Below are 48,138 nucleotides of genomic sequence, written 5' to 3' on the forward strand. Positions count from 1 at the left end.
ACCGTGACGGATGAGGAATTGACTATGATTGAAAACCGATTGAATCACCGCCCCAGAAAGCGACTAGGATTCAAGACACCTCACGAGGTATTCCATGCCTCGTTAAAGCGTGTTGCACTTCGTCCTTGAATCCGCCAAATGAACATCTCACAATCAACTGTCGCAATCATTGGGCTCGGCTACGTGGGCTTGCCCCTTGCCGTTGAATTCGGCAAACAGCGGGCAACCATTGGTTTTGACATTAACCAAGCGCGTGTTGCCGAGCTGCAATCTGGCCAAGACCACACGCTGGAATGCAGCCCTGAGGACCTGCGTAGCGCTGCGCACTTGCGCTACAGCGCCACTGTGCAGGACTTGTGTGAGGCGAGGGTTTTTATTGTGACTGTGCCCACACCCGTCGATCAAGCCAATCGTCCGGATATGACTCCTTTGGTGAAAGCCAGCGAAACCGTCGCTAAAGCACTAAAAGTAGGTGGTGTGGTGATTTATGAGTCCACCGTCTATCCTGGAGCCACTGAGGAGGTGTGCGTACCCGTACTTGAAAAGTTCAGCGGGCTTAAATTTAACCAAGACTTTTTCTGCGGCTACAGCCCTGAGCGCATCAACCCTGGTGACAAGGTCAACACCTTAACCACCATCAAGAAAATCACCAGTGGCAGCACACCCGAGGTGGCGGATGCGGTGGATGCTTTGTACCAACAGATCATCAAGGCGGGTACTTGGAAAGCCAGTAGTCTCAAAGTGGCTGAGGCTGCTAAGGTGATTGAAAACAGTCAGCGTGACCTCAACATCGCTTTTGTGAACGAACTCTCGGTTATCTTTGACCGCATTGGCATTGACACACTTGAAGTGTTAGAAGCCGCAGGTAGCAAATGGAACTTTTTGCCATTTCGTCCAGGCATGGTGGGCGGGCACTGCATCGGAGTGGATCCGTACTACCTGACGCATAAAGCTGAGGAGCTAGGGTATCACCCGCAAGTCATCTTGGCAGGTCGCCGTATCAATGACGACATGGCGCGTTATGCTGCACAAGGCATCATCAAGCGCATGCTTCAAAACGGCATTGATGTGTCACGCAGCACGGTTGGCGTGATGGGCATTACGTTTAAAGAAAATTGCCCCGATATTCGCAATAGCAAGGTGGCTGACTTGGTCAAAGAGCTGCAAGGCTGGGGCGTCAATGTGATCGTTACCGACCCGTGGGCTAGCGCGGCTGAGGTGCAACATGAATATGGAATCGCCTTGGGGCAGATCGACTCAAACCACAAGGTAGATAGTCTCATCGTGGCTGTGGGACACCAAGAGTTTCGATCCCTCACGCCACAGCAGCTGCGCAGCCATTGCCATGGTGCGCATCAGCCTGTGGTCGGGGACCTTAAAAGTTTGTACAGCCGTCATGCGCTGGCAGATGCCGGCTTTACTGTTTTTCGTCTTTGATAATTTCAACCATGCAAATTTACACACCCATCACAGGTCGCAAACTGCGCCTTGCACTAGTTGGCTGCGGTCGCATAGCGGCCAACCACTTTGGTGCAATACAAAGCCACGCAGACCATGTTGAGCTAGTCGATGTTTGTGACATAGACCCAGTCGCACTCAAGTTGGCCGTAGAGCGCACTGGCGCTAAAGGACACGCCCAATTGGCAGATTTGTTGCGGGTCACAACGGCTGATCTGGTGGTTCTCACCACTCCCAGTGGCCTGCACCCACAGCAGGCCGTAGACGTTGCTAAAACAGGCAAACATGTGATGACCGAAAAACCTATGGCTACCCGCTGGCAAGATGGTTTGCGCATGGTCAAGGCCTGTGACGACGCAGCTGTTCGATTGTTTGTGGTCAAACAAAATCGGCGCAATGCAACTTTGCAACTGCTCAAACACGCGGTAGAGCAGGGCCGCTTTGGGCGCATCTACAACGTGGCGCTGAACGTGTTTTGGACGCGTCCACAAGACTATTACGATCAAGGCAACGGTTGGCGTGGCACCTGGGAGTTTGATGGCGGTGCTTTTATGAATCAAGCCAGTCACTACATTGACTTGCTCGACTGGATCATTGGCCCTGTCGAAAGCGTGATGAGCTACACCGCAACCCAGGCCCGTCATATTGAGGCGGAGGACAGTGGTGTGGCTGTTATCAAATGGCGTAGCGGCGCCATGGGGACGCTCAACGTCAGCATGCTCACCTACCCCAAGAACCTTGAGGGCTCAATCACCATCTTGGGTGAAAAAGGGACTGTCCGAGTAGGGGGCGTGGCCGTGAATGAAATACAAGCGTGGGAATTCGCTGATACACGGCCTGAAGACGAAGAGATCAAAAACGCCAGCTACGCAACAACGAGCGTTTATGGGTTTGGTCACCCGCTGTACTACGGCAACGTCATCCAAACATTGCGTGGGGAGGCCGAGGCTGAAACGGATGGGCGTTCAGGGTTGAAGAGCTTGGAGCTTCTAGTCGCCCTATATCGTTCGGCCAAAGATGGTACGAAGGTGTCGCTGCCACTGGAGTGCGGACCTTGAATTATTCAGGTGTGACTATTCACCCCAGTGCTATTGTTGACGACGGTGCGCAAATTGGCGAAGGCTCTCGCGTCTGGCACTTTGTGCATGTCTGTGGCAGGGCTCGTATCGGCAAGTGCGTTTCGCTCGGTCAAAACGTCTTTGTGGGTAACAAAGTCACCATCGGTGATAACTGCAAGATCCAGAACAATGTCAGCGTGTACGACAACGTCACCCTAGAAGAAGGCGTTTTCTGCGGCCCCAGCATGGTGTTCACCAACGTCTACAACCCACGTTCATTAATTGAGCGCAAAAATGAATATAGAGAAACCCTCATTAAAAAAGGCGCAACCTTGGGCGCCAACTGCACCATCGTCTGTGGTGTCACGGTAGGGGAATATGCTTTTGTGGGTGCGGGCGCCGTCATCAACAAAGACGTCAAGCCTTACGCGCTCATGGTGGGCGTTCCCGCCCGTCAAATCGGCTGGATGAGCGAGTTTGGCGAACAGATTCCACTGCCGGTGTGCGGGCAGGGCAAGTACACCTGCCCGCACACCGGCCAGAGCTATGCCCTGAATAGCAACCACTTATCACTCAAGTGATTTCAATGTAATCATTCAAATCGATTCGCCCCATCAAGTGGATATACAATAAAAAATGTATATCAAAAGGAGGTTGTGATGCAAGTCGCTAAATGGGGTAATTCGCTGGCGGTGCGTTTTCCAGCGCAGCTTGTGGCTGCCTTGCAGCTCAAAGAGGGCGAAGAGGTGGAATTGCACCTCTTGGGTGAGCGCCAGTTTGAGGTGAGCAAAAAACCAAGCCCTCCTGAATTGCTTGTCCGTCTGCGCCAGTTACGTGGGCGCTTGCCTGCAGACTTTCACTTCAACCGGTTAGAGGCGAACGAAGAAGCCTCATGAGTCAGGTCTTTCTCGACAGCAACGTGGTTTTGTATTTGCTCTCAGCCGACGCGTGCAAAGCAGACAAAGCAGAAGCCCTGCTGTCCCAGCAGCCGTACATCAGTGTGCAAGTGCTCAACGAGGTCACATCAGTCTGCCGCCGTAAGTTCAGCATGCCTTGGCCTGAAGTTCAAGACTTGTTGTTGGCCTTAAAGGCCAATTGCAAGGTGCTGCCTTTGACGGTCGATACCCATGCCCTAGCGGTGAGCATTGCCCAGCAGCACCAGCTATCCTTTTACGATGCCCACATTGTGGCTACAGCCATCCAAAGCAGCGCCAGCACTCTCCTGAGTGAGGACATGCACGAAGGGCTGGGTGTGGGCCCTATCAAAATTCAAAACCCGTTTGCGGTGCACTAAGCCATGGATATCACTTTCATCGACCTCAAAACCCAATACCTGCGCCTGAAGGTCGAGATTGACGCGGGCATTCAGCGCGTACTGGACCATGGCCAATACATCCTCGGCCCCGAAGTGGCCGAGCTGGAAGAAAAGCTGGCCGCCTACACCGGTGCCAAATATTGCATCACAGTTGCCAACGGTACCGATGCATTGCAAATCGCCCAAATGGCGCTAGGCATTGGCCCTGGCGATGAGGTCATCACTCCCAGCTTCACCTATATTGCCACCGCCGAAACTGTGGCGTTGCTCGGTGCCAAGCCGGTGTATGTGGACATTGACCCCCGCACTTACAACTTGAACCCTGCCTTAGTAGAGGCAGCCATCACGCCGCGTACCAAAGCCATCATTCCGGTCAGCTTGTACGGCCAGTGTGCGGACTTTGATGCCATCAACGCCATTGCAGCTAAACATGGCATACCTGTTATTGAAGATGCCGCCCAAAGCTTTGGTGCGACCTACAAAGGCCGCAAAAGCTGCAACCTATCGACCATTGCCTGTGCCAGCTTCTTCCCTAGCAAACCCTTGGGTTGCTACGGCGATGGCGGCGCCATCTTCACCAACGACGATGAACTGGCCAAAGTCATGCGTCAGATCGCCCGCCACGGACAGGATCGTCGCTACCACCATGTGCGTGTTGGGGTGAACAGCCGTTTAGACACTATCCAAGCCGCCATTCTGCTGCCCAAGCTTGCGGTGTTTGACAAAGAGCTGATCGCCCGCCAACAAGTCGCCGATACTTATAACACCCGCTTGTGTGGGAGCGGTCTCCGACAGCGAACAGCCGACGGCGACATAGCCAGTATCGTCACCCCCCATCTAGAACCTCACAACACCAGCGCCTGGGCTCAATACACCATCCAAGTGCCAGAACGGGAGGCCTTGCAAGAGCAACTCAAACAACTAGGCATTCCTACCGCAGTGCACTATCCCATCCCCCTGAACAAGCAACCTGCCGTGGCTGATGCCGCAGCTTGCTTGCCCGTGGGTGATGCGGTTGCGCAGCGGGCGATGAGTTTGCCGATGAGTGCGGTTCTCTCAGAGTCTGATCAACGCGAGATCCTGCGCCAGCTTGTTGCTTCAATTCCCTTGACGGCATGACAGCATTTCGGAACAAGCTCGTTGGCGCAGCCTGCATCCAAGCCAGCAGTCCAGTACTTCTACTGTTTCTAGCGCTTGTTGTATCACGTACTCAAGGGGCGGCTGCACAAGGCATATTCGCTACTGGAAAGTCTCTGATCGATTTGCTCGTCGCCTTCGGAAGCTTTGGTTTTGCCCAGAGCATCATCCATGCGATTCACCATTCTGGAGCAGATCGACGGCGTCTGCTCGTCTACTCATCTCTGTATTCTCTCGCGGTACTCATTTTTATTGCGGCAATGCTGCTGACGGTTTTCCCTCAGGACTTGGCGAGTACTTTCGAAAGTGCTCTCCTGCTTTCATTCTGCGCTGTTGCTATCATTTTCAATAACCTCTCCCGTGCGGTACTTTTGACGGTTTATGACGGCAATGCATTTTCTTGGCACACGGTACTACCCAGCGTAGCCTTTTTCGCGGTCTTTTTAGTAGCATCCACCGCCGGAGTTTCGATTGCAATATCCTTTCCTGAACTCAGCGCGATTGTTGCTCTCATTGTTGTGATCGGTTCATTAATATTTATGTTTCTTTTTGCTGATCTAGGGCCAGTTGCCTCAGTCAAATTACCTTGGGCATCTCTCCTTAAAAACGGCTTAGATGCTTTCATTCAGCAAGTTCTGATCGTTTCTCAAACCTACTTAAGTCTGTATTTATTACAGAAATACGCTGTAGATACAAGAGAACTTGGTTGGCTCAGTGTTGGCATTATGGTTTATCAAGCTATTGGACTTCCGCTGCAGATGGTTGGTCCGATGTTGGTCAATCGTTGGGTGAGTCGCGACGATTTTAGTATCAACTCCACCGAGATTACTCGTGTAATGCTGATTTGTGTACGAGTTGGAGTCCTCGCGATTATTGCTTCGCCGATTGTTTTTTATATCATTCCGGTCATCTTTGGGACTGATTTTTCAAGCGCATCCAGTGTGGCAGCAATAATGTTTTTGGGGGCTTATCCAATTTTAATCGGTCGAGCTTGTTCCACTATTGCTGTTTCTGCTGGGAGATTTCGCGCGAACGCGCAACAGGCGGCACTGAGAATATTTTCAACTATGTTTTTGTGCTTTTTGTTTAGCCAATTTTATGGTCTTCATGCCTGGGTAGTGGCGGTATGCTGGATAGGCGCGGAGATGATTTCAGCACTTTATATTAGCCGACAAATGAGTAATATTACTTTGATTCCATTGATCAATCTTTGGATCGGACGAGCAAAAGCACAAGAAAGTTTAACACAGGAAATTTAATTATGAAATCTACACGGGTACATCGAGCTGATATCACTTCGGAACAATATAAGTCCATTCCCATTCATGCGGCGAAAGGGTTGCATGAAGTTGTGATGGGTGTTATTTCACACAGATTTGAGCAAAAACGCACCGTTCTTGAGTTGGCTGCTGGATCGGGTGCCTTAACCCAAAGGATGATCGATGGGGGATTTTTTGTGGACCCCGTCGATCTATCGAGTAAAGGTTGGCGCGTTACCTCGATACAGCCCACAGTAGCGGATTTCAACGTTTCGGGGTGGCAATCAAAGTTGAGCGAGCTGAAATACAGCCAAATCGTGGCTATAGAGGTTATTGAGCATTTAGATAATCCGCGTCAGTTTTTACGCGACTTATACGCGCTGCTTGAGCCGGGCGGGAAACTTCTGGTGACAACGCCGAATCCAGTGTCGGCGATGTCCGTCGCTCTATCAATGTTTCAGGAGAGATACTATGTCTTCGATCGGAACTGTTATTTTTCTACCGGGCATGTGACGTTGATTCCCTCTTGGATGCTGGGTTGTCACGCAGAGGAGGCGGGGTTTAAAGTGATAGAACTAACTAGCATCTGCGAACCTCACTTCAATGCCCGGTGGAAATCGATGGTGTTTTTCCTATGGCGCCTGATGATTGCCGCATGTAGGGGATCCTCAAAGATGAATAAACAGATTACGCTTGCCATTTTTGAGAAATAATTTTGAAGCTTAGATTCACACGTAAAAAAGATGCCCGTGGCTGATGGTATGAGTAATCTGGTGAAGCGTTCATTTGACGTCGATCGAGCAGGATTGGGGCCGCTACCTCCTGCCACATATGCAATATTATTTGCATTAATCGGTCCAGCTTTGGGTTATGGAGGTATATACGTTAGCCACTTCTGCATAATTATCTACTTTGGCTGGTTATTACTGTTGCCACGTTCAATAGAAAGTACTGTCTTGTCTTCGTCCGCTATGGGTGAAATCTTGCTAGGAGCAACGATTCTCTTGTATTGCTTATTGAGTCTAGGTTGGAGTCAAGATCCTGCGCCAGTATTAATGAATTTTATGATGTTGTTGCTTTCTTTTGCGACTTTTTCCATGGCAGCAATAACAACAAGCCGCACACTGCTGCTGAGTGAATCTATTCGGGCTCTAAAGATTTATTTCTTAATATTGACTGCTGCTTGCGCTGTTGAGATGTTATCGGGTTGGCGATTTCCAATATCAAGATATTCAAGTTTTCAGGGGAATCTGGATAATATTGATATCGCGCCAATGTTGTTGAATGTACCAACAGCTTTTTATGGTAACCAAAACAATTTGGCGCTGATGTGCGTATGCGCCATCCCGCTCGCTGCTTTATTCGCAAACTCTGCATTTAGATATTTTGTCGTTGGTTCGGTTAGTTTTATCATCGTTATGAGCGGATCTCGTATTGCGTTCGCCGTCCTGATTTTGCAGTGGTTGATTTTATTGGTAGCTAGGGCGAAGAAATATTTGGTGCTGCTTGGAGTTGCTGCTTTTGCTATTTATCTTTCGATGAGCGCTGTGCTGGCGGACATGCCGGTCTGTGGCGAATACTTGCCAGACAGGGTTTGCATCGTCACCAATGTCATTGCTGAGAACCTTGAATTGAACGAACTTGCAGCTGGATCGGACTCCATTGGTGTCCGCGTCAGCTTGTCCCTGCAAATTTGGAATCTTTGGATCGCAAGACCTTGGTTTGGCGTAGGCCCTGGCCGCCTAGAAAGTTTGATTTCTGCCGAACATTTTCAAGCGGGAGCGATTACTAATCCTCACAACCCTCCTCTCGAGATCCTTGCAGAGTACGGGATCGTGGGTGCGCTCCCATGGATTTCTGCTTGGCTTCTCATGTTGCGTGCACTATCGAATATTCCAGACCAAAGGTTGAGGCGGAACTTTGTTTTGATTGGCTTGATGGCTCCGATTGCATCGATCACAGTTAGTTCGGTCTATTTCTTTACCGCTTTCTGGGCGCTCATGGGTGTGGTGCTCGGCTTGGCTCGACGGTTGATAATTCCGAAAGCATCGGAAAGGCCATTGTGACCCATGCTTGCAGCCGGGAATTGGTGGCTAATTTAAATGATTTTCCATCTACGAACCACCGCTAGTGGCAGAGACTGCTATCAGCACATGCGAGCAATCGACACGAAAAAGGAGATATTGATTGAAAGTCTTTCTACTTGGCCCAGCGAATTCAATTCATATGCAGCGTTGGGTGCATGGTCTTAGTGCGCGTGACTTGCAAATTACTCTTGTTACTCAACACGTTGACGATGCTTATGTCCCTCCATCTAATGTCCGACTGTTGCAGTTGCCATTCTCTGGTTCCAGGGGTTATTTCTTGAATGCGTGGCATTTAGCTCGAATGTTGAAGCGTGAGCGGCCCGATTTAGTTAATGCACATTACGCGAGTGGTTATGGAGCTCTATCTGCCTTGGTTAACTTTCAGCCAATAATTCTATCCGTCTGGGGTAGTGACGTTTACGATTTTCCGTACAAATCCCCTCTGCACCGTTGGGGTGTGGTGTCCAACCTTCAAGCAGCTGATGCCATCGCCTCTACCAGCCATTGCATGGCGGAGCAAACGCGTAGCCTCGTGCCTAGCCTTGGCGAGATAGCGATCACCCCGTTTGGCGTGGATTGCAGGCATTTCACACCACAGGCGCGAGAAACACGGACTGCAGACTCCCCTTTGGTGATTGGCACCGTCAAAACACTGTCACCCAAATACGGCATAGATGTATTGATTCGTGCATTTGCTTTGGCGCGTCGTGCCTTGGCGCAAATAGACGCTGACTTGTCCAATCGTTTGCACTTACGCATTGTGGGCGGTGGCCCAGATGCAGCCGTCTTGCAACAGTTGGCGAATCAGCTTCAGGTCGCCGAAGTTGTGGAATTTGTGGGTCCAGTGACACATGACCAAGTGCCCGCAGAATTGCACAAGTTCGATATTTTTGTGGCGTTGAGCCGGAGCGAGAGCGAGAGCTTTGGAGTGGCCGCTATAGAGGCCAGTGCCGTTGGGTTACCCGTGGTGGTGTCAGATGCTGGGGGCTTACCCGAGGTGGTATTACACGGACAAACTGGTTTGGTGGTTCCCAAAGAAAATGCGCAAGCGGCTGCCGATGCGTTGTTGCAACTGATTCAAAGTCCAGCGCTGCGCCAACAGTTGGGCAGTGCAGGTCGCGCCCATGTGTTGGCCAATTATTCCTGGGATGCGTGCGTGCAGCACATGATCGCCGTGTATGAGCGGGTTATCGCTAAACACCAGAAAACCTGAATGAAACAATCGCTTGCCACGAGCTGGCGATTGCTTTGATGCGAAAATTTAACTTTTTAAAAGTGCTCGGTTCAATGACGAGCCGCATGCTCGAGCAGGTTGAAAAAGTCTTGCTGGCAGAAAAGCCTGATGCAGTTCTGGTGTACGGCGACACCAATCCGACTTTGGCTGGGGCGCTGGCTGCCGCCAAGCTGCACATTCTGGTGGCGCATGTAGAGGCCGGTTTGCGCAGCTTCAACATGGCCATGCCTGAAGAAATTAACCGCATCCTGACTTACCGTGTGCCCTGCGTGACCTTGCGCGACGAAACAGAATGGGTGGAGCTGGTGGATGCAGGTTGGAACTGTCTTGTGCCACCGCTGAGCGCCAATGCAGTGCAAGCAGCCGTTTTGAACGCAGTGGGTCAGCGCGGGGCGGATGTGCAGCCTTATGGGACGGGGGGTGCGGCGCAGCGTATTGTTCAGCGGTTGTTAGATGGCTTGACTTCGTGAATATTCTGTTGATCAATCACTACGCGGGTTCGCCCCAGCATGGCATGGAGTTCAGGCCTTATTACCTAGCGCGTGAGTGGGTGAGGGCTGGACACAAGGTGCGAATACTCGGGGCTGATTTCTCGCATGTGCGTTCTCATCAGCCTAAGCGCAACTTTGGTGCGCAAGCTACTTGGTGCGAATCTATTGAAGGTATTGATTACCAATGGTTCGCGACACCAAAGTACAAGGGTAATGGAGTTTCTCGGGTTCGTAACATTGCTACTTTTTTGGGGCGTGTTTTTTTTGCGTCACGTCAGATTTCGGATGAATTTAAACTAGATGTAGTCATAGCTTCTAGCACTTACCCGATGGACATATGGTTGGCGCGTCGTTTTGCTAAATTGGCAAATGCCAAGCTGATCTTCGAAGTCCATGACTTGTGGCCGCTTTCGCCAATTGAAATTGGTGGCATGTCTCCTTCGCACCCATTTATTAGACTGTGCCAAGCAGCTGAAGATGCGGCTTATAGAGATGCCGACTTGGTCGTCTCAATGCTGCCGAATGTTGCAGCACATGCAGCACAAAAAGGCCTTCCACTGGAGCGTCTGGTGGTCGTCTCCAATGGGGTTTCTTTGGATGACTGGGAGGACAAAGTTCCTGCCCCTGTGCGCGAAGACATACGTGCCGCCATTGATGCCGCGCACGCAGTCGGGCATTTGGTTGTGGCCTATACCGGTTCGCACGGATTGCCAAATGCTTTGGATACCTTGTTGGACGCGGCGGCTCTTTTACGCAACGAGGAATTGACCTTTATCTTAGTCGGTGATGGTCACGAACGCCTCCGTTTGCAAGCGCGTTGTCGTGTTGAGGGTTTGATCAATGTTCAGATGTTTGACCCCGTACCAAAGGCGCAGATGGTTGCATTGTTGGCATCTGTCGACATGGCCTATCTCGGGGCGCCCAAGCACCCGATATACAGGTTTGGGGTGTCCCCAAACAAAATGATCGATTACATGATGGCTCGTGTGCCGATTCTTTACGCTATTGAGGCGGGGAATGATCCGGTGGCTGAGGCTGGTTGTGGCTTGGCGGTGCTAGCAGAAGCATCTATAGACTTGGCAAAGTCAATTCGTGAGTTGGCTTCGCTATCGCCCAGTGCGCGTATGGCTATGGGTGAAAAGGGGAGATCTTATGCACTGGCCCATCACACGTACGATGTGTTGGCTGCGAAGTTTATAAAAGCTGTGGAGAAGATAGGTTTAAGAAAATGAAACTAATAAAAACGATTTTGATACTTGCTCCCCATACCGACGATGGTGAGTTTGGGTGTGGTGGCACGATTGCAAAATATGTAGCAAAGGGGGTGCGTGCGGTTTATGTGGCATTTTCTGCCGCCGAGCAATCAGTTTTGCCGCATTTGCCGCGTGATATTCTTCGCACTGAGGTACGCAAGGCCACAGCTGCGTTGGGCATTGCTGACGAAGACTGCTTGGTGTTTGATTTTGAAGTCCGGCGATTTCCGGAATTGCGGCAGTCAATTCTCGACAAGATGATTGAGTTAAGTCGCAAGTATCAGCCGGATATGGTGTTTCTGCCCAGTGCTAACGATACACATCAAGACCATCAGATCATTGCTCAGGAAGGTTTTCGTGCATTCAAACGAACTACGATGCTGGGTTATGAGGTGCCGTGGAATAACCTCGATTTTCGGACCAGCTGTTTTGTTGATTTATCTGAAGAAAATCTTAAAGTGAAAATTCGCGCCGTCGGCATGTACGAATCACAAAAACACCGTGACTATGCAAGCGCCGAATTTATAGGTAGTTTGGCTTTGACACGTGGGGTTCAGATTGGTAAACGTTATGCGGAAGCATTTGAGGTGGTGAGATGGGTCATAAGTTAAAGCAAAAAGTATCGGCATCTGAAATAGCCCAATGGGGTGGTTTAAAGTTACGGGGCGAAGATTTCACGGTAGAAAGTGTGGCTCCGCTATCACACCGCGGGGATGGTGTTTTGTGTTTTGCAAAGGCTATTCCAGATCAGTCAGTGCTTGATAATTCGATCCTGATTGCACACGAAGCTGCAGCCGAAAAATCACTTTGCGTTTTGGTCGCTGCTAACCCTCGTTTGGCATTTGCTAGGGCGCTAGATCAAATTGAAAAAAATGTCGGCTTTGTACGGCCTAATGCCGAACCGGTTATTCACCCAAGCGCTCAAGTCAGTCCTCAGGCTTTTATAGCACCTGGTGTCGAAGTCGGCCCACGAAGCGTTGTGTTGCCGTTTGCCTTCATTGGCGAGGGGACACGTATTGGGGCAGATTGTGTTATTAAATCAGGCGCGGTTATTGGGCAAGATGGCTTTGGATTTGAGCGGGATGAAGACGGTTTGCCATTAAGACTTGTTCATTTGGGCTATGTCGTGATAGGTAACGATGTGGAGGTGGGCAGTTTGACCACTGTGTGCCGGGGTACTCTGGGTAACACCGTGATTGAAGATCATGCCAAGGTGGATGACCATGTGCATGTTGCTCATAACGTTCACATTGGTGTGGGAGCCATGGTGGTTGCTTGCGCAGAATTAAGTGGTGGTGTTGTTTTAGGTCGTGGATCGTGGATCGGGCCAAACTCTTCAATCATCCAGCAGAAGCGAATTGGTACTGGTGCACTAGTCGGTATTGGTTCAAACGTTCTTAAGGACGTTCCTGATAGGGTAACGGTTGCGGGTAACCCCGCGCGAATTTTGATTTCAAAAAGTTGAAATTACAAAACTAAGAGCCAATGATGAACGATACATTTTTACCTTTTGCCCTCCCCGAAATCGGTGAAGAAGAAATTGCCGAAGTGGTGCAGGCCCTGCGTTCCGGTTGGGTTACTACGGGCCCCAAGACCAAGCAGTTTGAGTCTGACTTTGCTGCTTACTTGGGCGGTGGCGTAGAGGCGATTGCCGTCAATTCGGCCACGGCGGGTCTGCACCTAGGCCTGGAGGCCATGGGCATTGGCCCTGGCGATGAGGTCATCACTACCACGCACACCTTCACGGCCACGGCCGAGATCATTCGTTACTTGGGCGCTGATCCAGTGTTTGTGGATGTGGATGCCGACACGCTTTGCATCAATGTAGATGCTGTGGCGCGGGCGATGACGCCACGGACCAAGGCGATCATTCCCGTACACTTTGCCGGTCGTTCTGCCGATATGACGCGCTTGTTGGCTTTGGCCAAGCAGCATGGCCTCAAGGTGATGGAGGATGCGGCGCATGCCTTGCCCACCACTTGCGATGGTGCGTTGATTGGCACGCTGGCCAGCGATGTGACGGTGTTCAGTTTTTACGCCAACAAGACGATCACCACCGGTGAGGGGGGCATGCTGGTGACCCGTGACCCAGAGATTGCCAAACGCGCCCGCGTGATGCGGCTGCACGGCATCAATCGCGATGCGTTTGACCGATTTACATCCAAAGCGCCTAGTTGGTATTACGAGATCGTGGCACCTGGCTTCAAATACAACATGACGGACATTGCGGCGTCGATGGGCATTCACCAGCTCAAAAAGGCCAATGCGTTTCAGCAAAAGCGGGCCCACATTGCCGCGTTGTACGACGAGGCTTTGGCGGGTTTGCCCATCATTCGTCCGCCGCATGCGGCAGCGGGCGATATGCATTCGTGGCATTTGTATGTGACGCAGCTGGCCGATGGCGCAGGCGTGGCGCGTGATGTGTTCATTGAGCGCATGTTTGAGCAGGGCATTGGTTGCAGTGTGCACTACATCCCGCTGCATTTGCAGCCTTATTGGCGCGACACTTACAAGCTGACCCCTGAGATGTTCCCTGTGAGTCAGCGTGTTTTCGAACGCACGGTGTCGTTGCCTTTGTACACCCGCATGACTGATGCAGATGTCGTGCGTGTGGTGAATGCAGTCAAAGTTGCATTGAAGTGATGGTCAAGCGGTTATTTGATTTGATCGCCAGTACATTGGGCTTGTTGCTACTCTGGCCCGTCTTTGTGGTCGTCGCTGTATTGATTAAATTAGAGTCTTCGGGGCCTGTGTTTTTTAGGCAAGAGCGAATAGGGCAGTTTGGCAAACCATTTCGCATTCACAAGTTCAGAACCATGGCTTCTGATGCTGAAAGCCGAGGGCCTAAGATCACCGTTGGGCAGGACCGCCGTGTTACACGTGTCGGCAGTTTTTTACGTCGATACAAAATAGACGAATTGGCGCAGTTGATTGACGTTGTGGTGGGGCGTATGAGTTTGGTTGGACCAAGGCCAGAGGTCCCCCAGTATGTAGACTGCTATCCGCCAGAGATAAAGGACATCGTTTTATCAGTGAAGCCAGGTATTACCGATTGGGCGTCCATTGAGTACAAAGATGAAAGCACAATCTTAGGTGCCGCGTCAGATCCGCAGAACGCTTATGTCAATGAAGTGTTGCCAGTCAAATTACGTTACTACGTGGAGTACGTACAAAATAGTTCGTTCATCGGCGATCTGCTTATTATTTTTTCAACACTCCGAGTGATTATTGCGCGATGAAAACTCATCCCCATCCTCGATTGCAAGAAACTAACAATCAAGTTTTGACAAATTTCCTCCTAAGACTACCTCGATCTGCAAAACGATCTTTGGCATTAGGTGCCGATATATTGCTTTGCGCAATCACGGTATGGATGGCGTTTGATTTGAGGCTCGAGTCATGGACGCCTTGGACGCATGCACATTTCACAGCTTTTCTTGGCTCTGTGGCATTTGCGTTGCCGTTGTTCATTGTTTTCGGTTTGTACCGCGCTATTTTTCGATATGCTGGACTGCCCGCGTTATTGACGGTCTTAAAAGCAATTAGTATCTACGCCGTAATTTATGGCTTCGCCTTTACCCTTGTCAGCGTACCGGGGGTGCCGCGTTCAGTGGGTGTGCTTCAGCCCTTGTTATTGCTCCTAGGCGTCACCCTATCTCGGGCATTTATACGTTATTGGCTGGGTGGTACATATCAAGGCCTTTGGGGGCGCGATAGTTTGCCTCGTGTCTTAATTTACGGCGCGGGTTCGGCGGGGCGTCAGCTTGCTGCGGCACTGAAAACCAGTTCGCAGTTAGTGGTGGTGGGCTTGCTTGATGACGATAGTCGTTTGCACAAGCAAGTATTGAATGGTCTAAAAATATACGACCCTCAAACTATTTTGAGCTTGGCAGCCAAACTACGAGTGACGCAGGTGTTCTTGGCTATGCCGTCGGCATCACGAGCAAGACGCAATGAAATTCTGGATTTGGTGCGTGCCTCTCATGTGCAAGTGCGGACCTTGCCAGGCGTGATGGGCTTGGCCCAAGGCAAGGTGCAAGTGTCCGACTTGAAAGAGCTGGACATTGAGGATTTGCTGGGGCGCGACCCCATACCGCCGAACCCCTTGATATTCGCCAAAAATATCAAAGGCAAGGTGGTGCTGGTGACGGGGGCGGGCGGCTCTATTGGCTCGGAGTTGTGCCGACAGATTGTGAACTTGGCCCCCACTACTTTGCTGCTGCTCGAGTTGACAGAGTTTGCGCTTTACACCATAGAGCAAGAGCTGAAAGTGTTGATAAGCCAAATGACCACTGCTGCTGGAGCACCTGTGTCATTGGTTCCTTTGCTCGCCAATGTGCGTGATGATGCACGCATGGCCGAAATTTTCCGCGCATGGAAGCCACATACGGTGTATCACGCTGCTGCCTATAAGCACGTGCCCTTGGTGGAGCACAACCCAGCAGAGGGAATCAAAAACAATGTGCTGGGGACCTTGACCACGGCGATGCAAGCGGTGGATCACGGCGTATCCGATTTTGTTCTCGTCAGTACCGACAAGGCGGTTCGTCCAACCAACGTCATGGGTGCCAGCAAGCGCTTGGCTGAAATGGTGTTGCAAGCGCAGGCCGATGTGATGGCACAAGCAGGTCATAAGACATGCTTCAGCATGGTGCGCTTTGGCAATGTGCTGGGGTCTTCGGGCTCTGTTGTGCCCCTATTTCGGCGGCAGATCAAAGACGGTGGCCCGATCACGCTGACGGATGAACGGATCACCCGCTATTTCATGACGATTCCTGAAGCCGCGCAGTTGGTGATTCAAGCCGGTGCGATGGCCAGTGGTGGCGATGTCTTTGTGCTCGACATGGGTGAGCCCGTGAAGATTGCTGACTTGGCTAAGCGCATGGTGGAGTTATCTGGTCTTGGCCTCAAGGACGAGGCCAATCCGAATGGCGATATTGAGATGCAGGTCACAGGTTTACGCCCGGGCGAAAAGCTCTATGAAGAGTTGCTGATTGGTGACAATCCTTTGCCAACCATTCATCCTCGTATCATGAAAGCCCATGAAGATTTTTTACCTTGGGCTGAGTTGCAACGCAAGCTAGCCGCGTTGAGCCTAGCGTTGGATGTCAACGACGTACCGCAAATCCGCACATTGCTGCAAGACCTCGTGAGTGGCTACCAGCCAGAGGGTGATGTGGTGGACTGGGTGTATTTAACTAAAACCAATGAATCAAATTAATACACAACGATGTTGAAAGCGACCATGACAGCTTATCAATCACGTTGGCATGAGAAGGCTGCAATTGCTGTTGTGTGGCTGTTCGGATGTTCCTTATTCACTTCTGTGGCCTTGAGCAATATTGCAGTTTTAGGCCTTGTATTGCTCGCCCCATTTGCATGGCGCAAGTTTGGTAAAAAAACCCAATCCCTTTCATCAGATACAAAGGTGTTTTTAGGTTTGATACTTGTGCTCTGCGTGTGGGATGTGCTGACTAATCTGATGGCAGGCTTCAGCATGGGGGCCTCACTCAAAGCCTTGTTGCATGACATGCGAACGCTCGGTTTTGTCGTTGTACTGTGGGCTATTTTCGCTAATCCTTATCTGGCACGGGCTGCTTTTTGGGCTGTGTGTGTCGCGGTCTTGGTGCTGGCGTCGATCAACTTTTTGTTGACTTTGATGGGGCGTTTACCGCAAGGTGCGTATTTCACAAAAGGGTTCATGCATATGTCGCACATGTCGCACATGTATGGCCAAGCACTTGTGGGGTTGGTTTTGGTGTTGGCGCAAATGTGGCTGGTGCGACCTAACCTGTCATGGCGAGTCTGGGTTCCCATGGCGTTGTTGATTTTGTCCTTGTTTTTGGCAAGCGAGCGGCGTACGGGCTATGTGCTTTTGTTGGCAGGCTTCGGTCTCTGGGCGGTTCTGAATGCGAAGCGGTTCAGTGTGAGTCAGTACAAATGGTGGTTTTTGTTGGCTGCTTTAGTTGTGGTGATCGGTGCTGCAAGTTCTGGTGTTGTCCACAGACGCATGGCACTGGCTTTGATGGAAGTGAACGAGTATCTTGCAATGTCGCCCCAAGAGCGGGTAAGCGCAGTGGGTGCTGTACGAATTCGCATGCAATATGTCAGTACCGTACTTGAGGTTATCAAGCAAAGCAATTGGTGGATCGGTATTGGCAGCATAGACCTGCCAAACGCATACCAAGCAGCGGCCTCAAAGCTGGGCCTTGAACCTGATTCATACGCTTGGAGTAAATACAACTGGAGCAACCCCCACAACGAATACCTCTTCATGTTGGCCACCAAAGGCGTGGTTGGATTGATTTTTTACTTAGCCATATTTGCGCAAGCCTGTCGTGTGGCATGGCGTAAGACAGACGAGGTGCAGCGCGTCGGCTTGGTGGTGTTTGTCTTCTTGTTCATGCTCAGTATCACCACCAACTCCATGATGGTTGACATGGAAGAGGGACACTTCACGATGTTGATCTTGCTGATTTTCTTGGCGCCTAAATCGTTGGATTTATTAGGTGCGACCAAAGAACCACAACCTACAACTGCATCTGCGTAAAGTAAAGCGAATCAAATGACCATTCTCGTCACTGGCTGCGCCGGCTTCATCGGCAGTAATTTTGTCCATACATGGTTGTCATCGTCAGATGAGCTCGTGGTGAATTTGGACAAGCTCACGTACGCAGGCAATTTAGAAAACCTCAAACCATTGGACGGCGACCGTCGCCATGTGTTCGTGCAGGGCGATATAGGCGACCGTGTTTTGGTGGGGCAATTGTTGGCCGAGTACAAACCACGCGCCGTGCTCAACTTCGCAGCAGAAAGCCATGTGGACCGATCCATCCACGGCCCCGGTGACTTTATCCAAACCAACGTGGTGGGCACCTTCAATTTGCTAGAAAGCGTGCGTGCCTATTGGCAAGACCTGCCGCAAGCGGACAGGCAAGTTTTTCGCTTTTTGCATGTCTCGACCGACGAGGTCTATGGCACCCTGTCCCCGACCGACCCGCCTTTTGCTGAAACCAAGGCCTACGAGCCCAACAGCCCCTATTCCGCCAGCAAAGCGGCGAGTGACCACTTGGTGCGTGCATGGCACCACACCTATGGCTTGCCCGTGCTGACCACCAATTGCAGCAACAACTACGGGCCGTATCACTTCCCTGAAAAGCTCATCCCCTTGGTGCTGCTCAACGCCCTCGCTGGCAAGCCCCTGCCTATTTATGGCGATGGTCAGCAAGTGCGTGATTGGCTGTATGTGCAAGACCATTGCCGCGCCATTGCACGCGTGTTGGAGGCCGGCCAAGTCGGCGAGACCTACAACATTGGCGGCTGGAACGAGAGGCCCAACTTAGAGGTGGTCCACACCCTGTGCGCGGTGCTGGATGAGTTAAAGCCTCGTGCAGATGGCAAACACTACGCAGACCAAATCACCCACGTCAAAGACCGCCCTGGCCATGACCGTCGCTATGCCATCGATGCCCGCAAGATTGAACGTGAGTTGGGTTGGACGCCGCAAGAAACGTTCGAGACAGGTATTCGAAAAACCGTGGAATGGTATTTAGCCAACCAAGCTTGGGTAGAGGGCGTGACCAGTGGCGCTTACCGCCAGTGGGTGGGCCAACAATATGGTGCCTGAGGTGGCTCATCGCATCTTGTTGCTCGGTGCGCAGGGTCAGTTAGGTCATAAATTGAACACCGCACTGCAACCGTTGGGTGAGGTCAAAGCTTTCACGCGCGCTGAACTTGACCTGAGCAACCCCACTGCCTTGCGTGCTGACTTGGCAGCGCTTGCACGCCATTGGCAACCCACCGTGGTGGTGAATGCTGCGGCTTACACCGCAGTTGACAAAGCAGAGTCCGAGCCGCAAGTTGCACACGCAGTCAATGCCCAATCTCCCGCTGTTTTGGCGCAGTTAGCCCATGCATGGGGGGCGATGTTGGTGCATTACTCGACCGACTATGTGTTTGACGGCGGTGGTCAGCGCTCGTGGCACGAAGACGATGCGACCAACCCTTTGTCTGTTTACGGTGCAAGCAAGCTGGCGGGCGAGCAAGCCATTGCGCAAGCCTGTCCTCGGCATTTGACGCTGCGCACCAGTTGGGTGGTCGGGGCGCACGGCAATAATTTTTTAAAAACCATGTTGCGCTTAGCGGCCGAGCGCGAGAGCTTGCGCGTGGTGGCCGACCAAATCGGCGCGCCCACTTCGACCGCTTTGTTGGCTCATGTCACGGTGCAACTGATACACGCCATGCAAGATGCGCAGGCTGCTGATCCGCGTTGGGGTGTGTATCACGTCGCGCCAAGTGGTGAAACCTCATGGCATGGTTATGCGCAACACATCATTGCCCAAGCGGTTGCCCGTGGTGCCGTTTTAAAAGCGTCACCATCTGCGGTCATGCCGATCACCACCGCAGAGTACCCCTTGCCTGCCCAGCGCCCCATGAACTCACGCTTAGATACAAGCAAACTCCAAAACACATTTGGCCTCACACTACCCGTTTGGTCGCAGGGTGTGGATGCCATACTTGATGAACTGTTGAAAAAGAAACCCCTATGACCCAACCACGCAAAGGCATCATCCTCGCAGGCGGCTCTGGCACACGCTTGTACCCTGTCACACAAGCGGTGAGCAAACAACTCGTGCCCGTGTACGACAAGCCGATGATCTACTACCCACTCACCACGCTCATGCTCAGTGGCATTCGCGAGGTGCTGATCATTTCAACGCCGCAAGACACCCCGCGCTTCACAGAGCTGTTGGGTGACGGCAGCCAGTGGGGCATGCACATTGAATATGCGGTGCAACCCAGCCCAGACGGCTTGGCGCAAGCCTTCATCATTGGCAAAAACTTTGTGGCTGACCATCCCAGCGCCTTGGTGCTGGGTGACAACATTTTTTACGGTCACAACTTGGTCAAGCAGCTTCACAACGCAGATGTACGCACCAGTGGTGCCAGTGTGTTTGCCTACCATGTGCATGACCCTGAACGCTATGGCGTGGTGGAGTTTGATGCCCAGTTCCATGCGCTCAGCATTGAAGAAAAGCCCGCCCAACCCAAAAGCAACTATGCCGTCACAGGCTTGTATTTTTACGACCAGCAGGTGTGTGACATTGCCGCCGCCGTCAAGCCCTCGCAGCGTGGCGAGTTGGAAATTACGGATGTCAACAAACGCTACCTGGAGTTGGGCCAATTGAATGTAGAAATCATGGGGCGTGGGTATGCGTGGCTAGACACAGGCACGCACGACAGCTTGCTTGAGGCCGCCAGCTTCATCGGCACTTTGCAAAAGCGACAAGGCTTGATGGTGGCTTGCCCCGAAGAAATTGCGTTTGGTTTGAAGTGGATTGACGCAGCAGCTTTGCAAAAACTCGCAGCCCCATTGGCTAAAAATGGCTACGGTCAATACCTGTTGAACTTGTTGAAATAAAACCATGCCTTACCAAGTGACGGCTACGCCCATCGATGGCGTCTTGGTGCTAGAACCCAAAATGTTTGGCGATGCGCGAGGGTTCTTTTTTGAAAGCTTCAACGCCCGTGATTTTGAGCAAACCACCGGCTTGCAACGCACGTTTGTGCAGGACAACCACAGCAAATCCAGCCAAGGCGTGCTGCGCGGCTTGCACTACCAAGTGCAGCATGCACAAGGTAAGTTGGTGCGTGTGGCACAAGGTAGCGTGTTTGATGTGGCGGTAGACATTCGTCCGACGAGCCCAAGTTTTGGCAAATGGTTTGGTTTAGAGCTGTCGGCAGAAAATAAAAAACAACTGTGGGTGCCCGAAGGTTTGGCTCATGGTTTTTTGGTCACCAGTGAGAGCGCAGAGTTCTTGTACAAAACCACCGATTACTACCACCCCGAGTTTGAGCGCAGCTTGTTGTGGAACGATCCTACGTTGGGCATTGAATGGCCGCTGCATGCGCTCCGCGCTGAGCCTTTGCTTGCCGCCAAAGATTTGGCGGCTTTGACTTTTGCGCAATCTGGTTTTGGCGGTTAACGCAATCGTGCCATCCACCCCGTCAACCCCAGCAGACCTAAGCTGCTGACCAACGCAAACGCAGCCATGTGCTGTACCGCTTCGATGGGCTGCGCCAAACCCATCGGCGCCAATAACACCCCAGCTTGCAACACACCCAGTGCCATGCACGCCCACGAATACGTGCGTGCTGAAGATGCTTGAAAAGGTCTGTGGCTAAACGCCGCCGACAAGCATGCACAGCCTTGCCACAGCACCAGTGGCGCGATGTAAGGCCACACGCCGCGCCAACGTGGGTCTAGCCACTCTTGGTTCAGCGCCAAGGCGCATAAAAGCCCCAGTACAAGGACACAGGCAAACGCAGTTAGCCCCAGCCACCAAGGCTGGGTCAAGGCCGAGCGATGTGCGGTGGCGTGGTGGTTGTGTGCCAAAGCTACTTGTGCCCACGCCATGTGTACCAGCGCAGGCAAGAAGCCCAGCACGCGCAGCAGGGCGCTCATCCACCCCGTCTCCTCCGCGCCATACCAACGTTGCCACACCACGATGATGGCGGTGGCCAGCAGGGCATCGACCAAGGTGTGCGCCATGCGAAGTGTGGCACTGCGCGGGTCCGACTGTGCATTCACAGTGTTTGCAGGTGTGTGAGATCTAGTGCCAGCTCGAAGCACAGGCACCAACCACGCCGCGCCCACGGCATAGCCCAGCAGCGCCGACAACACCAAGGTCGGCCCCGTCCAGCCTACTGACGCTCCGAAGAGGGCGGTGGTGAGTGCCATCGTTGCGGCGGTGACCGGGGGCAGCACACGCACCGCGGCTTGTTGCCAGTGACTGCCCACGCGCAGCGTGAGGCTTTGCGCCAACATCCAAGCCATTTGACAAAACGCCAACAGCAAAGTCCACAACAAGACGGGCCACATGGCCAGTTGGCTTAGCCATACAGCGATGGCGGCAAGGGGCAGCAACGCTAGGCCACGCCATGTGCTGGCACGCCAGGCTTGGTGTGCGGCGAGGTGGGCGGGCAAGTGCTGATTCGCCAGCAATCCCAAAGGCGCTTGTGCCAGCGCCAAGGTCATCCAGAAAAACCCGATCTGGCTGATAACCGAGAACTCGCCCACTTCATGCGGCGTGAACAAGCGCAGCATCAGCAGCGCAAACACCACCTGCGTGGCAAATGCACCTAGGCTTGCCAGCGCCACCGTGCGACTGGTGCTGTTGATACGCAGGCGTTTGAGCCAGCTCACCGCACACCACCTAGCGTTGGGGCTTGGGCATACACCTCAGGCACGATGTGCAAATGCTTCCAAAGTGGCAGGGCACGTAAGAGTTGTGGCCACACCAACGCGCGTACATCGGGCACCAGGTAGGGGTAGGCGTCCAAGGCTTGCCCCAAGCTATGCGGCCATGTGCTGGGGGCATCGCGCAACAGATGCAAGTTGCCTTGGTAATGCGCAGCAAAGTAGCGCACCCATGCATAGTCGTTGCTCACCACGGGCAGGCCCACCGCGCAGTACTCCAGCAGCTTGGTGGAGGTTTGCTGGTTGTAGGGCGCGATGTTGCTGACCAAGTTCAGCCCGAAGCGCGCGCGGCGCAATTGCATCGGCACATCGGCATGGGGCACGCGACCTGTGCAGGTGACCGATGCCGGCAGTTGCTCGCGCAGCGCATCCGGCACCTCGCCGATCAGCAGCAAGCTGCGGCCTGCCGCACGGATGGCTTGCAGCAGCGGCAAGAAAGGCAGCAAGCGCGTCATCTCGCCCAAGTAAACCAAGTCAAACGTGTTGGGTGGGATGCGTGCTGGCGCATCGTCTTCGTAAGAGGCAACGGGTAGTGCGGGTGCTGCGGCATCGAAGAAGGCTTGCGCCACACCCATGTCGCGCAGGGTATGCGGCACACCGTCGTTGAACCCCATGCGATCGCGCACCCAGCCATTTTGAAAAATTCGGTAATCGGGCTTAGGTTGGGTCCAGTGTTTCACCCAGTCTTTGAGCCGCGCATGGGGCGGCACGGAGGCCGAGGCGTATTCGTGGATGTGAAACGCGTTTTTCAAACGACGCGCTTGTGTGCTGGACACACGTCCGCACATCCACCACACCACTTGGGCGTTGCTGGGCACCGAGGTGCTGTCCTCGTGGACCAAGGCTTGATGCCCGTGCGACGTGATGAACGCCACGTACGCATCCAGCTCTGGCAAATAGGCGGGGCCATTGCGCACAAAGTGGACGCACACGGTGGCTTTTTGCGGCGTGGGGGTCAGCATGTGTGCAACACCTCTTGCCATTCGCGCACAAAGCCCTCGACCGAGTGGCGCGCCACGATGCGGGCCATGTCGTCACGTACTTGTTGTTCGGGCAGGTTCAGCACCGTCATCACGGCCTCGGCCAACGCCACGGGGGCATCGCCTCGGGCTAGTAAATAGGGGGCATCCAAGTCATACAACTCACGCATGGCAGGGATGGGCAGTGACACACAGGGCACACCGCAGGCAAGGGACTCGAGAGCGGTCAGTGGGCAGCCTTCATAGCGTGAGGTGAGCAATGTCATCTGCCAAGGCTTGTAGAGGCTGGCACCGCTGGGGTGTTTGCCTAAGAAGTGAACACGGCCTTGGTGCATCAAATCTAGGCCGTCATGCACCATTTTTCTGTGTATGGGGCCGTCGCCCACGATGCCCAGTTGTGCTTCAGCGGGCAAAAAGCGCAAGGTGTCTAGCAACAGGTGGGGGCGTTTTTCAGCAGACAAGCGGCCCACATAGCCCAGCAGCAAAGGCGGTGTGCCCTCACCGCCGTGGCCCGCATGCACATGGATGGTTTGGCCCTCAGGCATGGGCGCAATGCCGTTGGGCACCACCGTGCAGCATTGTTGTTTCCCCAGCGTGATAAAGCCCAACAGCGAGTCTTGTGTCGTGCGCGAAACGCACACGAACTGGCTGACTTGTTGGTAGAGCAGCTTGAGCCACATTTTTTTCAGCAGCGATGTGCCCACTTCGTGCAGCACATCCAGCAGCGGGCCATGCACCCAGCTCACCAGTGGCTTGCCAGTGATGGCTTTGAGTGCGGCCCCGCAATAGGTGGGGCCAAAGTTGTGGCTTGCCACAATCACATCGTGACGCTTGGCTGCATCAACCAATTGGGCCCATGGTGTTTGTTGCCAAGACAGGGGGGTCACTTGCCAGCCTTGTGCGCTCAAGGCCTGCACCAGGGTGCGCGTCATGGTGTACACGCCGCCCCACTGGTGGGGGTCTTCCAGCAACAGGATGCGGCGTGTGCTCATGGTTGCGGGGCGCGGTTCAACGTGCGCCGAAACCGGTGCATACGGTCTTGACGGTTTTGGCGGCAATCAGCAAGTCGAGTGCGAGCGAGTAGTGCGCCACGTAATACAAGTCGTAGCTGAGTTTGATGCGCGTGGCATCGGCGCTATCCGCATAGCCTTGCTGCACTTGGGCCCAGCCTGTGAGGCCCGGACGCACCAAGTGACGGTAGGGGTAGCAGGGGATGGTGGTGGCAAAGTCGCGCACAAAGGCGGTTTGCTCGGGGCGCGGGCCAATCAGGCTCATGTGGCCCATGAGCACGTTGAAGAGTTGAGGCAATTCGTCCAGACGCGTGCGTCGCAATACACGGCCCACACGGGTGATGCGTGGGTCTTCGGCCTGTGCAAAGTGCACGCCGGGAGCTTGCAAGCCATGCACCATGCTGCGGAATTTCCACAGCGTGAACAATTGGCCGTCGCGGCCCACGCGAGCTTGCGAGTAAAGGGCGGGGCCTTTGGAGTCAAACCGCACCGCCAGCGCCACGCAGGCAGCGAGGGGCACCCACACGGGCGTGAGCACGATGACGGTGAGCACATCCAACAAGCGTTTGGCTCGGTCATAGCTGGGGTCGTTGTCGATTTCCCAGAGCGTGTCAGCGGCAGTGGGCAGCATCTTGCGGCCACTGGTGAGTTCGGCCACGGCTTCCACGCTGTACAGGCGCAGGTGCTGCATCTTCAGCTCACCCAACAAGCGTGTGCGTGTGTCGGTGATGGGCACATGGCGATCTAACACCACGCCATCGCAGGCGGGCAAGGGCGTGTCGTTGTGGGCGTTCCACGCCATGAGTTCTACGGCTTGTGGATCTAAGGCCTTGGGGCTCAGGCACGCAGCCAGTTGGGCGGGCACATTGGCATCGATGTAGACCAAACGCAAGGCCCGGTGTTTGACATGACGGCGGTAGCCCCACCACAGCCACCCAGTGGTGGCGGCATAGGCCCACAGCACAGCAGCGCGTGAATACGGTTGCTGCAACAAGGCAAAGCCCAGTGGCGTGAACACAAAGGGTGCCGTGGTCGAGACCCACAACACGCCGCTGCGCTCGGCCACGGGCAGATGTGAGGCGCGCATGAGCAAATGCGTGGCCACGGCATAAGGCAGGACACACCACCAGAGGGTTTCTCCAAACTGGTAAGTCATGAGTCCTGCGTCTTCTAGCCGTTGTGCTGCTATCAAGCTGGGCACGAGCAGCCACACGCCCCACAAAGCCCAACGTTGAAGGGCATCACGTCGGCGTACCGAGGCGGACACCAAACCTGCACTGTGGGTGTGGGCTCTGTCGTTGCTTGTGCTTGTGTTGGTGGTGGTGGTGGTGGTGGTGGTGGTGGTGCCTGGTGCTTGGCATTGGCGGTAGACCTGCATCACCTCATTGGCCATCTGGTCGGCAGAGAAGTCGCTTTCAAAGCGTTGCTGTGCGGCGCGGCCTAAGCGGTGGCGCAGATGGGGTTCGCGTACCAAGCGCAGCAGGTGCGCAGCCACATCGGCGGTGGTGTTGGCGGTCAGCACCCCCTCTTGCTGAGAGGTGATTTGCTCGCGGATGCCAGGCAAGTCGCTGGCCAGCACACACAGGCCCGCGCGCATGGCTTCGAGCACGGTGATGGGCATGCCTTCGTGGTCAGACAGCAGCACAAAGAGGTCATGCTGCGCCAAGAGTGCGGGCACATCGGCCACGTCACCAGCCCAGGTGATGCCTTTGAGATTGAGCGCCTCGGCCAGGGCCAAATGCTGCGCATGCAAAGGCCCATCGCCTGCGAGGGTGACGCTCAACTCAAGCCCCAAGGACTGGCGCACATCGGCCAAGGCATGCAGCAGCAGGTCGTGGCGCTTGGGCTGCTTCATCCGCGCCACCATGATGAGGCGTGGCATGGCTGAGCTGTGGGTGGTGGTGGCCTCTGCGTCGCTCTGTGTCTTGGTCGAGGCTTGGAGCCCAGTCCAGCGCGGCAAGCCGTTGGCGATGGTGTGTACACGCTCGGGCAGAAGGGGCAAGTCATAAGCCAGTGTCCGTTCATGCGCGGACACGCAAATCATCTGATCCGTCCAATGCGCCAACCACCATTCGGCGGCGGCGGCGATGCAGCGGCGCCGCAACGCCACCTCGCGCTTGAACCCAAAGCCGTGTACGGTGTAAACCACAGGCACACGGGCGCGGTGGGCGGCCACACGTGCGACCACGCCTGCAATCGCACTGTGGGCATGCACGATGTCGGGCCTGTGTGTGCCAATCAATTGGGTGAGTTGCTGTACCGCAGGCCAGAGCTTGAGTGGGTTGAGCGACTCCACCATGTCGGGTATGGGGCACACAGATATGCCCAAGGCCGTGAGTTCACGACCCAACACCGAGGCCGCGACAGGGCCACCAATCACCACCGTGAAGGTGACGCGTGTTTGCAAAGCTCGGCACAAGGCCAGCACATGTGACTGTGCGCCACCCGCTTCGCCCTTGGTGATGACCAGCATCACATGCGCAATCGTCTCCTGAGGTGCGGCGGGTTGAGGGCTGAGCATTGTTGCCTGCTGGGTGGCTGGCGCTGAGGGTACAGAGCGTTTGGCCCGAGGGCTGTTGCGACGGGGTCGCACTTGTGTGGGCAAGAGTTCAGAAAAACGCCAGACGGGGCCACCCTGCGCACGGGGCGCATGAAAGCCAGAGAGGTCTTGGCTTTCATCGACCGTGTCATCTTGTTTTTGTGCTGGCGAGGCCTTCTGGCTGGGCGCTTCAGTGTGAGGGGCTTCGTGAAACAAGGGAAGGGTCCCGTCGTCGTCTTGGTTTTTCATAACGGGGTATCAAAGCCTTGTTGGTTCATGGACTGCCAGCGCCATGCGTCGGCGCACATGCGTGCCAGGTCGAATCGGGGTTCCCAATCCAATAGCGTTTTGGCCTGCTGTGTGTGTGCAAAACATGCGGCCACATCGCCCGGGCGGCGTGGCCCTAGCTTGTAGGGGATGGGCACACCGTTGACGCGGGCAAAAGTGTCCACCATTTCTTTCACACTCACGCCACGGCCTGTGCCGAGGTTGATGGTCAAGAGCTTGGGTTCATCCAGCGCACGCAAGGCCGCCAAATGGCCAGTGGCCAAATCGCGCACATGCAGGTAGTCACGCACGCCCGTGCCGTCAGGGGTGTCGTAGTCAGCACCAAAAATCTGCAAGTACTCGCGCTGGCCCAAGGCCACTTGCGTGATGTAGGGCATGAGGTTGTTCGGTACGCCATTGGGCGCTTCGCCCAATAAGCCACTTTCATGTGCGCCCACGGGGTTGAAGTAACGCAAGACGGCTATGCCCCAGCGTGGGTCAGCTGTGTGCAACGCACGCAGCGCGTCTTCGCACATCAGCTTGGTGCGGCCATAGGGGTTGGTTGCGTTGAGCGTTGCGGTTTCGGGGATGGGCACGTGCACGGGGTCGCCATACACGGTGGCGGACGAGCTAAACACGATGCGGCGCACATTGGCGCGGTCCATGGCTTGCAACAGGTTGATGGTGCCGCTGACGTTGTTGTCTAAATAGCGCAGTGGCTGGGCTACCGATTCGCCTACAGCCTTGAGGCCTGCAAAATGGATCACACCTGCAAACGTGTAACGGGCAAATAAGGCGTCCAGTGCTGCTGAATCGCGGATGTCGGCTTGTACGAACGTCACAGGGCTGGCACCTAGCTTGGCCAAGCGTTCCAAGACTTTGGGGCTGGAGTTGCAGAGGTTGTCCAAAATCACCACAGGTTGCCCTGCCTCAGCCAAGGCGACAGCGGTGTGCGAGCCAATAAAGCCCGTCCCGCCTGTGATCAATATCGGAAGGGTCATGCGATGAAAAATTATGAAGTTCGTGGATTATCCCCCGCCAAGATGCCGCTCTCAGGCCTAAAATCAACACTGCTGGCAAGCACACACTGTTAGTGCGTTTGCCAGCGGTTTCTATCTTTTTTACCTTTTTAGTACTTCCATGAAACGCACAAACACTCCTCACACCCCAGCGCATGCAGGCGCTGAGTCTTGTCTTGCCCTGATTGACGCCCGCTTTTTGGCATGGTTGCAGGGTCAAACCGATACCGCACAAGACCATGTGCGTCCGCAGTTGCATCATTTGCTGAGCAATGCTTTGGCCCACAACGGCTTAGAGCTGAATTTGCGCCGCATTTACTGGTACAGCGACACGCCGGACGATCAATCGATTGGCGGACAAATCAGCCGTGCAGTTCTGCCTCACAGCCAAGATGGCGGTTTGTCCATGTTGCGCACTTTGGGCGCGGACCTCAAACGTTTGGCCGAACGCGGCGCGTGTGCCCACCTGTTGGTGGGCAGTGATGACGAGCGCCTCATCAGCCTGATTGATGAAGCCCAGCTGCATGGGGTGTCCGTGCATTTGTTGGCCGACGAAGCCTCGCGCAACATGACGCAGCTCAACCGCGAAGACCCGGGTTGGGCGCGCTTGTTGTCACAAGCCGACCAACGGGTGGTGTTGGGTGCACAAGCTTTACGCGAAGGCGGCTCACGCCACGCCAGCTCCATGCATGCAGCACCACAAGTTGACCCTGAGCAATTGCGCGAACAGCTCAACACCGTTATCAACGCGTGGTGGGCTGACGAACCCGAAGACCTGCGTGAAGAGCTGCGCGAAGAGTTGCAAAACACACGCGGCATTCCACAAGAGGCGGACCGTCAGCTGTTGTTGGGCGTGCGTCGCGTGTTGGAACGCGCACTGAGTTTCCAGGAGAAAAAACTGTTGCGCGAAATGGTGCGTGATTTGGTGTTGGGTCCACAGGCCGCAACAGATTCAGCCCTTGCGCCTGCGGTTGATCACGCTGAATAAAGAACGCCAACGAAGCACATCACGGAGTGACACGCCCATGAGCGATTTTTCTGCCGCCGACATCTTGGCCCAAGCCCTGCCTTACATCCGTAAGTTCCACGGCAAAACCTTGGTCATCAAATACGGCGGCAACGCCATGACCGACCCCGCACTGCAACAAGCCTTTGCCGAAGATGTGGTGTTACTTAAGTTGGTGGGCATGAACCCTGTGGTGGTTCACGGCGGTGGCCCGCAAATTGAAGGTTTGCTGCAACGCTTGGGCAAAAAGGGCGAATTCATCGAAGGCATGCGTGTCACCGATGCGGAAACCATGGAAGTGGTGGAGTGGGTGTTGGGCGGCGAAGTGCAGCAAGACATCGTGGGCCTCATCAATCAAGCCGGCGGCAAAGCCGTGGGCTTGACGGGGCGCGATGGCGCCATGATTCGTGCTAAAAAACTCACCGTGCACGACAGCAAAGACCCCAGCAAAGCATACGACGTGGGCCAAGTGGGCGACATCGTCAGCATTGACCCCAGCGTGGTCAAAGCCTTGCAAGACGATGCGTTCATCCCTGTGGTCAGTCCGATTGGGTTTGGCGAAAACAACGAGAGCTACAACATCAACGCCGACGTCGTGGCGGCCAAACTGGCCACCGTGTTGCGTGCAGAAAAGCTCTTGATGCTCACCAACATCCGTGGCGTGCTCGACCAACAAGGCGAGTTGCTGACCGAGTTAACACCGCGTCGCATTGATGAGTTGATCGCCCACGGCACCATCAGCGGCGGCATGATTCCTAAGATTGCGGGCGCCTTGGATGCTGCCAAGAGTGGTGTCAACGCCGTCCACATCATTGATGGGCGTGTGCCGCACGCCATGCTGCTGGAAGTCTTGACCGAGCAAGCCTTCGGCACCATGATTCGGTCGCACTGATTCGCAGGCTTCACGCTTTCACAACCCATGTCTGCCAACGCCGCTGCCTTGCCCGATGATGCCGCTCCTGAGTTGGAGCAACGCAAGTCACGTCTGCGTATGAAGCCGGGGCAACGGCGTGAGCAAATTTTGCAAACGCTGGCTGGTATGTTGGAGCAGCCGGGCACCGAGCGCAGCACCACCGCGCTGTTGACATTGGCGCTGCGTCAAGTGCTGCGCGTTGCAGCAGACGCCAACAAGTCATCCACACCCACCGCAGATGCGCACGTACGCGCGACTGTGTTGGTGGCATTTACCTTAGGGCAATTGCAGCGATTCACGCGCTCTGGCTTTAAACGCTCACCGTTGGACCATCTGGATGCCTCATTGGCATTGATGTGTCGTTGATTTATTTTTGAAAGGCGTTTTATGAAATTCGTGCGCTACGGCAACCCCGGCAAAGAAAAACCAGGCCTTATTGACGCCGCAGGCAAGCTGCGCGACTTGAGCCATGTCATCACCGACGTGGGACCTGAGCAACTCAACGACAAAGCCTTGGCCAAACTGGCCAAGCTCAACCCCGACAAACTGCCCTTGGTCAAAGGCAAGCCCCGCATGGGTTGTCCTGTGGCGAACGTGGGTAAGTTTTTGGCGATTGGCTTGAACTACGCCGACCATGCGGCTGAGGCGGGCATGCCCATCCCTCAAGAGCCCATCGTGTTCACCAAGGCCATCAGTTGTATTCAAGGGCCGAACGACGATGTGATGCTGCCCAAAGGCTCGGTCAAAACCGATTGGGAGGTGGAACTAGGCATCGTCATTGGCACAGAGGCACGCTATGTGTCGCAAAAGGCGGCACTCGACCATGTGGCGGGCTACTGCCTGATCAACGACGTGAGCGAGCGCGAATATCAGTTAGAGCGTGGCGGCACTTGGGACAAGGGCAAGGGGTGCGACACCTTTGGCCCGATTGGCCCTTGGTTGGTCACCCGCGATGAAGTGCCCAATCCGCAAAAACTCAGCATGTGGTTGGACCTCAATGGTGTGCGCATGCAAAACGGCAGCACCAAAACCATGATTTTTGGCGTCGCCAAAATCGTGAGCTACCTCAGTCAGTTCATGACCTTGAAGCCTGGCGATGTGATTTGCACAGGCACCCCACCCGGCGTGGGCATGGGTGTGAAGCAAAACGGCAAATCTGCGCCCGTGTATTTGAAGCGCGGCGATGTGATGACGCTGGGCATTGAAGGCTTGGGTCAGCAACATCAGAAAGTGGTGGCTTTCAAAGCATGACCGCATCTGTGCATGCGTTGACGCGACCGCTGGTGGTAGACCTAGATGGCACACTCATTCGCACTGATTTGTTGGTGGAGAGTGTCAGTCAGTTTTTGATTCAACACCCTTTCCAGTGCTTCAAGCCCTTGCTGTGGTTGCTGCGTGGCAAAGCTGCGCTGAAAACCGAGTTGGCGCAGCGTGTGAAATTGGATGCCTCGGCCTTGCCTTACAACCTTGAGGTGCTGGACTGGTTGCGCACCGAAAAGCAAAGTGGCCGCCACTTGGTCTTGGCCACCGCCAGTCACCGAGATTTGGCGGAGCAGGTGGCCCAGCATCTGCACCTGTTTGACGAGGTGTTGGCGACCGAGGGTGACATCAACCTGAAATCAACCGCCAAAGCGCAGGCCTTGGTCGCGCGTTTTGGCGAAGATGGCTACGACTACGTGGGCAACGACTGGCCCGATTTGAACGTGTGGGCCCAAGCGCACACCGCCCACGTGGTGGATGCGCCTGCGGCACTACTGGCCCGGGCGCAGACGCAGGGCCATGTCGACCATGTGTTTGACAGTGGCATGCCCGCATCATGGCTGGCCATGCTCAAAGCCATGCGCTTGCACCAGTGGATGAAAAATCTGTTGGTCTTTGTGCCGCTCATGGCCGCCCATCAATACGCCGATGTGTCCCGCGATGGATTTGCCCTAATGGCCTTCTGGGTGTTCAGCCTGACCGCTTCGAGTGTGTATTTGCTCAACGACTTGGTGGATGTGCAAGACGACCGCCACCATGTGCGCAAGCGCCATCGTCCGTTTGCCTCAGGTGCCTTGAGCCTTGTGGCGGGGTGGGTGACTTGGCCCGTGTTGCTGCTGGTGGCGGTGGTGTTGTCGGCGCTCTATATGCCCGTGTTGTTCTCGGTCAGTTTGGGCGTTTACTTTGTGCTGACGGTGGCGTATTCGTTGTACCTCAAGCAACTGGCGGTGGTGGATGTGCTGACCTTGGCCGCGCTCTACACCCTGCGCATCATTGCGGGGGCCGCCGCGATTGATGTGGCCGTGTCGTTTTGGTTGCTGCTGTTTTCGATGTTCATCTTCTTGAGCCTCGCCCTCATCAAACGCTACAGCGAATTGAAGGTGGCGCGTGAGGCGGGCAAGTCTGGTGCGTTACGTGGGCGTGGCTATGCGCCAGAAGATTTGGAGCTGGTGTCTAGCTTGGGCGGCAGTGCAGGCTTCATCGCGGTGTTGGTCCTAGCGCTCTACATCCAAGATGGACAAGCCGCGCATTTGTATGCCACCCCACAACTCATTTGGCTGGCCTGTCCTGTGATGTTGTTTTGGATTTCACGTGCGTGGCTCATCGCCCACCGTGGCCGCATGCATGACGACCCGATTGTGTTTGCCCTCAAAGACAAAGTGAGTTGGGGCGTGGGTGTCTTCATGGGAGCGGTGCTGGCTTTGGCGCGCGTGCTGTCATGAAGTCAGCGGCACGCATCGCCTTGGTTTATGCCTTGGTGTCGGCTCTGGCCACCGCGGCCAACATTGGTACACAAGCGGTGTCGATGTGGGTCTACAGCGGGGCCTATGCGGTGGCCTTGTCGGTGTTGGCCGGCACGGCCATGGGCTTTCCGATCAAGTACGTGCTGGAAAAAAAGCACGTCTTCGCTTTCAAGGCCGACAACCTCGGCCATGACGCCCGCTTGTTCATCCTGTACGGTTTCATGGGGGTGTTCACCACGGCCATTTTTTGGGGCATTGAGTTTGCCTTTCATCGCCTCTTTGGCACCGATGGCATGCGCTATTTGGGTGGTGCGCTGGGCCTCACCGTGGGCTCATATATCAAATACCACCTCGACAAACGCTTTGTGTTCAAACAGGAGTGGGTGTGAAGCCCGTCACGGCGTGGGGCCGTTTGTCGAATGACTTGCACGATGTGCAGGTGTTGACGGACCGCACCGCTGTCGCGCCTGTCATGCACACGCATCAACCCGGCTTGGCCTTTGGCAATGGCCGCAGTTATGGCGATGTGTGCCTGAACCCCCATGGGGTGTTGTGGCACACCTCGGGGCTGAACAAACTCATCGCCTTTGACGCGACCACGGGTCGCTTGGTGTGTGAGGCAGGCGTGTTGCTGCGCGACATTCAACGCTTGTTTGTGCCGCGTGGGTGGATGCTGGCCGTCACACCCGGCACGCAGCTCATCACCGTGGGTGGGGCCATTGCCAACGATGTGCATGGCAAAAACCACCATGCTGTCGGCTCGTTTGGCGACCATGTGGTGGGGCTGTCCTTAGCCCGCACCTCGGGTGAGGTGTTGGCGCTCGATTGGGCGCACACGCCTGCGCTGATGGCGGCCACCGTGGGTGGTTTGTGCTTGACTGGCGTCATCGTCACCGCCGAGTTGCAACTGCGTCGCGTGGGCAGCCCATGGCTGCGCACCGAGACTTTGCCCTACCAAGGCTTGGCAGAGTTCTTTGAGCTGGCCGATGCGTCCGAGCACGATTGGGAGCACACCGTCTCGTGGATCGATTGCTTGTCGGGGCCAAGCGTGCGCGGCATCTTCATGCGGGCCAATCACATGCATGCGCAACAAGCCGCAGCCATGCCCTCATTGCAAGCGGCATTGGCGATGCAGCAACGCAAAACCCAAGGTCAGCCTTTGCGCATGCCGTTTGTGCCGCCTGTGTCCTTGGTGAATGGTTTGTCGCTCAAGCCCTTCAACGTGGCGTACTACCACCTGCAAAAATTAAAAAGCGGTGTCGATGTGGTGCACTACGAGCCCTTCTTTTACCCGTTGGATAACCTGCAAGGCTGGAACCGCATGTACGGCCCGCATGGCTTTTATCAATATCAAAGCGTGGTGCCGCGCGCCGTGGGACAAGACGCGGTGCAAGCCATGCTCGACGCCATTGCGGCTTCGGGCGAGGGCTCCTTCTTGGCGGTTCTCAAAACCTTTGGTGACCGCGAAGCCAAAGGTCTGCTCAGCTTCCCACAGCCTGGCGTCACGCTGGCGCTGGACTTTCCCAACCGAGGCCCGCGCACCTTGCAATTGTTTGCGCGCCTGGACGCCATCGTGCGCGAAGCCCAAGGCCGTTTGTACATGGCCAAAGACGCACGCATGCCGCGTGATTTGTTTGAAGCGGGTTACCCACGCTGGTCTGAATTTGCGACGCACCGTGATGCAGGCATCAGCTCTGCCATGTCGCGCCGTTTGATGGAGTTTTAAGCATGCAACACATCGTCATCATTGGCGCCACCTCGGCCATGGCCGAGCACTGTGCCCGTTTGTGGGTGCAAGCATCCCCCGTGCATCTCACCTTGGTGGGCCGCGACGCAGCACGCACCCAGCGCGTGGCCGGCGACTTGCGCGTGCGCAGCCCGCAATCCAAGGTGCAGGTGATGACGGCTGATTTTGTCAACGCCGCCGCCATCCAACACACCGTCCACACCATCACTGCCATTGCCCCTGTGGATGTGGTGCTGATCGCCCACGGCGTACTGTCCGACCAAGCCACCTGCCAAGACGATGTGTTGGCCTGCGATGCGGCCTTGCAAGTCAATGGCGTGTCGCCCGTGCTGTTTGCCGAAGCCTTTGCCAACCCGATGGTGGCCGCCAACCACGGCACGATTGCCATCATTGGCTCGGTCGCGGGTGACCGTGGCCGCAAGACGAACTATGTGTACGGCGCTGCCAAAGGTTTGGTGTCGCGTTATGCGCAGGGCATGCAGCATCGCTTGGCGCACACGAACGTGAACGTGGTGCTCATCAAGCCCGGCCCCACCGACACGCCCATGACCAGCGACCTCAAAGCCAAGGGCCAAAAAATGGCATCGGTGGAGCAAGTGGCGCAAGACATTGTGAAAGGCATTGCCGCAGGCAAGCCTGTGGTTTACACGCCGGGAATTTGGCAAATCATCATGCTGGTGGTGATGCACTTGCCACGGGTTGTGTTTAACAAGTTGAACATCTAGTCGTCGTTTTTTGCTTGTCTGAGGTTGACTGCTCTTCGGGGGGCGCGCGTTGCGCACATGGGGTATGGCGGCTTCCTCATGCCTATCAGAAATCGTCAGCCGCCACACCCCATGTACGCAACGCTTTGGGGGTTCGTTGCGAGTGCAACATCACTCAGTCATGGCGCACGTGTCAATTTCGAGTCGCACAACCTTTTCAGTCGCAAACACGTCTGCGCGCAACCAGACGAGCGAAGCAACGTCGGACGCAGACTTCGGGGAGGGGCTTGGGGCAGGTGACGATTTCTGGTACTCCAGCATGAGGAACCTGCCCGAAGTCCCTCTCCGAAGCGAGCTCAGCACAAACAGAGCTCAAAAAGTTAAAGCGACACCACCTGCATCCCAGGCAACGATGCCATCGGAAATTCCTCATGGTCAAACGCCTTGTCCCCATCCTCTGACGCCACACCCGTTGTCACCAACGACTTGAAATCAAACTTCGTGTGGTCCATCAAATGCGAAGGCACCACGTTTTGCAGCGCGGCAAACATGTTCTCAATGCGGCCCGGGTGCTTCTTCTCCCACTCGCGCAGCATCTCGCCCACCACTTGGCGTTGTAGCCCGTCTTGGCTGCCGCACAGGGTGCACGGGATGATGGGGAACTGGCGCACTTTGGCCCAGCGTTCGAGGTCTTTCTCGGCCACGTAAGCCAAGGGGCGAATCACCATGTGGTCGCCGCCATCGCTCACCAGTTTGGGTGGCATGGCTTTGAGCTTGCCGCCGAAGAACATGTTCAAGAAGAAAGTTTGCAAGATGTCGTCGCGGTGGTGGCCCAGCGCGATTTTGTTGCAGCCCAACTCGCCCGCCACACGGTACAAAATGCCGCGACGCAAGCGCGAGCACAAGCTACACATGGTTTTGCCTTCGGCAATTTTTTCTTTCACGATGGAATAAGTGTCCTGCGTTTCGATGCGAAATTTCACGCCCACTTGCGCCAAGTACTTAGGCAACACCTCGGCGGGGAAGCCCGGTTGCTTTTGGTCGAGGTTGACGGCGATCAACTCAAAACGGATGGGTGCGCGCTGCTGCATCATGAGCAAGATATCGAGCATGGCGTAGCTGTCTTTGCCGCCGGACATGCACACCATGATCTTGTCGCCTTCTTCGATCATGTTGTAGTCGACGATGGCTTGACCGACTTGGCGGCACAGGCGCTTTTCGAGCTTGTGGTTCTCGTGCTCGATTTTGATTTGCTTGTTGGGGTCTTTGTGCTGGTCTTTTTCGATAGTTGTCGTCATAGGTTTACCACTGTCCTGTTTCCATGCGAATGGCCACTTCGCAATCGTCAAAAATTTCAAGCTTGGCGATTTTCACGCGCACGCCCAACACGCCCGGCAGTTGCATGAGGCGGTGGGCCAGTTTGCCAATCAGTGTTTCAAGCAAATTGACATGCTCTGCCGTGCATTCGCTGATGATGATTTGGCGTACCTTGCGGTAGTCCAACACATGGCAAATGTCATCGTCGTGCGGCAGCAGGGGCTGCGTGCCAAGGTTGATCTCTGCATCCACTTGAATGGGTTGCGGGTCAATCTTCTCGTGCTCCAAGATGCCGAGATTGGCATTAAAGCGCAGACCCGTGAGGTTGAGAATTTGTGTGCCTTTGCTTGCCATCTCACATCACTCCAGGCTTGGCGCGAAACACTTCGACGCCCACCGCTTCACAGTCCGGGTAAACATCGGGCTTGCGGGTGGACACCCGTGCGGCCATCACGCCGGTGTGCTCTAGCAAGTGCGTGAGGATGTCGTCGCACAGCGTCTCTTGCAAGTTGATGTGACCTTTGGCCACGCGCGCGTGCACCACAGCGCGGACAAAGTCGTAGTCCACCACTTCGTCGATGCGGTCGTCTTTGGGGTTGGTGCCCGCAAACGACACATACAAATCCACATCGATGATGATGCGTTGCGTCGCATGCAGTTCGAAGTCGTGGATGCCGATGTGCGCTTGCACGGTGAGGCCGCGCAAGAACAAGCGGCGGCAGTTGCGTAAAAGTTGGTCGTTCATGATTTAAAAAGCTCCTCGACCACAAACATCACATCCCGTGCGAGTGGTACCAAATGTTGACCGTTGTCCACGCGCACCGTGGTGCCAGTGATGCTGGCGTTACCCGCCAAGAACACCACGCTGCTGGCCACGTCGGCGGGGTGGATGGGCTGGCGCAGCAAGTTGGCGCTTGCGGCACGGCTGAAGTTGCCTTGGGTTTGTGGCCCGCTCAAGTACATCAGGCCAGGTGCGACCGCATTCACGCGCAATGCGGGTGCCAGCGACTGGGCTTGCAGGCTGACCGCGCGCTCCAACGCGAGTTTGGACAGCGTGTACGAAAAATAATCGGGGTTGAGGTTGAACACCTTTTGGTCCAACACATGGATGACGCTTGGTTTGGGGTGTCCGCTGAAGGTGCCTTCGTTGGCAGAGGCCTCTTGTGCGGTGGCTGGTGCGTGTAACGCGGCCATCCATTTGCCAAAACGCATCGGCGCCATGAGGTTGACCTTGATTTGAGCCAAGGCCTGTGCATCGTCGAAGTCGATGCCTGCATCTGGCACAAACAGCGAGGCGTTGTTCACCACGCATTGCAACGCAGTGCCCGTGATGGCCACCGTGGTGTCGAACAAGCTTTGGCAACTGGCCGCGTCTTCTAAGTCGCCTTGCACGGCCAAGGCGTCGACTCCCAAGCCACGCAGTTCAGCGCACAAGGCGTGGGCTTGCGTCTCGGAGCGGTTGTAGTGGCAAGCTACATTCCAGCCTGCGCGCGCAAAGGCGAGGCCGATTTCGCGACCTAAGCGAACGCTGCCGCCAGTGATGAGTGCCCAAGAGCGCATGGTGTGAGGTGCCTGTGATGGAAAGAGAAGGTTTGGGTCGAGTTACGATCTGCACCCAATGACGTTCCCCCAATTATCCAACGACCCGGGCCAACAGGCTTTGTATACCCTGATTCAGCGCAGCATCGCCAACGCAGGCGGCTGGCTGGGCTTTGACCGCTTCATGGCACTGGCTCTCTACGCCTCCGGCATGGGCTATTACGCCAACAGCCTGCGCAAGTTTGGCCTCTCGTCCGAGAGCGGCAGCGACTTTGCCACCGCCCCTGAAATGTCCACACACTTTGGGCGCACCTTGGCCCACCAAGTAGCCCAAGCCCTGCACGTCACAGGCACCGATGAGGTGTGGGAGTTTGGTGCGGGTTCGGGTGCTTTGGCCTTGCAGCTGCTGGAGCGCTTGGGCGACAGCGTCAAGCGCTACACCATCGTCGATTTGTCCGGCAGCTTGCGCGAACGTCAGCAAGACACGCTCAAAGCCCACGCCCACCAAGTGCGGTGGGTCGATGCCCTGCCCGAGCAACTCAGCGGCGTGGTGGTGGGCAACGAGGTGCTCGACGCCATGCCCGTGCAACTGTTGGTGCGCAAAGGCGGTGTATGGCATGAACGTGGGGTGGTGTGGCATGCGACGGCGCCCATCCGTGCGGGTGCAGACGGCGCGGGAACAACTTCACCCCTGCAATGGCAAGACCGCGTGACGGACCTGCGTCCTCCGGTGGAGATCGAGGGCGAGCACGACTACCTGACCGAAATTCACAGCCAAGCCGAAGCCTTTGTCGCCACCTTGGCCGATCGATTCAAAGCAGGCGAGGCCGCCATGGGCAAAGGCGGCGCCGCTTTTTTGATTGACTACGGTTTCCCCGAGCACGAATACTTCCACCCTCAGCGCAGCATGGGCACCTTGATGTGCCATCAGTTGCACAAGGCTGACTCAGACCCGTTGGTCGATGTGGGCCGCAAAGATATCACCGCACACGTCAACTTCACGGGCGTGGCCTTGGCCGCGCAAGACGCAGGGCTCAACGTGTTGGGCTACACCAGCCAAGCGCACTTTTTGATCAACTGCGGCTTGTTGCCGCCTTTGGTGGATGCGCCACTTGATGAAAAAAGCATGGCGCAAAAACTCATCACCGAGCACGAAATGGGCGAGCTGTTCAAAGTCATCGCCTTGGGCACCGCCGAGTGGGAGCCCATGGGCTTCGCACAGGGTGACCGCACCCACACGCTGTAGGTATTCCACATGACACGTTGGCTGATTGTTGTTTTCTTGGCGTTGTTGCTGATCAACGCGGTGACGCCTTGGCTTCAGAAGTTGGGCTTTGGGCGTTTGCCTGGGGATATTCGCTTCAAGCTGTTTGGACGCGAGATTTTTATTCCACTGGCTTCCACCATCATCCTCAGCTTGGTGTGCGCTGCGGTTTCTAAGATTCTGTAGTTTGTGAACTTCCCTTCTGTGTCAAGCGGTGCGGGGTTTACCTGCGCTACACCAACGCCGGCCCAGTCGCTTCTTTGCGTTGAACTTAAAGGCGATGTTCCATCAAAAGAGCGCGAGTCATTGAAGGCCTGCAAGCCCAAGCTCAAAGCACGGTAGACATCGCCGCCAGCCGCGCTGCATTCAAACGCGCGCCCACCGCGGGCCCCTTGAGCCCGTCTCGCAAAGCTTGCGCACTCACTGCCGTACTGTCCACCGACTGCGCCGCTTTGAGCAACAAAGCCAAACGAGGCCCTTGCGTATAAGCCTCGTCCTCTTTGCCCAGTCGTCCACGCGCATCGCACGCACATGCTTGCAAAGCCAGCAAGAACCGCGCGGGACGACGCAGGGCATCACAGCGCACCAGCAAGCGCAGCACCGCCGCTGCGGCGAAGCCATCACTTTGGTGGATGTTGCCGTGTTCACGCGCCACCAACTCGGCCAACTCTTTGCATTCCACCGGCACGCGCCAACGCTCGCACAAAGCGCGGGTGAGTTGTTCACTGCGCTGCTCATGGCCGATGTGGCGCGGCAATACATCAGCGGGTGTGCTGCCTTTGCCGAGGTCGTGGCACAGGCAGGCGAAGCGCACTTCCAGTGGAGCGTTCATACGCGCTGATGCGTCGAGTACCATTTCTAGGTGAATGCCGGTGTCGATTTCGGGGTGGTACTCGGCGCGTTGCGGTACGCCGTAGAGTTTGTCTACCTCCGGTAGCAAGCGCTGTAAAGCGCCGCATTCGCGCAGCACTTGCAACATGCGCGAAGGCTGGGTGGTCATCAAACCACGAGACAGTTCTTGCCACACGCGTTCGCTCACCAGCGCATCGACTTCACCCTCGGCCACCATCGCACGCATCAAGGCCATGGTCTCGGGGGCCACCGTGAAGTCGGGGAAGCGTGCCGCAAAACGGGCCACGCGCAAGATGCGCACAGGGTCTTCACGGAAGGCGTCGGTGACGTGGCGCAGCACTTTGGCGGCAATGTCGCGCGCGCCACCAAAAGGGTCGGTGCGCTGGCCGTGCTCGTCTTGCGCAATGGCGTTGACGGTCAAGTCGCGCCGCGCCAAGTCTTGCTCCAGCGTCACATCAGGCGCGGCGTGTACAGCAAAGCCATGGTAGCCGCGTGCAGTTTTGCGCTCGGTGCGGGCCAACGCATATTCCTCGTGCGTCTGCGAATGCAAGAACACGGGGAAGTCACGGCCCACAGGCTGATAGCCTTGCGCCACCAACGCCTCCGGTGTGCCGCCCACCACCACCCAGTCGCGGTCAGACCCCGCGTGGCCCATGAGGCTATCGCGCACTGCGCCGCCAACGAGATAAGTCTTCATGCGCACAGTGTAAAACGTGCCTGTGCCGAGCCCTTCACGCGGGCGTTTGACCACTTACGTAGGCGCCTGACGATAGGGCTCTTCAAACGGGAGGAAGTCTTTTTCAGCAAGCGCTTCGCGTATCCAGCGTGCCACGCTGGGCAGGGCCACCACACGGTCCACATACGCTTGTATGTCTGCGGGCAAGGGGGTTGCGTAGCTGCGAAGGCGCATGCACACAGGGGCGAAGAACGCATCTGCAATGCTGAACGCGCCAAACAGCATGGGGCCGTTGCTGTGCGCGAGTGCGCTTTGCCACATCTGGACAACGCGCTGGAGGTCAGTACGCAAACCCGCTTGCTCTTGCAACAAACGTGCGCCGACATCGGGCAGGTGGGCTTCAATGTTCATCGGGAAATGAGAGCGGAGTTGGCCCAAGCCCGAATGCATCTCGGCACACACGCTGCGAGCACGCGCACGGGCCGCTTTGTCTACGGGCCAGAGGTGGAGATCGGGGTAGCTTTCAGCCAGGTATTCGCAAATGGCCAAGCTATCCCAGATGGCGGCCTGTGTGCCCAACGCAGGTTCGACCAGAGCCGGCACCTTACCGACGGGGTTGATACCAAGTAGGGCTTGCTTGAAGTGGGAGTCGGCCTCAAAGCTGTCAAAACGCACGCGTTGCTCGGTGAATGGAATGCCGACTTGCGTCATCAGCACCCAAGGGCGCATGGACCATGAAGAATAGTTTTTATTGCCGATGTAAAGCGTACGTGTCATGTCTCAGTCCCTCAGTGGCCAGCGACAAACAACCGTTTGACCGATTTGGGCTCCGCAACGCCCAAGACCCGCAAGCCTTGCAGTTTGCCGCTGGCGATGTTGTTGACTTTCATCGAGTCCAAGTTGTCGCGGCTCATCAAGGTGGGGCCGGGCGCCCATTCCATGAGCAGCGCTTGCAGCCACCCGATGGCGTAGGGCAGGGGTAAGACTGGGCGTTGCTTGCCTACCCACCGGCCTGCGAGTTGCACCAACTCGGCGAGGGTCATCACATCGGGGCCGCATAGCTCATAGGTAAGACCTTCGGTGCTGGTGGTGTTGACGCAATGCACGATGGCTTGTGCCACATCATGTACCCACACGGGTTGAAAGCGTGTCTGGGCACCCGCGATCGGCATGACTGGAAATATCTTTTGCAGTTTGGCAAACAGGTTGATGAACGGGTCGTCCTTGCCGAAGATCACGCTGGGGCGCAGCAGGGTCAAGCCCAGCGGTGTTCTTTGCGCAGCAGACAGCAGCGCCAATTCGCCGCGTGCTTTGCTACGTTGGTACATGGAGGGACCATGCACATCGGCGCCGAGGGCGCTGATGTGAATCAAACGCGTCACGTGCTCGGCATGGCAGGCACGCGCTAGGTTGGCCGGCAGGGTGACGTGGGCGTGGTTGAACTCTTCTTCTGTGCCATGCAAGATGGCGACCAAGTTGATGACCACATCATGGCCGTGCACCAAGGCTTGAAGTTGCTGGGGGTCATGCACATCGGCTTGCACCACAGACACACTGGGCATCATTTGGATGTGACGTGCAGGCAGGCGTCGTGTGGGAACGGTGATTTGGTGATGCTGCAAACTCAGGCGCGAACACACATGGCGGCCGACAAAGCCGCTGCCGCCGAGGATGAGAATTTTTTTGACTGTGTTGGGTTGCATGATGGGACTGTCGTGTGATTGAGGCGTTGTGTGGGGAGCCAAGGAAAGCGTAGGTGGACTGGTTAGAATTTTTGCATGAAGACACCCACACGCCTTGGCTTTGCACTGTTGCTTTGTGTGACTTTGTGTGATGTGGCTTGGCGTTGGCAGTCCAGCGCCAGTGCGGGGCCGGTGATGGCCGTGATCCCTACTGACAGCCCTAGCGCACCCCCTCTCTCCGCCTGTACCGACTACCGCGTGGTGCGCGAAGGGCTGATCCCCATGCCTGAGGGCGTGCCTGCGGCCCATGCCAGCAGCTTGGTGGCGTTGCCACAGGCCCATCCCCTGCACACAGACAAAGCCCTGGCCGCTTTTTGGTTTGCAGGTACGCGCGAGAGCGGCGCAGATGTGCAAATTGCATCATCGACCTTTGACCGCACGCGTAACGCATGGGATGCGCCGCAGTGGGTGGTGAACCGCCACACCGTGGGCCATGACCTTGGCATTCAAATCCGTCGCATCGGCAACCCCGTGGCGTGGGCTGACGCTACAGGACGCTTGCATTTATTTGTGGTGGCCACAGGCTTGGGCGGCTGGGCGGCGTCACGCGTGGTGCATTTGCGCGAGCAAGCGCCTATGCAGTTCAAGGTCGTGCGGACCTTGCCGCTGACGGCCTTGGTGCCCGCGTTCAACACCAGCACCTTGGTGCGCACCGTGCCCTTGTCATTGGCTGACGGCGGTGCGGTGCTGCCTTTGTATTTTGAAATCGGCATCAAATACGGCGTGGCAGTGCGCTTGAATGCCGAGGGCGAGATGCAAAGCATCACTCGCATCACGCAACGGCGCGAGGTGTTGCAGCCCACCTTGGTGGCGCACTCGCCCACGCACTGGTCGGCCTTCATGCGCGATTACAGCCCGACAGAAATGGTGGCGCACACCGAAACTTTCGATGCAGGCGCACATTGGCAAGATGCGGGCAACTTGGCACTCTCCAACCCTGGGGCGTCGATTGCCGCTTTGCGCCTGTCGACGGGCGGCGTGATGTTGGCGCACAACCCCGCCGATCGTGGGCGTGAGGTGTTGCTGCTGAGCACCTCGGCCAATCAACCGCTGTCGTGGACCACGCGCACCTTGGTCGACGGTGTGAAGGCGGATGAGTACTCTTACCCCACCTTGATTGAAGTGCCCCAGGGCCTGGTCGCGCCATTCACATTACCCGATGTGTGGTTGAGCTACACCCACATGCGCCAAGCAATTGCGTTCAAACAGATGCGGCCGAGTTGCTCGGTGGCCCCCACAAGGAGCGCGTCATGAGCTGGACTGACATGACCCACGCCGTGTTGCCGCAAGCGGTGTTTTTGTCTGTGTGGGTGAAGCTGTCTTGGGCTTGTGTGATGTCGGCGGTGCTGCTGCGCCTGACCTACGGCTACAAGCCTACGGTGTGGCCTGCGGCTGTGGTAGCGGTGCTCATGTTGTTGCCACGTACCGATGTGTTGTCGGGCTACTTGGCGCTGGCGCTGCAAACCCCTAGCTTGGTGTGCGTGGCTTGGGCACTTGGGTGTTGGGCGGATGTGATTCAGTCGCGTTCGCCGAAGGTCACCCCCCCCACGCTAGTTGCGTTGCTCGGCGTGTTGCTGGGCTGGGTCTTGGTGGTGGATACCTTGAACTGCTGGCCTGCGTTCTTGAATCTCCAGCTTTATGCGCTGGGTTTTGAAGCCGTGGCTTTATGGTTGGTGGTGCTGGTCACCGCAGCTGTGTTGCTGTGGCAGAAAGTGCCCCCGCGTTGGGTACTGAGTGCCGTGGCGGTGCTGACCTTGTATGTGCTGCTGCGTTTGCCCACGGGCAATGTGTGGGATGCTTTGCTCGACCCCTTTGTCTGGCTGGCCTTGCATGTGCAGCTGTGGCGCACATGGCGTGCGTCACGCGGGGCTTAAGGCTGCTTCACCAACAAGTACTCACGCCAGAACAGCACACGTTCGGGGATTTGCAAACTCTGAAGGTTGATCTCGCCCGCTGAATGGCGGCCACGCAGCCCCATGCGTTGTGCCAAGAGTTGGCAGTGGGCTTTGGCGCAGTCGGGTGCGGGCTCGTTCCAATAGCGGTGCACCACCACGGCATCAAAGGTTTGCAGGCGTTGCGCAATGTCGGCGTCTGTGTTGGGTTCGTGGTCCATGTAGGGCGTGATGCGGCCCACGCCGGTGATCAAAAAACGCCAACGTTCAAAGTCGCCATTGAAGTTGCTCGGCGTGGCGAGTGTGGCGCCTTGCATGTGCGCCACCACCTCGGGCGCATAGGTGTTGGATGCGGTGTGCAGCGGCGCACACAGCATGCCAAACCAAGCAAACAGACTGAGGATCAAGCCCAGCAACCAAATCCAGCTCGCTTGCAAGGTCTGCCCCCCGGCGCGTGACAACAGCGTGCCAAACAAGAGCAACAAGGCCAACACTTGCAAGGCCAAGATCAGCAGCAGCCCGAGACGGCCCCACAGGGGGTAGAGGTCAATGCGCCAGCCCGCCCACAAGAACAAACCTAAGAAGCCCAACCCCAACAAGCTGAGCACCGTCCCCAGCCCCATGGCCGTGCGTTGAGCCCACGGTGGCAAGCGCCACAGCCAGAGGGCGCACAACACACTCATCACCGGCATGAGTGGGATCAGGTAGCGGGCCGAGCGTTGGCTGGGCACCATAAAGAACACGCTGAGCAGCAGCACATACATCCACAGCACCGCTTGTGGGTGCACCACGCCTTGTAGACGTGCACGCCAAACGGGGCGCATTTGAAACAATCCCCAAATGGCCACGCCAAAGATGAGCGGCCCCAGCATGGCCCCGTTTTGCAATAAGCCCAAAGCCTGCACCCAAATGCTGAAGCCACCCACCAAGGCGGTGTGCCAATAGCTGGGGCCGCCGGCACTGACTTTGCCCCAGTTCTCGCCCACCACAAACTCGCGCCACACACCCATCGGGTCGGGGTCAAGCGCGAACCACAAGGCGAACACGCCCAGCGCAAATGCAGTGCTGATGCCCACGCGCACAAACCATGTGCGCCAAGCGCGGTGGTTGAGCCAGCACAGGCTCAGAAACAGCGTGGCGGCCAAGGGCGCGATCAGCACAAACGATTTGTACCAAGCCACCATGCCCCAGCTGATGCCTGCCACCACAAACAAACTGTGGGTGGGTTGAAATGTGGCGTCGTGCGTGACATCGCTCTTGGTGTGACGGCGTGCGCGCAGCACTTGGCACAGCAGCCACCAAAAGGGCAAGTTCATCCAGAAGGTTTCAATCGCACTGGTCAGGTAGGGCCGGCCATAGCGGTAGGTGCTAAAGCACCCCAGAAAAATCAAACCCGCGATCAGACCTAAGGTGTTGGCGTTGAGCACTTTTGGGAAAGGTGCGGGTTCTGTTTTGTGATGCAGCCAGTCCATCGCCAAGGCACGTGCGGCCCACACCACCAGTGCGGTGTTGGCGAAGGTGTAGAGCAAGCTTGGTACACGTAACCACAGCAGCTGCCACTCCAAGCCCAGCCACGGCACCACCATGGCTTGCCAAAACAGCAGCGGTGGTTTGGTGTTGCGCATGTGGTCGAGGTCAGAGGCTAGGGGTAGCCACGCGCCTGTGCTTTGTGCTTGCAGCCAGGTCTTGAACGCGATGTGGGTGTAGACCAGCTCGTCGCCGTTGCGCGGGATGTTTTCACCGCCAAGGTCAAACATGTAAACCAACATTGCCAACACCAGCAAGCCTAGCGTGATGCTTTGGTTGCGTTGGGTGTGTTTGTCATCCGACACCTCACGCGGGTTGCCTTTGAAGGTACACCAGTCGTTGGCAAAGTAGTTGATGACACTGGCCAGCACAATCGCCAGCACATTGCCCAGCAGGTAGTGCACGTGTTGCGCCAACCACAGCGTCATGATGTATTGCACACTGGTGCCCAGCCACGAGGCGAGGCCATAGCGCACCAACTGTGTGGTGATGCCGCCATGAAACTCGGCATGGCGGTCACGCCAAGTCCACAGGCGGTTCCACGCAAAGTTGTTGACGGTGGCCAGCACGATGGCAATGGCCAGCGAGGCATACAGACGTTGCCCGCTGGATGCGATAGAGGCCAGCAAAAACTCTTGGCACACATACAACACGACCAAGTTCACCACCGTGCCGCTGGCCCCGACCAAGCCAAACTTGATGTAGCGCCAACGCGCCAACATGGTTTGTACAAAGGAAGGGCTGCGATCAGCCGAGGTGTGTGTGGTCATTTAAATGAGCTGCAATTTGTGCAGCACCAGTTTTTCAACCTCACCCACGGTGATCACTTTGAGGCACTGGTTGTCACCATCGCAAAAACTGTCGCGGTGGTTATAAGCCGTTAAACAAGGCGAGCAAGCCATGCCCGACTCCAGCACGGTGGCGCGTTCACTGATGGGGCCATAGAGGCGGCCTGTCTCGGGGCCGAAGAAGGCGATCACATCGATCGGTGTGAGGCTGGCAAAGTGGCTGGGGCCACCATCGTTGGTGACCAACAACTCCGCGTTGTGAAACAGCATGAGCTACTCGCGCAGGTTGCGCGTGTAGCCCGTCAGGCCAATGCAGCTTGGGTTGCCCACCGCATGCAGCACGCGTTGCGCTTGCGGGGTGTCCTCGGGCAAGCCAATCACGCCGACGGCACAACCGTTGGCGATCAAGGTTTTGGCCAACGCGATGTAGCTGTCTTCGGGCCAGGCACGGATAGGCAATGCACCACCACTCACATACAACAACACGCGTTTGGCGTTGTCCATGAAGTCGGCAAAGTCGGTGCGCAAGCGGTCTTGAAAGGCCTGTGCATCCGTTGCATCTACAGGCAATTGCGGCAAGCTGCGTTGGATGCTGGGCAACAAGAATCGGTTGAGGGGTCGTCGTGTGGCGTCGCTCAGTTGTGCGCGGGTCCACGTCAGCGCCTCCTCCATCACTTTGGCCAAGCCGATAAATTGCAAGCTGATGTGTTGGTAGGTGTTGTAGGGCAAGGGCGCGTTGATGAAGCTGCCGCGATACAACCCCTCTTGCGTGTGCGCGGTAAAGCCCACGCGCACCCGGGCACCGCAGGCGTAGCTGAGCAAGGCGCTGATGCGCGAGAACAGTTTGCAGTCGATCACGCCATCTAGTTGCAACGCACGCAGCGTGCGCGTGGTGTGCCACAGGCCATGCAGCAAGGTGCCGAGTGAGGCATCGTTCAAAGAAGGCGGATTCAAGGACGAAGTGCAACAAAGATGAACTGGTTATAGGTGGCTGAGGATGCGAGAGCATCATGGCCGCTTTAACAGCCAAGTCGAAGTTGCCCAATGTACAAGCACCTCAGCCGAGAAGAACGATACCAAA

The 48,138-nt window shown here is 56.0% G+C and carries 47 protein-coding genes and 1 pseudogene; 34 read left to right on the forward strand and 14 right to left on the reverse strand.

What is annotated here, in order from left to right:
- Positions 1–138 precede the first annotated feature (138 nt).
- From RMS03_RS07970 to rfbC, 22 genes are all read left to right on the forward strand, one after another.
- Positions 139–1,437: a nucleotide sugar dehydrogenase gene (locus RMS03_RS07970; protein WP_310626543.1), complete on the forward strand. Its 1,299-nt coding sequence runs from the start codon at positions 139–141 to the stop codon at positions 1,435–1,437.
- Positions 1,438–1,448: 11 nt separating this feature from the next.
- On the forward strand, positions 1,449–2,516 hold the full coding sequence (locus RMS03_RS07975; protein ID WP_310626544.1) for a Gfo/Idh/MocA family oxidoreductase: 1,068 nt from the start codon (positions 1,449–1,451) through the stop codon (positions 2,514–2,516).
- Positions 2,517–2,527: 11 nt separating this feature from the next.
- Positions 2,528–3,097, forward strand: coding sequence for a UDP-2-acetamido-3-amino-2,3-dideoxy-D-glucuronate N-acetyltransferase (gene wbpD / locus RMS03_RS07980; protein ID WP_310626588.1), 570 nt, complete (start codon positions 2,528–2,530; stop codon positions 3,095–3,097).
- A gap of 78 nt (positions 3,098–3,175) precedes the next feature.
- Positions 3,176–3,412, forward strand: coding sequence for an AbrB/MazE/SpoVT family DNA-binding domain-containing protein (locus tag RMS03_RS07985; protein ID WP_310626545.1), 237 nt, complete (start codon positions 3,176–3,178; stop codon positions 3,410–3,412).
- Entirely contained in the window at positions 3,409–3,810 is a 402-nt protein-coding gene (locus tag RMS03_RS07990; RefSeq protein WP_310626546.1) for a PIN domain-containing protein, read from the forward strand. The genes RMS03_RS07985 and RMS03_RS07990 overlap by 4 nt, the downstream gene beginning before the upstream one ends.
- Before the next feature lie 3 nt (positions 3,811–3,813).
- On the forward strand, positions 3,814–4,950 hold the full coding sequence (locus RMS03_RS07995) for a DegT/DnrJ/EryC1/StrS family aminotransferase (RefSeq protein ID WP_310626547.1): 1,137 nt from the start codon (positions 3,814–3,816) through the stop codon (positions 4,948–4,950).
- On the forward strand, positions 4,947–6,227 hold the full coding sequence (locus RMS03_RS08000) for a hypothetical protein (RefSeq protein WP_310626548.1): 1,281 nt from the start codon (positions 4,947–4,949) through the stop codon (positions 6,225–6,227). The genes RMS03_RS07995 and RMS03_RS08000 overlap by 4 nt, the downstream gene beginning before the upstream one ends.
- Positions 6,228–6,229: 2 nt before the next feature.
- Positions 6,230–6,940: a class I SAM-dependent methyltransferase gene (locus RMS03_RS08005; protein WP_310626549.1), complete on the forward strand. Its 711-nt coding sequence runs from the start codon at positions 6,230–6,232 to the stop codon at positions 6,938–6,940.
- Between the two features lie 36 nt (positions 6,941–6,976).
- Positions 6,977–8,293: an O-antigen ligase family protein gene (locus tag RMS03_RS08010; RefSeq protein ID WP_310626550.1), complete on the forward strand. Its 1,317-nt coding sequence runs from the start codon at positions 6,977–6,979 to the stop codon at positions 8,291–8,293.
- Positions 8,294–8,414: 121 nt separating this feature from the next.
- Positions 8,415–9,527, forward strand: a complete 1,113-nt coding sequence (locus RMS03_RS08015) for a glycosyltransferase (protein ID WP_310626551.1) — start codon at positions 8,415–8,417, stop codon at positions 9,525–9,527.
- Between the two features lie 74 nt (positions 9,528–9,601).
- Positions 9,602–10,018: a UDP-N-acetylglucosamine 2-epimerase gene (locus tag RMS03_RS08020; RefSeq protein WP_310626552.1), complete on the forward strand. Its 417-nt coding sequence runs from the start codon at positions 9,602–9,604 to the stop codon at positions 10,016–10,018.
- The gene (locus RMS03_RS08025; protein ID WP_310626553.1) at positions 10,015–11,271 is read left to right on the forward strand and encodes a glycosyltransferase family 4 protein; all 1,257 of its coding nucleotides are present in this window, start codon (positions 10,015–10,017) and stop codon (positions 11,269–11,271) included. Before RMS03_RS08020 ends, RMS03_RS08025 begins: the two co-directional genes overlap by 4 nt.
- On the forward strand, positions 11,268–11,903 hold the full coding sequence (locus RMS03_RS08030) for a PIG-L deacetylase family protein (RefSeq protein WP_310626554.1): 636 nt from the start codon (positions 11,268–11,270) through the stop codon (positions 11,901–11,903). Before RMS03_RS08025 ends, RMS03_RS08030 begins: the two co-directional genes overlap by 4 nt.
- Positions 11,888–12,757, forward strand: a complete 870-nt coding sequence (locus RMS03_RS08035; RefSeq protein ID WP_310626555.1) for a hypothetical protein — start codon at positions 11,888–11,890, stop codon at positions 12,755–12,757. The genes RMS03_RS08030 and RMS03_RS08035 overlap by 16 nt, the downstream gene beginning before the upstream one ends.
- Positions 12,758–12,780: 23 nt before the next feature.
- Positions 12,781–13,935 carry a DegT/DnrJ/EryC1/StrS family aminotransferase gene (locus RMS03_RS08040; RefSeq protein WP_310626556.1) on the forward strand — a complete coding sequence of 385 codons (1,155 nt, stop codon included), beginning with the start codon at positions 12,781–12,783 and terminating at the stop codon, positions 13,933–13,935.
- Positions 13,935–14,531: a sugar transferase gene (locus tag RMS03_RS08045; RefSeq protein ID WP_310626557.1), complete on the forward strand. Its 597-nt coding sequence runs from the start codon at positions 13,935–13,937 to the stop codon at positions 14,529–14,531. The genes RMS03_RS08040 and RMS03_RS08045 overlap by 1 nt, the downstream gene beginning before the upstream one ends.
- A complete protein-coding gene (locus RMS03_RS08050) occupies positions 14,528–16,513 on the forward strand; it encodes a nucleoside-diphosphate sugar epimerase/dehydratase (protein ID WP_310626558.1) in 1,986 nt (661 codons plus the stop codon). Before RMS03_RS08045 ends, RMS03_RS08050 begins: the two co-directional genes overlap by 4 nt.
- A gap of 24 nt (positions 16,514–16,537) precedes the next feature.
- On the forward strand, positions 16,538–17,842 hold the full coding sequence (locus RMS03_RS08055) for an O-antigen ligase family protein (protein ID WP_310626559.1): 1,305 nt from the start codon (positions 16,538–16,540) through the stop codon (positions 17,840–17,842).
- 15 nt (positions 17,843–17,857) lie between these two features.
- Entirely contained in the window at positions 17,858–18,919 is a 1,062-nt protein-coding gene (gene rfbB / locus RMS03_RS08060; protein ID WP_310626560.1) for a dTDP-glucose 4,6-dehydratase, read from the forward strand.
- Positions 18,909–19,841: a dTDP-4-dehydrorhamnose reductase gene (rfbD, locus tag RMS03_RS08065; protein ID WP_310626589.1), complete on the forward strand. Its 933-nt coding sequence runs from the start codon at positions 18,909–18,911 to the stop codon at positions 19,839–19,841. Before rfbB ends, rfbD begins: the two co-directional genes overlap by 11 nt.
- Positions 19,838–20,713 carry a glucose-1-phosphate thymidylyltransferase RfbA gene (rfbA, locus tag RMS03_RS08070; protein WP_310626561.1) on the forward strand — a complete coding sequence of 292 codons (876 nt, stop codon included), beginning with the start codon at positions 19,838–19,840 and terminating at the stop codon, positions 20,711–20,713. Before rfbD ends, rfbA begins: the two co-directional genes overlap by 4 nt.
- A gap of 4 nt (positions 20,714–20,717) precedes the next feature.
- Positions 20,718–21,278, forward strand: a complete 561-nt coding sequence (gene rfbC, locus RMS03_RS08075) for a dTDP-4-dehydrorhamnose 3,5-epimerase (protein WP_310626562.1) — start codon at positions 20,718–20,720, stop codon at positions 21,276–21,278.
- Here rfbC and RMS03_RS08080 read toward each other — a convergent pair.
- From RMS03_RS08080 to galE, 5 genes are read right to left on the reverse strand one after another with little or no spacing between them, the layout of a single operon-like run.
- Positions 21,275–22,498 (reverse strand): hypothetical protein, encoded by a 1,224-nt coding sequence (locus tag RMS03_RS08080; protein WP_310626563.1) that lies wholly within the window; start codon positions 22,496–22,498, stop codon positions 21,275–21,277. The genes rfbC and RMS03_RS08080 overlap by 4 nt on opposite strands.
- Complete coding sequence (locus tag RMS03_RS08085) at positions 22,495–23,514, reverse strand: glycosyltransferase (protein ID WP_310626564.1); 1,020 nt, start codon at positions 23,512–23,514, stop codon at positions 22,495–22,497. Before RMS03_RS08085 ends, RMS03_RS08080 begins: the two co-directional genes overlap by 4 nt.
- Positions 23,508–24,524, reverse strand: a complete 1,017-nt coding sequence (locus tag RMS03_RS08090; RefSeq protein ID WP_310626565.1) for a glycosyltransferase — start codon at positions 24,522–24,524, stop codon at positions 23,508–23,510. Before RMS03_RS08090 ends, RMS03_RS08085 begins: the two co-directional genes overlap by 7 nt.
- 16 nt (positions 24,525–24,540) lie before the next feature.
- On the reverse strand, positions 24,541–27,330 hold the full coding sequence (locus RMS03_RS08095; protein ID WP_310626566.1) for a sugar transferase: 2,790 nt from the start codon (positions 27,328–27,330) through the stop codon (positions 24,541–24,543).
- Positions 27,327–28,349: a UDP-glucose 4-epimerase GalE gene (galE, locus tag RMS03_RS08100; protein WP_310626567.1), complete on the reverse strand. Its 1,023-nt coding sequence runs from the start codon at positions 28,347–28,349 to the stop codon at positions 27,327–27,329. Before galE ends, RMS03_RS08095 begins: the two co-directional genes overlap by 4 nt.
- Positions 28,350–28,488: 139 nt before the next feature.
- Here galE and RMS03_RS08105 point away from each other — a divergent pair, with 139 nt between their 5' ends.
- The 8 genes from RMS03_RS08105 to RMS03_RS08140 are packed head-to-tail and all read left to right on the forward strand — an operon-like array spanning position 28,489 to position 35,481.
- Positions 28,489–29,355, forward strand: coding sequence for a hypothetical protein (locus RMS03_RS08105; RefSeq protein WP_310626568.1), 867 nt, complete (start codon positions 28,489–28,491; stop codon positions 29,353–29,355).
- A gap of 37 nt (positions 29,356–29,392) precedes the next feature.
- The gene (argB, locus tag RMS03_RS08110) at positions 29,393–30,265 is read left to right on the forward strand and encodes an acetylglutamate kinase (RefSeq protein WP_310626569.1); all 873 of its coding nucleotides are present in this window, start codon (positions 29,393–29,395) and stop codon (positions 30,263–30,265) included.
- A gap of 27 nt (positions 30,266–30,292) precedes the next feature.
- Positions 30,293–30,652, forward strand: a complete 360-nt coding sequence (locus tag RMS03_RS08115) for a hypothetical protein (protein ID WP_310626570.1) — start codon at positions 30,293–30,295, stop codon at positions 30,650–30,652.
- Positions 30,653–30,673: 21 nt separating this feature from the next.
- A complete protein-coding gene (locus RMS03_RS08120; protein ID WP_310626571.1) occupies positions 30,674–31,537 on the forward strand; it encodes a fumarylacetoacetate hydrolase family protein in 864 nt (287 codons plus the stop codon).
- Positions 31,534–32,988 (forward strand): UbiA family prenyltransferase, encoded by a 1,455-nt coding sequence (locus RMS03_RS08125; protein WP_310626572.1) that lies wholly within the window; start codon positions 31,534–31,536, stop codon positions 32,986–32,988. Before RMS03_RS08120 ends, RMS03_RS08125 begins: the two co-directional genes overlap by 4 nt.
- A complete protein-coding gene (locus RMS03_RS08130) occupies positions 32,985–33,398 on the forward strand; it encodes a GtrA family protein (RefSeq protein WP_310626573.1) in 414 nt (137 codons plus the stop codon). Before RMS03_RS08125 ends, RMS03_RS08130 begins: the two co-directional genes overlap by 4 nt.
- The gene (locus tag RMS03_RS08135; protein WP_310626574.1) at positions 33,395–34,735 is read left to right on the forward strand and encodes an FAD-binding oxidoreductase; all 1,341 of its coding nucleotides are present in this window, start codon (positions 33,395–33,397) and stop codon (positions 34,733–34,735) included. Before RMS03_RS08130 ends, RMS03_RS08135 begins: the two co-directional genes overlap by 4 nt.
- A gap of 2 nt (positions 34,736–34,737) precedes the next feature.
- Positions 34,738–35,481, forward strand: coding sequence for an SDR family NAD(P)-dependent oxidoreductase (locus RMS03_RS08140; RefSeq protein WP_310626575.1), 744 nt, complete (start codon positions 34,738–34,740; stop codon positions 35,479–35,481).
- A 359-nt stretch (positions 35,482–35,840) separates the two neighbouring features.
- On the opposite strand, the gene ttcA is transcribed toward RMS03_RS08140, so the two are convergent.
- From ttcA to RMS03_RS08160, 4 genes are read right to left on the reverse strand one after another with little or no spacing between them, the layout of a single operon-like run.
- Positions 35,841–36,758 carry a tRNA 2-thiocytidine(32) synthetase TtcA gene (gene ttcA, locus RMS03_RS08145; protein ID WP_310626576.1) on the reverse strand — a complete coding sequence of 306 codons (918 nt, stop codon included), beginning with the start codon at positions 36,756–36,758 and terminating at the stop codon, positions 35,841–35,843.
- A gap of 4 nt (positions 36,759–36,762) precedes the next feature.
- Entirely contained in the window at positions 36,763–37,131 is a 369-nt protein-coding gene (locus tag RMS03_RS08150) for a dihydroneopterin aldolase (protein ID WP_310626577.1), read from the reverse strand.
- Position 37,132: 1 nt separating this feature from the next.
- Positions 37,133–37,522, reverse strand: coding sequence for a dihydroneopterin aldolase (locus RMS03_RS08155; RefSeq protein ID WP_310626578.1), 390 nt, complete (start codon positions 37,520–37,522; stop codon positions 37,133–37,135).
- Complete coding sequence (locus RMS03_RS08160) at positions 37,519–38,337, reverse strand: SDR family oxidoreductase (protein WP_310626579.1); 819 nt, start codon at positions 38,335–38,337, stop codon at positions 37,519–37,521. The genes RMS03_RS08155 and RMS03_RS08160 overlap by 4 nt, the downstream gene beginning before the upstream one ends.
- A 58-nt stretch (positions 38,338–38,395) precedes the next feature.
- On the opposite strand from RMS03_RS08160, the gene RMS03_RS08165 reads away from it, so the two are divergent.
- Positions 38,396–39,562, forward strand: coding sequence for an SAM-dependent methyltransferase (locus tag RMS03_RS08165; protein WP_310626580.1), 1,167 nt, complete (start codon positions 38,396–38,398; stop codon positions 39,560–39,562).
- Between the two features lie 9 nt (positions 39,563–39,571).
- Positions 39,572–39,766 carry a DUF2905 domain-containing protein gene (locus tag RMS03_RS08170; protein ID WP_310626581.1) on the forward strand — a complete coding sequence of 65 codons (195 nt, stop codon included), beginning with the start codon at positions 39,572–39,574 and terminating at the stop codon, positions 39,764–39,766.
- Positions 39,767–39,908: 142 nt separating this feature from the next.
- Here the strand turns inward: RMS03_RS08170 and RMS03_RS08175 are convergent, their stop codons facing one another.
- From RMS03_RS08175 to RMS03_RS08185, 3 genes are read right to left on the reverse strand one after another with little or no spacing between them, the layout of a single operon-like run.
- Positions 39,909–41,129 carry a multifunctional CCA addition/repair protein gene (locus RMS03_RS08175; protein WP_310626582.1) on the reverse strand — a complete coding sequence of 407 codons (1,221 nt, stop codon included), beginning with the start codon at positions 41,127–41,129 and terminating at the stop codon, positions 39,909–39,911.
- A gap of 54 nt (positions 41,130–41,183) precedes the next feature.
- Positions 41,184–41,885, reverse strand: coding sequence for a glutathione S-transferase family protein (locus RMS03_RS08180; RefSeq protein ID WP_310626583.1), 702 nt, complete (start codon positions 41,883–41,885; stop codon positions 41,184–41,186).
- Positions 41,886–41,896: 11 nt separating this feature from the next.
- Positions 41,897–42,811: a complex I NDUFA9 subunit family protein gene (locus tag RMS03_RS08185; protein WP_310626584.1), complete on the reverse strand. Its 915-nt coding sequence runs from the start codon at positions 42,809–42,811 to the stop codon at positions 41,897–41,899.
- Between the two features lie 75 nt (positions 42,812–42,886).
- On the opposite strand from RMS03_RS08185, the gene RMS03_RS08190 reads away from it, so the two are divergent.
- Both RMS03_RS08190 and RMS03_RS08195 read left to right on the forward strand, forming a co-directional pair.
- Positions 42,887–44,104: a sialidase family protein gene (locus tag RMS03_RS08190; RefSeq protein ID WP_310626585.1), complete on the forward strand. Its 1,218-nt coding sequence runs from the start codon at positions 42,887–42,889 to the stop codon at positions 44,102–44,104.
- On the forward strand, positions 44,101–44,724 hold the full coding sequence (locus RMS03_RS08195; protein ID WP_310626586.1) for a hypothetical protein: 624 nt from the start codon (positions 44,101–44,103) through the stop codon (positions 44,722–44,724). The genes RMS03_RS08190 and RMS03_RS08195 overlap by 4 nt, the downstream gene beginning before the upstream one ends.
- Here RMS03_RS08195 and RMS03_RS08200 read toward each other — a convergent pair.
- Both RMS03_RS08200 and RMS03_RS08205 read right to left on the reverse strand, forming a co-directional pair.
- Complete coding sequence (locus RMS03_RS08200; RefSeq protein ID WP_310626587.1) at positions 44,721–47,039, reverse strand: GtrA family protein; 2,319 nt, start codon at positions 47,037–47,039, stop codon at positions 44,721–44,723. The two genes, RMS03_RS08195 and RMS03_RS08200, sit on opposite strands and share 4 nt — an antisense overlap.
- Positions 47,040–48,011, reverse strand: a pseudogene (locus tag RMS03_RS08205) (glycosyltransferase family 9 protein). It abuts the gene before it with no gap.
- Positions 48,012–48,138: the final 127 nt, after the last annotated feature.

The sequence above is a fragment of the Limnohabitans sp. genome (genome assembly GCF_031538885.1).
Classification (GTDB): Bacteria; Pseudomonadota; Gammaproteobacteria; order Burkholderiales; family Burkholderiaceae_C; genus Limnohabitans.

Coding starts and splice junctions, on each gene's coding strand:
- RMS03_RS07970 (WP_310626543.1), top strand. CDS start 139: ATGAACATCTCACAATCAACTGTCGCAATCATTGGGCTCGGCTACGTG.
- RMS03_RS07975 (WP_310626544.1), top strand. CDS start 1,449: ATGCAAATTTACACACCCATCACAGGTCGCAAACTGCGCCTTGCACTA.
- RMS03_RS07985 (WP_310626545.1), top strand. CDS start 3,176: ATGCAAGTCGCTAAATGGGGTAATTCGCTGGCGGTGCGTTTTCCAGCG.
- RMS03_RS07990 (WP_310626546.1), top strand. CDS start 3,409: ATGAGTCAGGTCTTTCTCGACAGCAACGTGGTTTTGTATTTGCTCTCA.
- RMS03_RS07995 (WP_310626547.1), top strand. CDS start 3,814: ATGGATATCACTTTCATCGACCTCAAAACCCAATACCTGCGCCTGAAG.
- RMS03_RS08000 (WP_310626548.1), top strand. CDS start 4,947: ATGACAGCATTTCGGAACAAGCTCGTTGGCGCAGCCTGCATCCAAGCC.
- RMS03_RS08005 (WP_310626549.1), top strand. CDS start 6,230: ATGAAATCTACACGGGTACATCGAGCTGATATCACTTCGGAACAATAT.
- RMS03_RS08020 (WP_310626552.1), top strand. CDS start 9,602: ATGACGAGCCGCATGCTCGAGCAGGTTGAAAAAGTCTTGCTGGCAGAA.
- RMS03_RS08030 (WP_310626554.1), top strand. CDS start 11,268: ATGAAACTAATAAAAACGATTTTGATACTTGCTCCCCATACCGACGAT.
- RMS03_RS08035 (WP_310626555.1), top strand. CDS start 11,888: ATGGGTCATAAGTTAAAGCAAAAAGTATCGGCATCTGAAATAGCCCAA.
- RMS03_RS08040 (WP_310626556.1), top strand. CDS start 12,781: ATGAACGATACATTTTTACCTTTTGCCCTCCCCGAAATCGGTGAAGAA.
- RMS03_RS08045 (WP_310626557.1), top strand. CDS start 13,935: ATGGTCAAGCGGTTATTTGATTTGATCGCCAGTACATTGGGCTTGTTG.
- RMS03_RS08050 (WP_310626558.1), top strand. CDS start 14,528: ATGAAAACTCATCCCCATCCTCGATTGCAAGAAACTAACAATCAAGTT.
- RMS03_RS08055 (WP_310626559.1), top strand. CDS start 16,538: ATGACAGCTTATCAATCACGTTGGCATGAGAAGGCTGCAATTGCTGTT.
- rfbB (WP_310626560.1), top strand. CDS start 17,858: ATGACCATTCTCGTCACTGGCTGCGCCGGCTTCATCGGCAGTAATTTT.
- rfbD (WP_310626589.1), top strand. CDS start 18,909: ATGGTGCCTGAGGTGGCTCATCGCATCTTGTTGCTCGGTGCGCAGGGT.
- rfbA (WP_310626561.1), top strand. CDS start 19,838: ATGACCCAACCACGCAAAGGCATCATCCTCGCAGGCGGCTCTGGCACA.
- rfbC (WP_310626562.1), top strand. CDS start 20,718: ATGCCTTACCAAGTGACGGCTACGCCCATCGATGGCGTCTTGGTGCTA.
- RMS03_RS08085 (WP_310626564.1), bottom strand. CDS start 23,514: ATGCTGACCCCCACGCCGCAAAAAGCCACCGTGTGCGTCCACTTTGTG.
- RMS03_RS08090 (WP_310626565.1), bottom strand. CDS start 24,524: ATGAGCACACGCCGCATCCTGTTGCTGGAAGACCCCCACCAGTGGGGC.
- RMS03_RS08095 (WP_310626566.1), bottom strand. CDS start 27,330: ATGAAAAACCAAGACGACGACGGGACCCTTCCCTTGTTTCACGAAGCC.
- galE (WP_310626567.1), bottom strand. CDS start 28,349: ATGACCCTTCCGATATTGATCACAGGCGGGACGGGCTTTATTGGCTCG.
- RMS03_RS08105 (WP_310626568.1), top strand. CDS start 28,489: ATGAAACGCACAAACACTCCTCACACCCCAGCGCATGCAGGCGCTGAG.
- argB (WP_310626569.1), top strand. CDS start 29,393: ATGAGCGATTTTTCTGCCGCCGACATCTTGGCCCAAGCCCTGCCTTAC.
- RMS03_RS08115 (WP_310626570.1), top strand. CDS start 30,293: ATGTCTGCCAACGCCGCTGCCTTGCCCGATGATGCCGCTCCTGAGTTG.
- RMS03_RS08120 (WP_310626571.1), top strand. CDS start 30,674: ATGAAATTCGTGCGCTACGGCAACCCCGGCAAAGAAAAACCAGGCCTT.
- RMS03_RS08125 (WP_310626572.1), top strand. CDS start 31,534: ATGACCGCATCTGTGCATGCGTTGACGCGACCGCTGGTGGTAGACCTA.
- RMS03_RS08130 (WP_310626573.1), top strand. CDS start 32,985: ATGAAGTCAGCGGCACGCATCGCCTTGGTTTATGCCTTGGTGTCGGCT.
- RMS03_RS08140 (WP_310626575.1), top strand. CDS start 34,738: ATGCAACACATCGTCATCATTGGCGCCACCTCGGCCATGGCCGAGCAC.
- ttcA (WP_310626576.1), bottom strand. CDS start 36,758: ATGACGACAACTATCGAAAAAGACCAGCACAAAGACCCCAACAAGCAA.
- RMS03_RS08150 (WP_310626577.1), bottom strand. CDS start 37,131: ATGGCAAGCAAAGGCACACAAATTCTCAACCTCACGGGTCTGCGCTTT.
- RMS03_RS08155 (WP_310626578.1), bottom strand. CDS start 37,522: ATGAACGACCAACTTTTACGCAACTGCCGCCGCTTGTTCTTGCGCGGC.
- RMS03_RS08160 (WP_310626579.1), bottom strand. CDS start 38,337: ATGCGCTCTTGGGCACTCATCACTGGCGGCAGCGTTCGCTTAGGTCGC.
- RMS03_RS08165 (WP_310626580.1), top strand. CDS start 38,396: ATGACGTTCCCCCAATTATCCAACGACCCGGGCCAACAGGCTTTGTAT.
- RMS03_RS08170 (WP_310626581.1), top strand. CDS start 39,572: ATGACACGTTGGCTGATTGTTGTTTTCTTGGCGTTGTTGCTGATCAAC.
- RMS03_RS08175 (WP_310626582.1), bottom strand. CDS start 41,129: ATGAAGACTTATCTCGTTGGCGGCGCAGTGCGCGATAGCCTCATGGGC.
- RMS03_RS08180 (WP_310626583.1), bottom strand. CDS start 41,885: ATGACACGTACGCTTTACATCGGCAATAAAAACTATTCTTCATGGTCC.
- RMS03_RS08185 (WP_310626584.1), bottom strand. CDS start 42,811: ATGCAACCCAACACAGTCAAAAAAATTCTCATCCTCGGCGGCAGCGGC.
- RMS03_RS08190 (WP_310626585.1), top strand. CDS start 42,887: ATGAAGACACCCACACGCCTTGGCTTTGCACTGTTGCTTTGTGTGACT.
- RMS03_RS08195 (WP_310626586.1), top strand. CDS start 44,101: ATGAGCTGGACTGACATGACCCACGCCGTGTTGCCGCAAGCGGTGTTT.
- RMS03_RS08200 (WP_310626587.1), bottom strand. CDS start 47,039: ATGACCACACACACCTCGGCTGATCGCAGCCCTTCCTTTGTACAAACC.